Source organism: Corynebacterium sp. BF-R-2, assembly GCF_024586525.1.
Classification (GTDB): Bacteria; Actinomycetota; Actinomycetes; order Mycobacteriales; family Mycobacteriaceae; genus Corynebacterium; species Corynebacterium singulare.
Genome location: NZ_JAMFTP010000018.1, coordinates 1 through 57671, shown reverse-complemented (window position 1 = coordinate 57671; position 57671 = coordinate 1). Strand labels below are relative to the sequence as shown.

Sequence of the window (57671 nt, the reverse complement as noted above, 5' to 3'; positions counted from 1 at the left end):
CTCAATGCCTGGGCTCACCCGCACGATGTCCAGCGGCATCTACCTCGAGCGCGAAGTGAGCGCCGATACCGCCTATGCGCTCTCTGCCATCCTCATCGCGCTGGCAGTTCTCCTCCTCGCTGCAGCAGGCCTGCCATCCCTGCTACACCGACACCGCGCAGCAGCCGCCCGCACACTATCCCCCATGAACACCGACGCCCTCCGCGCGCTCACCGCACCGTCGGTGACCCCTCCAGAAGTCAGCCTCTCCGCGGGCCCACATGATGTGACCTTCCGGGGAGGAGCTATCACCGCCGTGATTGGCCCCAACGGTGCCGGCAAGACCACGCTCATGCGCTTGCTCTCCGGCCGCCTGCTCGGCGCCACGGTCTCCGCACAGCGCGTGGTCATGCTCACCCAGAACCCGGGCCTTCCACCCACCGCGACGGTACGGCAAGCACTAACCATGGTGACTAAGGACGAAGCGCGCACGGAAGAGCTCCTTGACCACGCTGGACTGGAGAATCTGCATCACGTGCGCGAACTATCCGGCGGTCAGGCAGCCCAAGTTGCACTACTGCGCGCACTCGCTGCGCGCCCAGAGGTTCTCGTACTCGACGAACCCTTCGCTGCCATGGACGTCGAATCAGCCGCGCGCTGGCGCCACCTCCTCTCCGTGGCAGCACCCGATCGCACGACCGTACTCGTCACGCACAACCTCCATGACATCAGCGCCCTGGCCACCGACATCCTCGTTATGGAAGGCGGATCCATCACTGCGAAGGGCACCGCACAAGATCTGCTCGCCCAGCCTCCCAATGAATTCGTTGCCCAGCTTGCGGGACTCAACCTGCTTGAGGGAACGGTGACAGATGGCACCTTCACTTCTGGCGAGATTGTTCTCCCCGCCCCACACGTAGATGAAGGGGCCGCCTGGGCGGCCTTCCCACCCACCGCGCTCACCGCGGATAGAGGCGGCGAGCTCTCCTTGCGGGCAGTAGCCGCAGTAGGCGGCGGCGACATACTCGCTGATGCAGGGCCACACCGTCTGCGTGTCAGCGCAGTTGCGGGGGACCCAGCGCCGGGAGCAACGGTGCGCTGTCATCTCGATCATGGCGCGGTTTCTGTATACACCCGTATTTAATGATCGGCCTTCCCCCCACGTCGTGGGGAATACCCCACCGAAAAGTCGGTGAAAATTGTAGAAAATCCAGGGACGAGTTGTAGGATCTTTCTCATAACCTTCTGAAGGAGCCATCTGCTGATGTCTACGCGCACTCCCCGTTCCTCCACGGAGCTTTTCCCTGAGTCTCTTCGTCTCTCGCCCAAGCAGCGCGAGGTGCTTAAAGCCCTGCAGGAGTATCCACAAGGGGCGAAAGCAGCTGACGTTGCAGACGCCATGGGCATGCACGTCAACACCGCGCGTGGGCACCTCGACGAGCTGGTCAATGCCGGCGCCGTGCGCGTCATCACCGCCCCGGCACGGGGCCGCGGGCGCCCCTCACTCATCTTCCAGGTGCGCGTGCCGGATAACCGCTCCGTAGCCGAGGAATACGTGTCCCTCATCAGCGTGCTCGCGGAGATGCTGGCTGATAAAGACCAGCTCGATGACTTCGCCTCTGAGCAGGCACGCGAGATTGGTCGCCGCTGGGCACAGTCCACCACCGACAAGGGAGTAAACAGCGCCGATGCTCTTGCTCCGCTCTACCGCACCATGCGCGATATGGGGTTTGACCCGGTGACGTCTATCGACAAGTTTAATCAGACGGGCGAGACAGACCTTGAACTTCACGCCTGTCCGTTCGTCACTGCCGGTATCCGCCCCTCCCCCTTCGTCTGCGCCATCCACGACGGCTACCTTGAGCAGTCCGCCATGGACGCCGGCGGGCGACTCAACCTCAAGCTCATCCCGCACTCCGGCAATGGGGTCTGCCGGGTCAACGTCAAAGCCGCGAGTTAACACACGACAACGCGGTGCCGCCCTCCGGCACCGCGCTGAGAGGTTTTAACCGCGCTCGACACTCACTGGTCCGGCGACCTCCAATTCAAGGACGCGAAGGCCCTGCGCGCGGGCCTCATCGAGGATGGACTCCTCAATAGGATCGGTGTGCAACACCATGACGGTAGGACCGGCACCGGAGAGATACGCGGCGAAGCCCCGGTTACGCAGGCGGTTGACCCACTCAGCGGTCACCGGAAGCACATCTGCGCGATAAGGCTGGTGCAGGCGATCGCGCGTGCCTTCCCAGAGCAGCTCCGGATAAGCGGTGAGCGCCGCAACGTTGACCGCGGTGCGGGACACGTTGAAGGCAGCATCTGCGTGCGTGACGTGGGACGGCAGGACGCGGCGCACGGCCTGGGTTGAGGCATGGAAATCCGGAACAAGAGCCGTTGCCTTGATGTCCCGGTGCACGTCCAGGGTGGCCGCGCGGTACTCCGGAAAGGAGTGGCCGTCAACAGGCACCGTGGTCCATGAGACCACGGCATTGCCCAAGACAGAGGCGGCAGCGTTATCGGGGTGCCCCTCAAAGGCCGAGGAGAGCTGCACGACCTGCTCCTCGGACAACGGCAAACCCGCCAAACCGTTGCCAGCAGCCACGCCCGCCACGGCGGCGGACGCCGAGGAGCCGAGACCGCGCGATTGCGGGATGTTGTTGTTGCAGACCACACGAAGGCCAGAGACCTCCGCATCTGCGGCCTTGAGGGCCGAACGGATCGCCTTAACCACGAGGTGTGAACCGTCACGCGGTAAATCTTCGGCGCCTTCACCGAAGATGTCCACCTCGAGGCCGGAACGGATGACTTCGACCTCAACGGTGTCATAGAGAGACAGCGCAATGCCCAAAGTGTCGTAGCCCGGGCCCAGGTTAGCCGAGGAGGCCGGCACCTGAACGGTGACCTTGGTGCCCAGTTCGATATCGATACTCATGACAGTTTCCTACACGCCCAGGCGGATAACGGAGTGAACGGCCTTGACTTCCTCAAGCTCGCCGAGTGCCGCGACGATGTCCTCGAGGACAGCCTCCTTGGCCGCGTGGGTGACCACGATAAGGCGTGCAGAGGACTCGCCATCTTCCTGGCGCACGGTGCGCAGGGACACACCGTGGCGAGCGAAGACTCCGGCGATGGCGGACAGCACACCAGTGCGGTCCTCAACCTCCATGTCGACGTGGTAGCGGGTCTCTACCGCACCGAACTCTGCGATGGGCAGGTTAGCGTAGGTGTTCTCCCCCGGCGCGCGGCCGCCGTGGACGATGTTGCGGGCGGCGCCGACGACGTCACCCAGGACGGCAGAGGCGGTCGGGTTACCACCGGCGCCGTTTCCGTAGAACATAAGGGAACCAGCAGCCTCTGCCTCAACGAAGATGGCGTTGTAGGACTGGCTGACCGACGCCAGCGGGTGGTCCTTCGGCACGAGAGTCGGATGCACGCGGGCATTAACGGACTCTTTACCGGTCTCCTCGTCCACGAGGCGCTCACAAATAGCCAGGAGTTTAATGGAGTAGCCGGCCTGGTTGGCAGCCTTGATGTCATCTGCGGTGACCTTGGAGATTCCCTCGCAGTAGACATCATCAAAGGTCAGGCGCGTGTAGAAGCCAAGAGAGGCCAAGATGGCGGCCTTGGATGCGGCGTCGTGGCCCTCCACGTCCGCGGTGGGGTCAGCCTCTGCATAGCCCAGGCGGGTAGCCTCAGCCAGCGCATCTTCATACGAGGCACCGGTGGACTCCATCGCATCCAGGATGAAGTTAGTGGTGCCGTTGACGATGCCGGAAATGCGCTGGACCTGATCACCCGCCAGGGAGCGTCGCAACATGCCGACGACCGGGATGGCGGCGGCCACCGCAGCCTCGAAGTAGAGATCCACACCGGCACGGTCGGCGGCCTCCGCCAGCTCATCCGCATGCGCTGCCACGAGCGCCTTGTTGGCGGTGACCACGGACTTGCCGGCATTAAGTGCGGCGAGCACGAGCTCGCGCGGGAAGTCGATGCCGCCGATGACCTCGACAACAAGGTCGATGTCATCGCGGAGGACAAGGGCCTTGGCGTCGTCGGTAAGCAGCTCCTGAGGCACTCCCGGACGCAGCTTATCCTTGTTGTGCACGGCCACGCCGCGGATCTCCACGGGGCCGCCAATGCGGTGAGCAAAAGCGTTGGCGTTTTCCTGCACGAGGCGGAAAACCTCGGCGCCTACGGTGCCGAATCCGAGCAGGGCGATTCCTACAGGCTCGCCCTCGGGCTTGGCGGTACGGTTCGTCGTCGTCATGGTGTCCCTTTTGAAGTTGCGTGTGGTTCTTGCGTGACAGCCCATCACTATACAGAACGAGCTGTCTATTTCTTTGCATATGCTGGAGAGTGCCCCTGCGACCGGCACCATCTCACTGAATGAAATGATGCCGCAGCGCTAATCGACGTCCAGCGCCAGCAGGTCCTCCACCGTCTCTCGCCGCAACATCAGCTTGTGCTTCCCGTCGCGCACGGAGACTACAGCTGGGCGCAGCGCACCGTTGTAGCGCGAGGCCATCATGTACTGATAGGCGCCGGTGGTGGCGAAGGCGAGGATGTCCCCCGTGGTGATGTCCGAGGGGAAGCGGCGCTCGTCGACGAGAATATCGCCGGACTCACAGTGAAAGCCCACGATGCGCGAGTCCACGGGTTCGCCCTGCGTGCGGCGGTTGACCACGCGCACGTCATAGTCCGAGCCGTAGAGAGCCGGGCGAATGTTGTCCGACATGCCGCCGTCCACAGAAAGGTAGCGGCGCATGGGCAGATCCGCCTTACCGGTTTCCACGTCCTTGACCGTGCCCACGCGGTACAGCGTGACTGCGGACGCGCCAACGAGGGAACGCCCAGGCTCGACGAGCACGAAGGGAGCCTTGATGTCGAGTTCGGTGGCGGTACGCTCCACGGCATCCAGCAGATCCTTAGCCAGCGCGGCGACATCGAGTGCTTCCTCATACTCCATGTACGGGATACCGAAGCCGCCGCCGAGGTCGAGTTCCTCAAGTGCCACGCCAAGCTCAGAGTGAATGCGCTTGTACAGGCTGAGCACGCGCTCAGCGGCGAGCTTGAAACCATCGGCGTTGAAGACCGAGGAGCCCACGTGGCAATGCAGGCCTACGAGCTTGAGGTTGGCGGATTCCAGCACCTTATGGGCCGCCGTGAAAGCAGCACCCGTAGACAGCGAAATGCCGAACTTCTGGTCCTCGTGCGCGGTGGCGATGAACTCGTGGGTATGGGCATCCACGCCAGGCTTAACGCGGATCATCACCGGCTGCACGCGGCCTGCGGCCGCGGCGATGCCGTTGAGGCGGGACAACTCCTCCTCGTTGTCGAGGACAACGTGGCCGATGCCCTTGTCGACGCACAGCTGGAGGTACTCGTCCTCCTTGTTGTTGCCGTGCGCGGTCATGCGCTCCGGCGGGAAATCAGCAGCCAGCGCCAGTTTTGCCTCATTCAGGGAGGCCACGTCGAGGCACAAACCTTCCTCATCGACCCACCGCACAATGCGCTTGGTGATGAACGCCTTGGAGGCATAATGCACATGATCCGGGCCGCCAAAAGCCTTGGCCATATCGCGGCAGCGCGAGCGGAAATCCTGCTCATCGAATACGTAGAGCGGAGTGCCGTATTCCGCGGCAAGTTCGGTGAGCTTGACCCCCGCGATGGAGACCACGCCGTCAGACCCGCGCGAGGCATTGCGCGGCCAGACATGAGAGGGAAGAGAATTAAAGTCCGGCATGCTTACATCTTCTCCGGTGCACTCACACCTACCATAGTCAAGGCGTTGGCCATGACTTGGCGGGTAGCGCTGGCCAAGGCCAAGCGGGCACGGTGGATCGGCTCGGTGTCCTCTCCAGCCTTCGGCAGCACCTGGCACTGGTCATAGAAACGGTGGAAGACCGCCGCGAGTTCCTCGGCGTAGCGTGCGATGCGGTGCGGCTCGCGCAGAGATGCAGCGGTGGCCACAACCTCCGGGAACTCGCCCAGGGTGCGGATGAGATCGCCTTCCTTATCGTGGATGAGGAGGTCGAGGGGGACGTCGCCAAGCGCGGCACCATCAAGCCCCAACTCTGCAGCCTTTCGCAGGATGGAGCAGATGCGCGCGTGACCGTACTGGACGTAATACACCGGGTTATCCGCGGACTGGGAGGCCCAGAGGCCCAAGTCGATATCGAGGCTGGAATCCACAGAGGAGCGCACCAGGGAGTAGCGCGCGCCGTCAACGCCAATGGCCTCGACGAGGTCATCAAGGGTAATAACCGTGCCGGCACGCTTGGACATCTTCACGGCCTTGCCATCGCGCACCAAGTTGACCATCTGGCCAATGAGAACCTCAACGGCCTTCGGGTCATAGCCCAATGCCTGGGCGGAGGCGCGCAGGCGAGCGATGTAGCCGTGGTGGTCCGCGCCCAGCATGTAAATAGCGAGGTCGTGGCCGCGATCAAACTTGTCCGCAACATACGCGATATCACCGGCAATGTACGCAGCGTCACCATCAGATTTGATGACGACACGGTCCTTGTCATCGCCGTACTCGCTGGACTTAAGCCACCACGCGCCCTCGGACTCATAGAGATTGCCGTTGTCCTTGAGCGTCTGAATGGCCTTATCCACTGCACCGGACTCGAAGAGGGAATTCTCGTGGAAGTACACGTCAAAGTCCACGCCGAACTCGTGGAGGGAGTCCTTGATCTGGGCGAACATCATCTCCACGCCGTCGGCGCGGAAGTTTTCCTGCACCTCAACGTCCCTGCCCTGAAGGGCGTTAGGATTCTTCTCCACCACCGCATGAGCGATGTCCTTGATGTAATCGCCGCCGTAGCCGTCCTCCGGAGTCGGCTCACCCTTGGCCGCCGCCACGAGGGAACGGGCAAAGCGATCGATCTGACCGCCGTGGTCGTTGAAGTAGTACTCACGAGTAACTTTGGCGCCGGAGGCCTCCAGGACGCGGCCGAGGGAATCACCCACGGCCGCCCAGCGGGTGCCGCCCAGGTGGATGGGGCCGGTCGGGTTCGCAGAAACGAACTCCAGATTAATCTTCATGCCCTTAAAGGCGGCGTTGCGGCCGAAGGCTTCGCCTGCGTCCAGTACCTGGGAGACAATCGCGCCCTGGGCCGCCGCCGCGAGGCGGATGTTAAGGAAGCCGGGGCCTGCGATAGAGGCCTCATCGATGGCGTCGTTGCCGGAGAGGGCGTCGGCAAGCCACTGCGCCAGCTCGCGCGGCTGAGCGCCGGCCTTTTTGGCCACCTGGAGGGCCAGATTGGTGGCGTAATCGCCGTGCTCGGGATTGCGCGGGCGCTCCACGGTTACGGTCTCCGGCAGGACGGAGGCGTCCAACTCGTGCTCGGTGAGCACGGCAGCGGCGGTCTCTTTGATCAGGGCGGAAAGATCTTCAGGATTCATAGGCCCAGAGTCTATCGTCATCCCCGCAGGGAGGCACTATCAGGTCGCATGCACCGGACCAACCGCAGCCACTGTTAGGAGGCTCACTCACCCCCATCGGGTGCACAATGCAGCACATCGGGGCGACAGGTTCTACGCTAAACACGCTAACTGTATCGTTCCATCGTCTCGCACCGTCTCCTTGTGACCGCTCAATAACTCTTGTGGGCGCGCCACGGGTGTGCGAGAAAGACCGTGAATTGAGCTTTATGTCTACCTTCAACATCACTACGGATGCCATTGCCGGCAGCGTGGGAGCGACCGCAGCGGTCTCTACCCTGCCGTTGGTTGCGTTCTTCATCATGCTGCTCGGCCTCAAGGCTCGCGCCCACACCTCCGGTGCGGTAGCCCTCCTCGTGGCCTTGCTCATCGCTATCTTCGGCTTGGGAATGCCTACGGATATGGCGCTCTCCTCTGCACTACGCGGCGGACTCTTCGGACTCTTCCCCATCGTCTGGGTCATCATTACCGCCATCTGGTTCTACGAGGTGACGGTATCCTCTGGCCGCTTCGAGGACCTGCGCAAGACCTTTGACCTCTTGGGTGATGGCGATATCCGTATCCAGGCCATCCTCATTGCTTTCTGCTTCGGCGGCCTGCTGGAGGCCCTCGCCGGCTTTGGTGCCCCGGTGGCTATTACCGCCACGATGATCCTGGCGCTGGGCGTGAAGCCCCTTAAGGCCGCGACCACCGTTCTGATTGCCAATACCGCTCCGGTTGCTTTCGGCGCCGTCGGCATCCCCGTGACCACCGCTGGTTCCGTTGGCGGCCGTACCGCCGAGCAGACCGCGGACATCGCAAGCCTCATCTCCCTGCAGGTGCTGCTCATCGCTGCGGTTGTTCCGTTCTTTATCCTGTTCATCCTCGACGGTATGCGTGGTGTCAAGGAAGCCGGCCCGGCTGCCGCCGTTATCGGTGTCTCTTTTGCCATCGCGCAGTGGGCCACCGCGACCTTCTTTGCCTACCAGCTCACCAACGTCGTAGCCTGCATCGTGTCCCTAGGCGCCGGCTTCCTCTTCCTGCGCGTGTGGAAGCCCAAGGGCGTCGACAGCCTGCGTGAGCGCATGGAGCTGCCTGCGCAGGAGGAGGTCACCGATCTCAACGGCCGCCGCATCTGGATGGCCCTGCTGCCCTACGCCGTCGTGACCGCCGTCTTCGCCGTAGCCACCGCATGGCCAGCCATCTTCGGCTTCATCCAGCTCAACATCCCATGGCCGCTTCTCGACGGCACGATTATCGACGCCGACGGCAACGCCATGGACACCGCCTTCAAGTTCAATGTGCTGGGCAACCCGGGCACCTTGCTGCTCATCTCCGGCATCATCGTGGCCATCATCTACATGGCCTTCAACGAGAACGGCCGCTACACGCTGGAGGCCTCCGCACCAGTGGCCAAATTCGGCGAGGTGATCAACCGCATGAAGTTCTCCGCGCTCACCATTATTTTGGTTCTGGCCCTGGCGTACACCATGAACTACTCCGGCCAGACCATCTCCATTGGCCAGTTCGTGGCCTCTGTAGGCGGCATCTTCGCGCTCTTCTCCCCGGTTCTGGGCTGGATTGGTACTGCGGTGACTGGTTCCGACACCTCCGCCAACGCCCTCTTTGCCAACCTGCAGGTCACCGCCGCCGACCGCATCGGCGTCAACCCGGATCTTATGCTGGCCGCGAACACCGCCGGTGGTGTTGTGGGCAAGATGATTTCACCGCAGTCCCTGGCCATCGCTGCCACCGCAGTGAACATGGAGGGCGAGGAATCCCGCATCTTCAAGGCCGTCGTGGGCTACTCCGTGGCCTTCCTGGCCGTAGTCTGTGTCATCGTCTTCCTCATGACCAACGTTCTCGGCTTCTTGGTCCCGTAAACATCCCGACACAATAGAATGCCCCCGGATTCGGGCGCACATTTTTCATCAGCCGCTGCGCGCTTCACTGGGCGCGGCGGCTGATGCGTCATCATCAGTGCACGTGAGAAATTCACAACATTAATGTTGCGATAAAACGGCAGGTAGCGCGAGTTTTTCAGCTCGAAAAAAATGTTTTTCCACGGTAGAATTCTCGCTATACCTGTAGGCACATGTCCTACGCCTCTCTTCTCTCTGCCAGCAGGGTTGTGGGGAGGCATGGGGCAGATAAGGAGCGCAACACTAATGCGAATAGCATTGTTTTCCACGTGTATCGGAGACTCTTTGTTCCCCGATGCTCACAAGGCAACGGCCCTCGTCCTGTCCCGCCTGGGCTACGACGTCGTCTTCCCCGAAGAGCAGACCTGCTGCGGTCAGATGCACATCAACACTGGCTACCAGAAGGAAACTCTGGGAATGATTCGCTCCTACGCGGATGCCTTTGCAGACCCATCCATTGATTACGTGGTTTCTGCTTCCGGTTCGTGCGTGGGCGCCGTCCGTGAGCAGCACACCCGCATCGCCGACCGCTTCGGCACTTCCGCCGACGTAGACGGCGCAAAGAAGGCTTCTGAAAAGACCTTGGACCTACCCGAGTTCCTAGTGGATGTCGCCGGTGTGACCAACGTGGGCGCGTTCTTCCCGCACCGTGTCACCTACCACCCCTCCTGCCACGGACTACGCTTCCTCAAGCTGGCTGACCGCCCGTACCAGCTGCTGCGTGAGGTTGAGGGTATCGACCTCGTTGAGCTTCCCAACAAGGAAGAATGCTGTGGCTTCGGCGGCACCTTCGCCGTCAAGAACGCAGAGGTCTCCGCAGCCATGGTCGGTGACAAGACCCGCCACGTCCGCGAAACCGCAGCCGAGTTCGTCACCGGTGGTGACTCCTCCTGTCTGATGAACATCGGCGGTGCTCTGTCCCGCCAGCGTGCTGGCGTTCGCGCCATTCACATGGCGGAAATCCTCGCCTCCACCAAGGAACACCCGTGGACCCCGGACTCCGCGGCCTACTCTAAGGAGAAGATGCTCTAATGACTTCCTTCCTCGATACCACCCCGCCGCGTGCGCCCGAAGGGTACGGCAACCTGCGCGGTTCTAAGGCCTTCGTGCCACTGGCACACGTCGGCCTGAACAACGCCACCCAGCGTCGCAACCTGCACCACGCCACCACCTCCATCCGCACCAAGCGTCAAGGCGCCGTCGATGAGGCTGCAGACTGGGAGCAGCTGCGTGATGCTGGCTCCGCCCTCAAGGAAGATGTCGGCGCGCGCATGGGCGAGCTTCTTCTCCAATTTGAGGAGCAGGTGACCAAGCGCGGCGGCATCGTCCACTGGGCACGTGACGCCAAGGAAGCTAACGAGATTATTGAAGGCCTCATCCGCGAGACCGGTGAGACCGACGTAGTCAAGATCAAGTCCATGGCTACCCAGGAAATCGCCCTTAACGAGCACCTCGAAGAGGTCGGCATCAATGCCCGTGAGACCGATTTGGCAGAGCTCATTGTTCAGCTGGGTGAGGACAAGCCATCCCACATTCTGGTCCCAGCTATCCACCGCAACCGTGCCGAGATTCGGGACATCTTTGTCAACAAGATGCCGAACACCGATGACTCGCTGACCGCCGAGCCGGCGGAACTTGCTGAGGCTTCCCGCCAGTTCCTGCGCGAGCAGTTCATGAAGGCCAAGGTCGCTATCTCCGGCGCTAACTTCGGTGTGGCCGAAACCGGCACCATCAACATCGTGGAGTCCGAGGGCAACGGCCGCATGTGCCTGACCCTGCCCGAGACCCTCATTACCGTCATGGGTATAGAGAAGCTCGTTCCGACCTTCCAGGACCTTGAGGTCTTCCTGCAGCTGTTGCCGCGTTCTTCCACCGCTGAGCGCATGAACCCGTACACCTCCATGTGGTCCGGTGTTACCGAGGGTGACGGTCCGCAGAACTTCCACATTGTTCTGCTCGACAACGGCCGTACCGCTGCCCTGTCTTCTCCGGTGGGCAGCCAGGCCCTGAAGTGCATCCGCTGCTCTGCCTGCCTGAACGTCTGCCCGGTGTACGAGCGCGCCGGTGGCCACGCCTACGGCTCCGTCTACCCGGGTCCGATTGGTATCTCCCTCACCCCGCAGCTCACCGGTATGAAGGACCACAACGATCCTTCGGCAAGCCTGCCGTACGCCTGCTCCCTCTGTGGACGTTGCGATGAGGTCTGCCCGGTGCGCATCCCGCTTTCGGATGTCATCTTGGAAAACCGCCACCAGAAGGTCACCAACGCTACCCCGCCCGTTGAGGAGAAGATCTTCAAGGTCCCCCAAGTGATGTGGAGCAACCCGAAGGTGTGGAACCAGGTCACCCGTATGGTGGCTCTGGGCCGCGTACTCGGTGGTTTCAACGGTGTCATCGATAGCCTGCCGCTGTTCATGTCCGGTTGGTCCGAGTTCCGCGATACTGCCGTTCCGCCGAAGAAGTCCTTCCGTCAGTGGTTTGAGTCTGACGAAGCCAAAGAACTCCTCGCCCAAGCCAAGAAGGAGGGCATCAAGTGACCATCAAGAACAGCGCCGCCAAAGAAGAGATTCTGAAGCGTATCTCCACTGCCCAGAAGCAGGCCGGGCTCCCGGACCACGTCGAAGTTCCGCGCGAATACCAGCATGAAGGCACTCTCAACGATGATGAGCTGCGCGACATGCTGGTGGACCGCCTTGAGGACTACAAGGCCGACGTTCGCGTCACCGACGAGGCCGGCCTCAACTCCACCATCGTGGATATCCTCAAGGACCGGGGCTGCTCCACCGTCACCTACGCACCTGGTATCGATACCAGCATGCTCGACGGTTTTGAGGGCACCGCAACCGCGGATGACAACTCCAAGGATCCTCGCGATCTCAACGACGTTGACGCGGTTCTCACCGAATCCCACGTCACCTCGGCACAGACCGGCACCATCGTCCTCGAGTCCAACGACGTCTGCGGCCGCCGCGCCCTGACCCTCGTGCCAGACCGCCACATCTGTATCGTGCGCGATGACCAGATTGTCTACGGCATCCCGGAGGTCGTCTCCCGCATGAATCCAGAGCGCCCAGCCACCTGGATCTCCGGCCCGTCCGCGACCTCCGATATCGAGCTCACCCGTGTGGAGGGTGTCCACGGTCCGCGTGATCTCATTGTGGTGATTGTTAAGTAGTGAGGTCATCGGGGGTAGCCACCCCCACCTCTAACCTCACAGAGCTGACGTACATCACTCGTGGCGCATAGGATTAGGCGAGTACCTACCCACTGAAGTTTAGGAGCCTTGTTCTATGCGCTTTTCTCGCGTTTTGAGCTCGGTTCTAGGCCCTGTAGCCCTTGCTGCTGGCCTAGTTGCCGCACCCGCTGTTGCCCACGCTGACCAACCCACTATCACCTGGGGCGAGTGCCCAGAGGGGGTTGACCAAGAGCGTGCCGAGTGTGGTCATGTAACCGTGCCGACCTACTACGACGCTCCGGATAAGGGCACGATTGAGGTCGGCTTCGTCCGCCTCAAGGCACTCGGTGAGCGCAAGGGCAGCCTGTTTACGAACCCCGGCGGCCCGAATGGTGACGCCTACAACTGGGTCAACAACGCCGCATGGCCGAAAGAGATTGAGCAGGAGTTCGACATCATCGGCGTGCAGCCCCGCGGCCTGCGGGAATCCGCGCCTCTTAACTGCAGCATGAGCGAGGCCGCGGCTAATCCGCTCGACGGCCTGACCAAGGCGGGCGCTATCACTCGCGATGATTGCGAGAAGAATACCCCGGGCTACACCGACTCCATCACCACCGAAAACACCGCCCGTGACTGGGAGGTTGTTCGCCAAGCGCTGGGCGACGACACAATCAACATCGTCGGCCTGTCCTATGGCACGTTCCTGGGCTCAACTTATGCCACGCTCTTCCCGCAGCACACGGACAAGGTAGTCCTCGATTCCGGCATGAACCCGCAAATGGCATGGAACCAGATTTTCGCCTCCCAACAGGCAGGCTACGAGAATGCCCTGCATGACTTCTTTAGCTTCGTGGCGAAGAACGATGACATTTACCACGCGGGCAAGACTCCGCTGAAGGCTTACGAGCGCTGGTCCCAGATTGTCGCTGCCGAGGCTGGCGTGCGCCCCACCGTATTGCCGCCGGACGCCGAGATTGGTGATCTCCCGCCGGGACTGGAATTCGCCGGCCAGCCTGGAGCCAACATCATGACCGCCACGGGCGAGCTGCGCGTGCAGGCCGAGCACCTCGCGGGCAAGGCATCCAACCCGCAGGGCATCCAAGCCACCTCCCCCACCCTCCAGGTCACGCGCGATCAGGTTGTCCCGCGCCCAGAGGCCTGGGACGCGATGGCCAAGCACATCGGTGGCATCGAGCCGCTCGACTTCAATGCAGTCGAACCGGAGGCTAGCGAAGCGGACCAGGAAGCTGCGCTGCAGACCTTAGTGAACACGCAGAGCATGCAGAACATCATCATGTGCAATGAGAACACTGCGCCGACGGATCCGACCGCCATCCCAGCCTTCCTGTGGTCCAACTACGTCACCGTTGACCCCTTCACGCTGTTTAACTCCATGTACGCCTCCGGCGTCGGCTGCGGTGGCCGCGCACCAATCACTAAGCCGGTACAGGTCAGCGGCGCGCAGCTGGCTACCAAGCCGCTGCAGATTCAGTCCACCGGCGACCCGCAGACCCCGTACGCCTACTACCGCGGACTGTCTGACCCGATGCAGTCCCGCGTGGTCACCGTCCATGGTCCTGGCCACGGCCACTTCGCTTTGGGCAACAAGGCCGTTGACAACATTGTGGTTAACTACCTGCGCACCGGCGAAGTCACCACCGCCGATGCCCCGGGTTTCCTCGACCAGCCCCAAGCCGAGCATCCCCAGAACCAATAGGACGTCTGCAACGCGCGGGTGAGGCGTAGCCTCACCTCACGGGCTAGCAACGAAGACAGTAAAGCACTGATCAGGGCGCATAAAACTAGCACTGTAGCCAACTGGCCACGTGCTCCTTTATGCGCCTTTGTCATGTCTCGTGCGCCCCCACACCCCACTCGGTGCCCGGCTCCCCCGGCTACGTTGAGCACTAACTCGCTAAACGCACCATCACATCAGCCACATTGTGCGCGAGCTAATTTCTGTCCGTTGGCCTCCATGCGCTAGAATCGCACCGTTGGCATTTTGCCAGCGATGCCCTTGTAGCTCAGCGGATTAGAGCATCGGTTTCCGGTACCGAAGGTCGCAGGTTCGATCCCTGTCAGGGGCACCGTGTGTCAGGGGCACCGTGTCATGAGTCGCGACATGCTTGACAGGTTAGTCGCCCAGATCCGGCATAGACACCGCCGACTCATCAGGCGTTGCACAGTCTCGCTGCCGGCGAGATTTCGCATATCGCTGCTTCTTTATCCACTCATACACAGTGGACAGATGCACACCGACATCATCGGCTACACTCCGAGCGCTCTCACCAGCAAGCACTCGCGTTACTGCCCGTTCGCGCACGTCTGGTGACAAGTGGGGACGTCTAGGCCGTACATCGATCTCACCAGCGTTTTTAACCTGCTGTGAAGCACGCCAGTTGACAATCCAACAGCCTTTGCAGCTTGATTGATCGACATTCCTGCACGCACTAGTCCGCTTGCTTCGTGGACAAGCGGATCACTCAGGCGACTCGCACGCCTGCCAGGAGGTACGACACCTCTTGCCCTCAACCATCCATAAACAGTATCGGGCCCACACCGACATCACGCGCGACCAGGCTAACTGCCTCGCCCGCAGCCACTCACTCAATAGCAGCATCCTTAACATCCGCTGGAGTCCAACGCGTCACAACTACCTCCCGGTCGAAGTGGCGCATTCACCCATTGACACCGCGCCACGCCGGTTTTATTATTTTTTATCGGTTGATTTAGTTTTCCGCTGGTAATGATCGCGGCTGTTCTTGCTGCTTCGACCATTCCTGTTGAGAAAGGGTACCTAGAGTTGGAAGACGATAAAAACGTAGAGAACTTTGTGGACTGCCGTGAAATCCGCACGGTTTTCAAACCAACTTGGGTGAGCTGGTGGTTCCACAAGATTTTTACGTTCCCGCGCGTTGAGTGCGATGGGATCGTAAGCAATTGTCACTGGGGAAGAGACAAAGCGTTAGTGAGGGATGGTGGGACAGTTACGGTTGGATTTAGTTATCGTATTTTCCATGATACGAAAATTAGATGTAAGAGCTCCCCTATCGAGGTTTCCCCTTCACATGCTGAGTTAGAAGCCAAGACAGCCATAATTAACAACTCCCCGATGACTGCCGTGCTCTACTAGCATTCGTCTCGAGCCTATCGATGGTTCGGGCGCGTACTTCCCCGCGACGTTGTGAACGCGTTACATAGGGCTAACCCGCCGATAGCGGTATGAGACCAGTGGAAATTGTAGTCGTGGCTGGACCCCACATACGCCTTCTGTCGGGCGCTCTGAGACTCAAATACGGCCGGGCGTAGGCCCGCTCAGTCATCAACGTGCAGTCGAACAGTTCCTCATTCCCGCTCGTCTGTGGCCGATTCGCCCCTGGTTCACCGGTGCTTGACACCCGGCCCCAACGCCTCGACGAACGCGCGTGAACGGTAACAGGCGCCGTTGTCGGTGTGAAGTCTCGAGACATCGTTCCGGTCGGTGTCTCGAGATTTTTCATTGTGGCATCTGCCTGCCTCCCTGCCCTTCGCGCTCACCGTTAGACCACCAACCGCCCGGCAGCCGTTTCCTGTGAGCGCGAAGGGAGCAGGAACCCCACAAGCCCCTAACACTCACCCCTCCCCACCCTTGCCGCTCACCGGCAGCGTCCCAACCGCCCGGCAAGCATTCCCCGTGAGCGCGAAGGGAGGCTGCGAAAGGCCGCAGGAGGGAGTCAGCAAGGGAAGCCCCAAGAGGAGGCCGCAGAAGGAGGCCGCAGGAGAAGGAAGGCAAAGTTCGTCAAACCCTCCGGCAGGATTTCCGGGCGCTCGCCGGCGTGGCGCGGCATGAAAGATGCTGTGGCGTACGGCATCATAATCGGCGCAGACTTAGCGCCGGTAGCAACCATCTCATCGATCTGGTCTGCGAGAACATCGAGGTGGTCGAACCACTCGCAGAGACTGTCCTCACCGGCAGATGTGGGTAGGTATGGTGAAAAAGCCCCAGTACATGGTGCTGGGGCTCGAGAGAAAAGGTTTATGGACGCAAGGGGAGGCGCCCCACCTGTTCGCTCTACTGCGTGATGAACGGGTTCACGACTTCCTGGGTGATGTCCAGGGTGCCGTGCTCAATGTAGAACATACCGAGCCAGAGAGCAGTGATGACGACCACCATGATGAGCATCATGGGAATCCACTGCAGGAAGACAGAAACCCAGCCGTCAGCCTTGTCGCGTGCGGCAGCCTCGCGCTGCTCCTGAGCCAAATCGCGCTGGTCGATCATGTTTTGTCCTTTCACTTAGCTCCTCACCGAGGATGCTCACGCCGGAGTCATCTCCCCTACGCCAGAGGAATGCTCGCCCTTTAACACAACGTATGTTAGCAGGTTATGCAGAGTCGGCCGTAGTTAAACCCAGAAATAGCCGCCATTATCCGCCGTAAGTTTGACACCACTTGTGGGCTAGACGCCGGGATCCTCGTTGTTCTCCAGAGCTTCGATGAACTCCTCGCGATCCTGGAACATGCGATTGATGTCGTCCTCTGCACCAATGATCCACAGCTGGGAGAGCTCATCAAAGGTCAGAGCACCCTTTGGGTGTTGTTCCAGTGCCTTCTCGAGAAGGTCGGCCTGTTCTTCACTAAGCTCCTCGACGTCATCCACAGGGCCTACCTGCGCGCTCAATTCCTTAAGCGCCTCAATTCGGTACTGAGTGTATTGACGCTCTGGGTGCTCGAAAAGTTCTTGTCCCATCATGATGTGGGAATCACCTCCTGGTGAGTGTGCTGTCGGCATCCCCACTGTACCTGCGATGGTGCATGCGCTAGGAGCTGCGCCCGCCTAAACGCTCATCGGGAACAAAGCCGGAGTAGCCCGGAAGGTTATTTGCTGCCAGTACGCCTTCACAGAAGCGAAGGAGGGCAGGTGCATCGGCAGGATCGAGGTGGTCGAAGACCATGCGGCGCACTGATTCAACGTGCTCAGGCACGGATGCTTGAAGGCGCTCGAACCCGGCGTCGGTGATGACGACTTCGACTCCCCGTGCATCACCCTCGCATTTTTCTTTGGTCACCAGTCCGCGCTTTGCCATGCGCGTGATCTGGTGGGAAGCACGGGAGCGGTCCCACTCAAGCTCAGAACACAGCTCACGAAGGCGCAGACGGCGCTCTGGGGCTTCCGAGAGGGACACAAGCACGGAGTACTCGGACATCGAGATGTCCCCGCAGGCGAGCAAGGTCTCCTCCATGCCGCGATCAATTTTGCGAATACTGCTCAGCACTTGGCGCCACAGGTGTTGTTCATCATCGGTCAGCCATCGAATATCCGCAGTCATGGAACCAACCCTACACCCCGATTTCAGATATTTTTCAGCGTTTCCATGCTCAATTCCGTGCGGCCCGCGACCCAGGAAAAACGCTGCGGCATGCACGTCAGCACGATGACCTGTGAATTCTTACCGGCCTTAGTGAACAGCGCTGCCATTAGCTGAAGGCGAGTCGAGTCGGTCGAACCGAGGGCGTCGTCGATGATAACCGGTACCGGATCACCAGACACCAGCTGGGCAATAGCAAACCTGGTCAAGATCCCCAGCTGCTCCTTGGCACCACCGGATAGGCCTTCGAAAGCCACGGTGTCACCGTTGCGGCTGCGAGCTTCCACCATGAGCTCCTCGGAGAGATGGAAGTCCACATCACCGCCGAAGACGGTCCGAGCAAGCCCATTGAGCGCGGAGACAAAAGGCGCGGCATAGCGCTGACGGGCGGCATCGCGGTGGCGCATCATAAGCATGCGTAGGTAACGAGCTGCCTCTGCGCGGCGTTCAACTGCGGCATGGCGCTCACGGGCTACCTCCAGTTCCGCGGCGGCCTTTTCCACGGCTTCTGCTGCACCGGAGTGCATCTCGATACGTCCGCTGAGCTCGCGCATGTCACCGTTGGCATCGGCGACGGACTTTTTAAGGGAGTCAACATGCGTGCGGGCGCCCTGGGCCAAGGTCTCAGCAGTATCGACATCAACGTCAGTCATGTCCTTGAGGGCGGCCTGCTCTGCTTCCTGGGCCTTGCGCGCGACCTCAATGGCGGTCGTGACCTCTGCGTCACTCAACTGCATGCGGGCAGCGTCCAGGGCCTCAGCCTTGAGGGCGCGCTGAGTCTCCGCATCCTCAGCTCGGACTGTGGCCACGTCGAGGGCTGCGGCAGCCTTGTTCTCGCGGTAAGGCGCCAACGCTCGGTCAAGCTCATCCAGGCGCCCTCGCAGCTTCTCTTCTTCCTTCTCCACCACGGCAAACTCGCGCGGGGGCTCACCGTCGTCCTCTGCGTTCTCCTCATGATCAGCCGAACTCGATTCGAAGCGAGCTTTCAACTCACCGAGGTCGTCACCGCCGAGGGCCGCTGCTAATTCGCGGGATGCACCTTCCACAGCCGCAGCAAGCTCCTCATGCTTCGCCTGTGCTTCGCGGGCCTCCGCAACGTTGGTGCACCCGGCGTCCTCGAGCAGTCGCACGAGTTCCGCGCGAGCTTTCTCAACACTCTCCTCGCCAGATTCACCGGCCGCGGCCGCATACCGTGCGGTGACATCGCCAATGCGCAGCTCCGTGCCATCGTGCAGCTCAACCGGAGTTTCCTCCCCTGACGTCAAAGAGAAGGCCTCTCCCTCCACGACAACCTCGCCCGTTCCAGTTACGTAGAGTTTCGCCGCAGCGGCCGCCCGCAAGCGGTCCTGGATGCCCACCTCACGCTCGGCCTCCTCCAACTCTCGCAGGTTCGGAATCGCAGGTGCTGCTGCCAGCTCACGACGGCGCAAAGCCAGTGCGTCTTCAAGAGACGCCACTGCCTCCAAACGCGTTCCGAGGGCCGCGTGCTCCGCGCGGAGCTGGGCACGGCGGGCACGCTGACGTTCCTCGCGCACAGCGTCATATTTCTGCTGGATATCAGCGCGTTCCTCCTCCAGTTTGCTGCGAGCAGCGGCCTCTGCCTCCGCGCGTTCCTTGGCCTCGGCCACGACCTCCGCGGCACGCTCAGCAGCTGCGGTGGCGTCCGCATGTTCTTTCACCAGAGTGGTGCGACGAGCAGCATCTTCCTGGGCCCGTGCCACAGCCGCTGCCGCGCGGGCCACGGCAGCTTCCTGGGCAGTCACCTTTTCCTGGGCCACACGGGCGGCAGCGAGTTCAGCATCGAGCCGCACACAATCCTTTTCCGCCGCAGGAAGAGCAGCCTCCGCCTCAGTTTTCCTCAGCTCCGCAGCTTCATAACGCTCCACAACACCATCGAGCTCACGCATGGAGGCCTCAGCAGCAGCGTAGGCTGATTCAGCCTCCTCAAGCGTCTTGATAGCTGCCTTGAATTCTCCGGCCGGCTTGTCTGTCTTGGCGGTGTAGTACTGGATGTATTCGGACTCAATGCGCGTGAGCAGCTCGGAGTCCTCGGCCACAGCATTCGACCCGGTCTCCTCTTCCAAGGCCGCAGTCAGCGAAGGAATACCAACCGCAGCAATCCCCTCATGCGGATCATCTTGGCGCACGAAAAGTGCGTCGAGCAGCGCGCGGTCAAGGTGTTCAGACAGAATCCGATCCAACTCATCATCTGCCTCCGCTCCCGTCCACTGCCCCGGACGCGGAGAAAACACCTGGAGCTCCGAGGCCCGCTTCTTCAGCCACCGCTTGTGAATGCGAAAACGGTACGGCCCCACAGTGGCCTCCAGCGTCACTTCTGGGCCCACGTCACGGCCAACAGGTTTCAACGCTTTAATCTTCTTCGAACCCGCGGTGTGTTTTTCCGTCAGCACGAAAGAAATGGCCTCCACCAGCGTAGACTTACCAGCTTCATTAGGTCCGCCAATCACCACGACGCCAGTCTCAGGTAGGTCCGTGACCTCAAGATGCTCCACGCCGCGGACGTTGCTCAACTCAACAGAATGCAGGTGCATCATGGTTTAGGCTCCCTTCGCGCTGAGACGAAACAGTAGGTTGGCGGCATCACGGGCGGTGGGATTCTCCAGGTCCTCGAGTAGTTCGGAGAGGGCATCGGCGGCGTATCCGCTCAGGCTCAGCTCACTAAGCTCATCTTCGGACGGCGCCAAGTGCAGATCCATCGTGCGTTCACGGGGTTTGAGGGAGGCAAAGACCTCCTCTAGGTTCGCGAGCCCCTGCTCCAGGCGTGCTTGGGCGCTGAGGCCCAGCGTGCCGCGCAGGCTGTACTTCACTGCCGTGCGCGTCTTGCCCGGCATCTCCTCCAGCTCCGCAAGAAAACGCTCGACATCATCCATCGAGTTGACGTCGGCGTTAAGCGCGCGGAAGGCCCACCGGCCGACGCTGCGCTTCTCGACGTCCACCGCCTCCCCCTCAACCCTCACCACCAGAGCATTGCCGGAGTCACGCTCGCGGTCATCGAAAGCCGTTGTCTCCGGGCTGCCGGAGAACCACACTTTCCCGGTACGCCCCAACGAAGCCGTGGAATGTGTGTCCCCGAGTGCTAGGTAATCGATGACGCCGCGATCGAGGCAGTCCTCCACGAAAGCCAGATCGATGGTGTCAGCATCAGATTCCTCGGCCTCACCTGCGCGGGATTCAACTTGGCCGTGCCCCACGGCAATGCGTGCCACCGCACCCGAGGCGCGGTCGAGCGGCTCGAGCGGTTCCAGTGCTCGGCGCACGAGGTCATAGTTTGCGCGTTTGGACAGGTACGGGGCGCCGACAATGTGCACGCCCGGGCGAACCTCGATGGGCTCGGAGTCCGCGATGACGTGGACGTTATCCGCAAAGGAATTAAAGAAAATGGAATCCGCCACGAGCGGGTCATGGTTACCGGGTAGCAGGTACACCGGCACCGGAAGGTTCTTCAACACTTCCTTGGAACGCAACAACGTGGACGTGGTGAGAGAGTTGTGCTCAAACACGTCTCCGGCCACGACAATGAACTCCGCCCCGGTCTCGGTGGCCAACTCCCCTAGTCGAACGACTGCTTCTTCACGGTCATCATCAAAGCGCGATTGCGCGGAGGGGCTGAGAAACCAGCGGGTCATGCCCAGCTGAAAGTCGGAGGTGTGGATGAACGTTACTGCTGTCATGTAGCCTTTTCTCCCTCAAGGTCGCGGCGGCGGGAATCCTTAGTGCGTCAGATAGTAGTAAAGGTCGTCGACATCGGAGACCGCTCGAAGCACATCTATGTTCGTATGGCTCACCGAGCGCATGGCCTTGCGCAGCAGGTCAGGGTCGGAATCATCCACCGCCGGTGCGGACTTAGGTTCGGGAAGCAAAGGCAGCTCTCGCCCCGCCCAAAACAACGCATTACGCTCCTCTGGATCTAAGTCTGCTCCGCTGTAGGAATCCTCCGAAGCTGACTTGGCCTGCTCCATCACGGACTGCTCGAGGCGCGCGAAGTCCAGACCGCGCAGTGCAAAGATTACAGAGGGATCTGCGTCCATGCGGGCAGCCAGGCGGTCAGCCACTGCCACGACATGCTTGCACACGTACTCCGGGTCGGGGCACGTGCAGGAGAAGCGCAGATCGTCGGCGAATTCGGCGAAGAGGATGTCGAGGGAGTCGTCGGCAAGCATGCCCTCCCTGGCCTTCGCCACGGAGTTGGGGGTGCGCGCAAACATCTCCGACAGCCGCGCGATGTCCTCATTGTTGCGGTAGGGCACCTGAATGAGCACCGCAAAAGGCTCGTTCTGCGAGCCGGCAACCTTGCCGTGCACCGCACCATTGCGCACGTCAAGGCCCACAACGTGACCTTCGGCTGCGTACTGGCGGCCGCGGCTGATGCGCCCGGAATCCGTCTGCTCATTGACAAAGTTGATCACGCGCGTGGCCGCCGGATGCATAGTGCGCACGCGGTCGACACGGTGAACCTCCTCCGGCGTGCTCACGCGTTTGCGGGTGCCGAAGTTGGCGTAGATGACGTTGTCGTCTTTGGGACGTGCTGGCGCCATTTAATTCTCCTCTCCCTTGTAGCTCATGAGCTCCGCCAGTTGTTCTGGGGTGAGCTCGGTGAGCCATCCTTCGCCCTCGCCCACGACGGCGCCCGCGAGCTGCGTTTTGCCGTCCAGGATGTCCTGGATGGATTCCTCCAGCGTGCCGGCGGTAATCATTTTGTAGACCTGCACATTGCGCTCCTGACCAATGCGGAAGGCACGGTCCGTGGCCTGGTTTTCCACCGCCGGGTTCCACCAGCGGTCCATGTGCACGACAATCGACGCCGCCGTCAAATTCAGGCCCGTGCCGCCTGCCTTCAGGGAAAGCAGCATGACGGGGGCGCCATCGGGTGCCTGGAAGTCCTCCACCATGTGGTCGCGTCGATTCTTGCTCACCCCACCGTGGAGGAAGGGAATTTCGCAGCCCAACTGGTCTGAAAGATAGGGCTGGAGGATATCGCCGAAGGCCTTGTACTGGGTAAAGATGAGCACGCGCTCGCGAGACTCGATGGCCTGGTCGACGATGCGCATAAGCTCTTCTACCTTGCCGGAGCGGTGCCTGCCTTTGATGGTGACGGGACTGCCATCACCAAGGAAGTGTGCCGGGTGATTGCAAATCTGCTTGATGCGGGTTAGTGAGGCGAGCACAAGGCCGCGGCGCGACATGCCCTCCTTGTTTTTCAGCGCTTCGTCCACGTCATTGACCAAGGCCTTGTACAGCGCCCCCTGTTCATCGGTCATCCGCACGGTGATGATTTGCTCGGACTTCTCCGGCAGGTCATCGATGATATTCGGGTCTGTCTTGAGGCGGCGGAGAATGAAAGGCGCGGTGAGCAGGCGCAAACGCTCTGCCATGACATCGCTGCCTTCGCGTTCGATGGACTTGGCAAAATGGTTGCGGAAGAAAGACGCCGAGCCGAGAATTCCTGGGTTGCAATAATCCAGAATGGAGCGCATTTCCGACAGCCGGTTCTCAATGGGCGTACCGGTCAACGCCACGCGGTGACGCGACGGGATAGCGCGCACAGCTTTGGACGAACGCGTCGCGGCATTCTTAATGGCCTGAGCCTCATCGAGCACCACGCGATCCCAGTCCACCTTGCTCAAGGTCAGGAAGTCTCGGGCCACGGTGCCATAGGACGTGATGACAACGTCGGCGGCTTGAGCCGCTTCCACAAGGTCCTCATTCTTGAGACGGCCCGTGCCATGCTGAACCAGGACGGTGAAGTCCGGCACGAAGCGTGCGGCTTCGCGGGCCCAGTTGCCCACGACGGAGGTGGGTGCGACGACCAGGGTGGGGTTCCATGCGGCGTCGTCAGACGCCGCCTTTTCGACGGCAAGCAGCGACAGTAGTTGAAGGGTTTTGCCCAAACCCATGTCGTCGGCAAGCACGGCTCCAATATTGTTCTGGGACATCCAATAGAGCCAGTCAACGCCGCGACGCTGATAATCACGCAGCTCCGCGTGAACCGTATCAGGGATGTCGACGCGGTCGGGCGCGGTGGTCTCCATCCCGCCGAGCAACGAAGCGTGCCACTCAGATCCGGTGAAGGCGATCGGGTCCTCCGCCATGGACTTCAGCGCCATCTCGCGCAGATCCGCGAGGGAGACCACGGCTTCTTCTTCGCCTTCGTTGAACTCCTTGCGGCGGCGCTCCACCTCCGCCACGAGCTCCTCCCAGCCGGGCTGACCCAACTGACGCGCCATCTCTGCAGTGGCGGCGAGCTTCTCCAACTCCTTGAGGGCACGCCTCCGAGCGGTATCGGCGAGCTCACGCATGTACTGCTGAATCTTATTGAGGGACTGCGTATCCGCCATGACCCATTCACCACGCAGCTTAATGAGGCCGGACTTAGACCGGACCAGCTCCTCCATCTCAGAATCGGTGAGCTGTGTATCACCGACGGAGAGCTTCCAGTCATAGTTGACCAGCTTCTCCATGCCGATGTGCGCCTTAGTGGAGCCCTCGGCTGGGTCGTGAGCCTCGACAGTTTCCAGCTTGGCCTTGGTCTCCATATGTGACCAGGACTTCGGCAGCATGACAGTGAAGCCCGCCTTACGCAGGGCGGCGGCATCGTGCGTGACGAACTCCACAAGCTGCTCCGTTGAAAGGTAGACGTCCCAGTCACCGCCGTAGGGCGAGGCCTGTCCGGAGTTGTATTTCAGGCGCGGGGCAACGTCGAAGGCATGGCGACGGGCATCACGCAGCTTCTCGACGCTCCCCCGATCCAACTGCTCCTGTTTCACCGGACGCGGAGAATCCGTGCCGGAGCGCACGAGCACCCGGATGGGCCAGATAGTCTCTTCCGGATCCTCATCCTCCTGCGGCTCTTCGACGAGGAAGACCAACTGAAGATCCACCGACGTGATGGAATCCTTCCACTCGTTAAGCCCGCGCAGAAGCTGAGCACGGCCCTTCTTCACAGGGGAGGTCTTCAACAGTGCCAGGGCAAAATCATGCCACGGCGCGGCGCGAGGTGCCTCGATCTGCGGCTTCAGCTGGGTATAGGCGATCCAGTGCGTAAGCTCATCGGCCAAGTCATCCGACAGCGCGCGGTTGTTTATTGTGAGAATGCCCGGCGCGGCGGCAAGCATTTCGGCCAGCCAACTGCGCTCCCCCAAACCGGAGGCCAGCTGCCACATGGGGTACCACTCGCCTGCCTGGTACGAAAGACGGATGGTCACCCGCCCTGCACGAACGAAACGGTAGAGCCCGCGGTAAGCGCGGATGAGCCACAGGAGATCCGGAGCAATGGTCAGGCGCTGCTCCGCCGTGACTGCCTGGCTGTCAGTATCGAGGTACTCCAGCTTGGCTAAGGTTTCGACTGCCTCATCTGGGGCGAACATGGCCATGGGGACCATGAGGGAAACATCCTTGCCCTTTGGTGTGCGCAGTGACACCCGCGCTCGGTTGCGGAAGGTTTTCTTCTCCAAGATTGTGTCGACGACGTCCGGGAAGGTGCCTTCAGGCACAGCGGAGGGCATGACAATCTTGTGTCCTTCGACCTGTTCGATCCACAGACTCAGGCCAGAGACGGGCAGCCAGAGGCCATGCAGCAGGTAAGAAGCCATAACGGCCAGTCTAGCAGCACACCATTTGGGGGCACCGCGTGAAGAAAGTTCCCAAATCCTGCCGAAATACCCAATCGTTATAGTCTCGTTACATTATGGCGTTACGCCAGTAAAACCGTACATTAAGCTGTGACCAGGGTTACCGAATACTGGTCAAGGTGCCAATTTCCAGTTGGGCAGGGCCCTGAGCCTCGTTAGCGTGAATGAGTCCTACTCTTAATCTCAAACTCAAGGAGAGATCAGTGCAAGACTCCACTTGGTACGTCGTTGCGATGATCATCTACCTGCTTGCCATGGCCGCCATTGGCTTCTGGAGCTACAAGCAGACGGATGAATACGACGACTACGTTCTCGCCGGCCGTGGCCTCCACCCCTTCGTGGCAGCCCTGTCCGCCGGTGCTTCCGATATGTCCGGCTGGCTGCTCATGGGCCTGCCGGGTGCTTTGTTCCTGACCGGTATGTCCGAGCTCTGGATGGCCATCGGCCTTCTCGTCGGTGCGTGGGCGAACTGGAAGTGGGTTGCGCCGCGTCTGCGCTCCTACTCCGAAATCGCCGGCAACTCCATTACTGTGCCGTCCTTCTTCGAAAACCGCCTGCACGATAAGTCCCGCATGCTGCGCATTATCGCCGCGGCTATCATCATTTTCTTCTTCACCTTCTACGTCTCCTCCGGCATGGTGGCCGGCGGCCGTTACTTCGAGTCCACCTTCGGCGGCGACTACCTCGTCGGCATGCTCATCGTGGCAGCCGTGACGGTCTTTTACACCTTCGTCGGTGGCTTCCTGGCTGTGTCCTACACCGATACCGTGCAGGGTCTGCTCATGTTCGCCTCCTTGATTATCGTGCCGATCATGGTGCTCTTCTCTCTCAACGATGCGAGCGAGATCTTCAGCTTTGCGGCCAACAACCCGTACGCCACCGATGGCGCCATTGAGAACCCGAACTACTTCTCCATGTTCTCCGGCGTCTCCGCCGCCGTCATCATCGGTAACCTCGCCTGGGGCCTCGGCTACTTCGGCCAGCCGCACATCATCGTGCGCTTCATGGCGCTGCGCAAGCCTTCCGATGCCCGCGCAGGCCGCTTCTACGGTGTCAGCTGGATGGGTATCTCCCTCATCGGCGCTATCTTCGTTGCGCTGTCCGGTACCGTCTTCTTCACCGAGACCAACCACTCTATTACCGACCAAGAGAACTACGAGACCATCTTCCTGGACATGGCCCAGGTCATGTTCCACCCACTGTTCGCTGGTCTGGTCCTGACCGCTGTTCTGGCAGCCATCATGTCCACCATGTCTTCGCAGATGCTGGTTGTCTCCACCTCCCTCATTGAGGACCTCTTCCTCATCTTTGCCAAGAAGAAGCCAAGCCAGAACGTCTTGATCAACCTGTCCCGTACTGCAGTTGTGGCCATCGCCATCATCGGTGCCCTGCTGGCCATCAACCCGTCGGACTCCATTCTGGGTCTGGTTGGCTTCGCCTGGGCTGGCTTCGGCTCCGCCTTCGGCCCGATCGTCCTTCTGTCGCTGTACTGGAAGCGATTCAACTCCACCGGCGCCATCGCCGGTATGCTCACCGGCGCCATCGTGGCCATCGGCTGGGGCATGAGCCCGCTGGGCGATGCCCTCTACGAGCTGGTTCCGGGCTTCCTCTCCGCACTCCTCGTGGCTGTCGGTGTTTCCCTGGCCACCAAGGCTCCGGACGAGAAGGTCACCCAGGAATTCGAGGAGGCTTCTCGCCTGGCCAAGCTAGTCGAGAACAACAAGGACCTCGACTTCGAGGAGGCCGCGGAGCAGGTTCAGAAGTAGCCTACTTCCCTCTCCCCTTTCGTTTTCCTTCCGACTCTTTCAACGCGGCCCCCGCCGACAGCAGTTAACCGTTCTGCTGGGGCGGGGGTTTCGCCGTTTCAGGCATGGCCCTAACATGCTGGCCAAAAGGTTCTTTTACTTTGGTCCCTGTGCACTGACAAGAGACCTTTTAGACGCTATTTCTGCGGTTAAATGGTTCCTTTGGTGAGCAAAGAGACCAAAGTATAGGCACCAAACTAGAGGGACCGTTTGACGCTGCAATGGAGCACTACGGAACCCCTAGAGCCACCGCGCAGTCTAAGAGTGTATGAACCTGCGCACCGCATACATTTGTGTACTGTCCGTTGCCACCGTGGCTTACGGCGGCTACCACCTCTTTCCCGGCCCTAGCTTAGGAGTGGCGACCGTTCCGGCACGGGTCTCCGCACCCGGCTACGTGCGCGCGGACTTTGGGGGCTGGCTGCCAGGAACCCGCGACACCGTCATGAAGTCGCAGACTATTGACGGCATTCTGTATGACCCCTATGCCCGTGCCCCCGCCGGCAACCGCGTGGAGGTCGATCACGTCTTCCCGCTCTCCGCGGCGTGGGATCTCGGGGCCTCCATGTGGACGAAAGACAAGAAGCTGGCCTTTGCCAACGATCCTCTCAACCTCGTGGCCACGGCCAGCGCGCTCAACCAAACCAAGTCAGATTCGCTGCCCGCGGACTGGCTTCCACCAGCAGACCGCTGCGATTATTCCCGGCGACTGGCCGCGGTGGCGCGAAAGTACGAGTTGCCCCTCCCCGCCCGCGATTATGAGACCATGCGCCACCAGTGTCAATTCGATTTCATCAGCTGGCGCCGTTAGACTCTCGCTGGAAAACCCCGTGATCAGAAAGGTACTCACTTCTCCTCATGTCTAGCTTGCTAATTTTCCTCCACGTCTTCGCGGCCATTCTGCTGGTCGGTACCGTGTGCATCTCCACCTCCGCCTTCCCAGGCCAGGTTGAGAAGGCCGCTGCCGGTGATGCTTCCGCTGCTGGTGCTGCGGGAATCCTCAACAAGATCACGTCCACCTATGGCTACATCTCCGCCATCGTCCCGGTTCTGGGTCTGGCTGTCTTCCTGACTGACCTCTCTGCCTACAAGTCCGAGGTTCAGTTCCACATTGCGCTTCTGCTCGCCGTCATCGCGTGGGTCATCCTGCTCGTTGTCATTATTCCGAAGCAGAATAAGGCCATGGCCGCTATCGCTACCCCGGGCACTGCGGATGCCTCCAAGCTGAAGAAGCAGCTGGCTATGTTCTCCGGCATTTTCAACCTGCTGTGGGTTGTGTGTGCCATCCTCATGTACATCTAAATACCAACGTTGCGCACACGCGCAGGCAGACCATAGAAAAGCCTCCCGCACTTATGGGACTTGGCCCAGAGCTTCAGCTCCGAGCCGCAATCCTTGTCAGTGCAGGAGGCTTCTTTCGTGCCAGGCGTTAGTCGCGCCAGCCGCCTCGGCGTCCGCCGCGGTCACGGCCACCGCGGTCACGGTCACGGTAGCCACCGCGTCCACCGCGATCACGACCACCGCGGCCTCCGCGACCCCCACGGTCACGATCGTCATCGTAGTTTCGGCGCGGCGGGCGGCCAGTATCCTTCTGAATCTTGATGAGCTGGCCAGAAATGCGGGTGTCCTTGAGACGATCCAGCACAGCCGGGTCCAGGTTCTTCGGCAAATCCACCAACGTGTGGCCCACCGCGATGGTGATGCGGCCGAAGTCCTTGGAGGTCAGGCCACCTTCGTTGGCCAGTGCGCCCACGATGGCGCCCGGGCGAACGCCTTGGCGCTTGCCGACGTCCAGACGGTAGGTCTCGAAGTCCCCGTCCGGGCGGCGTGGGCCACGGTCACGATCGCGGTCACGACCCCGTCCACCGCGGTCGCGGTCACGGCCACGGCCGTCGCGCTCAAAGCGCTCGCGATCGCGACGGTCCTTCTTGGTCACTGGGCGTTCCTTGAGCAGGAAGTCAGTACCGCCTTGGAGCTGCACGGCAATCGACGCAGCGATGTCATCCATGGCCACGTTTTCAGCAGCGGAGTACTCGCGGACCATGTCGCGGAAGAACTCAAACTGCTTGTCCTCCTGCGAGGCAGCGATGGAGGCGAAGAAATTCTCCTTGCGCTTAGCGTTGACCTCGTCGGCCGTCGGCAGGTCCATCTCCTCGAGGCGGGCGTTGGTAACGCGCTCAATGGAACGCAGCATGCGGCGCTCACGCGGAGTGACGAACAAGATGGCCTCACCACTGCGACCGGCACGGCCGGTACGGCCGATGCGGTGGACGTAGGACTCAGTGTCATTCGGAATGTCGTAGTTCACCACGTGGGTGATGCGGTCTACGTCAAGGCCGCGGGCAGCGACGTCGGTGGCGACAAGGATGTCCAAGCGGCCATCCTTGAGCTGGTCAACCGTGCGCTCACGCTGCTGCTGGGCAATATCACCGTTGATGGCAGCCGCGTTGTAGCCAGCCTCCTTGAGGTTGTCTGCCACCTCTTCGGTCTCATGCTTGGTGCGGCAGAAGACGATAATGGCGTCGTAATCGATGACCTCGAGTATGCGGGTAAAAGCATCCATCTTGTGACGGTGCGGGGTCAGCAGGAAGCGCTGGGTGATGTTGTCATTCGTGCGACGCTCCGACTTGACGGTAATTTCCGCTGGGTCGTTGAGGTACTGCTTGGACAGGCGGCGAATGGAGTTCGGCATGGTGGCCGAAAACAGCGCAACCTGCTTGTCATCCGGAGTGTCCTCAAGAATGCGCTCGACATCTTCCTGGAAGCCCATGTTGAGCATCTCATCGGCCTCATCGAGGACGAGGAAGCGCAGCTGGGAGATGTCCAGGGAGCCCTTCTCCAAATGGTCGATGACGCGGCCCGGGGTACCCACGATGACCTGGGCGCCACGGCGCAGACCCGAAAGCTGGATGCCGTAAGCCTGGCCACCATAGATGGGCAGAACCTCGATCCGGCCGAGGTGGTCGGCGAAGGACTGGAAAGAGTCCGCGACCTGGAGGGCCAGCTCGCGCGTCGGCGCGAGGACGAGTGCTTGCGGGTGGCGGGCATCGACGTCGATCTGGGAGAGAACCGGCAGCGCGAAAGCTGCGGTCTTACCCGTACCAGTCTGGGCAAGGCCGACAACGTCGCGGCCCTCCATGAGGATCGGGATGGTTTCTGCCTGGATCGGGGATGGCTGGGTGAAGCCCACCTTGGAGACAGCGGCCTGAACGTCATCAGGCAGACCGAGGTGTGCAAAACCCTGGGAGTTGTCAGTGGCTGAAGTGTCTTCAGCGCCGGTGTCCTCAGGGTTATTCGCAGCCCCGGTGTCCTGGTTTTTCACCTGCGAAGCGTCCTGCGCCTCGCCACCTTGCGAGTTTTCCTGAGATTCCGACTTATTGAATTCTTCCGGCTCGTTCACGCCGCCGGTGGCGTTATCGGTAATGCTCATTGCCCAGACCAGAGTACGGCACCTACGTACATTTAGCTATTTTGCTGCGAGGGCCGCCGCTGAGCGTGCACTTCTCCCGCACATCACGGATGACGTTCGTAGGCTGCCGGAGCTCTTCTTCTCCAGCAGCTCAAGCTAAGGGGCTCGAGTCCTCGTTGCCCCTTCGGCTTAGACCTCGCGGCCGGCCAAGAAGGTCTTCCAGGTCATCGGCATTCCCGGGCGGTAGGCCAGGTGGATGGCGCTCGGGGCGTCGAGGACGTGAAGGTCCGCGGCCGCCCCCACAACCAGCGAGCCCTTTGCGGGGCGGCCCTGCGCATCCTTACCGTCACCAACATCCTGGCGGCGCAATGCAGTGGCACCACCGAGGGTGCCGGCAGCAATCGCCTCGTCGAGGGTGAGGTGCTGTTGCAGTACAGCCGTGGTCACGCAGAAATTCATGGAGGAGGTGTACGACGTACCGGGGTTGAGGTTGGAGGCGATGGCGACGGTCGCTCCGGCGTCGAGAAGCGTGCGCCCCGGGGCCAAGGGTTCGCGGGTGGAGAGGTCGCACGCGGGCAGCAAAGTGGCCACCGTGTCGGAGGCAGCGAGGGCCTCGACGTCTGAGTCGCTGAGGTAGTTCACGTGGTCAACGGACGCAGCGCCCATCTCCACAGCGAGGGCCACGCCGGGGCCTTCACCAAGCTGGTTACCGTGCACACGCACACCCAACCCGCGGGCCTTGCCGGCTTCGAGCACGCGGCGCGACTGCTCCTCATCAAACGCACCCCGCTCGCAGAAGACATCGATCCACTGGACATACTCCGCCACGCCATCGAGCATCGAGCCAATAACCTCGTCGAGGTAGCTTTCAGCCTCCGCCCCCGGCGGGACAAGGTGAGCGCCGAGGAAGGTCACGTCATCAACGTGGCGGGCAGCCACGCGCGCGGCCTCGACCTCGGATTCAGTGTTGAGGCCGTAGCCAGTCTTAGTCTCCAGCGTGGTGGTTCCGCCGCGGCGCGCGGCAGCAATACGCTCCACCAACAGCTTTTCCAGGCGCTCCTCCCCTGCCGAGCGCGTCGCATCCATGGTCACGGCAATACCGCCGGCCTGGTAAGACTCACCCGCCATGCGGGCTTCGAACTCGGCGGAGCGGTCGCCATCGAAGATCATGTGGGTATGGGAATCCACCCAGCCCGGCAGAACTGCGCGCCCGCCAAGGTCGACCTTCTCGTCGGCGTCCGGCGCTTCAGACGCCGCTCCGATCCAGGCGATAGTGCCGTCGGTGTTGGCGATGAGTGCGGCGTCGGCAAGCGTGCCGGCCTCCGACACCGTACGCAGTTCAGAGATTCCAGTAAACAGGGTGGACATGATCTTCTATTCCTCTCTTGTCTAGTCGCGGGCCTTGAATTCCATCGGAATACGCACGCCGCGCTCGTCCGCTACTTCCTTGGCGCGAGTGTAACCGGAATCCACGTGGCGGATAACGCCCATGCCGGGGTCATTAGTGAGCACCGCGCGCAGCTTCGCGGCGGCTAGCTCAGTACCGTCAGCAACCGTGACTTGGCCGGCGTGGATGGAGCGGCCCATGCCCACGCCGCCTCCGTGGTGGATGGAGACCCAGGTTGCCCCGGAGGACACAGCAGTCATGGCGTTGAGCAGTGGCCAGTCAGCCACAGCATCGGTGCCATCGAGCATGGCCTCGGTCTCACGGTACGGGGAAGCCACGGAGCCGGAGTCCAAGTGGTCACGGCCGATGACGATCGGGGCCTTGATTTTGCCTTCGCGGACGAGATCGTTAAAGAGCAGGCCAGCCTTGTGTCGCTCGTTGTAGCCCAGCCAGCAAATACGTGCCGGCAGGCCTTCAAACTCGACGTATTCCTCGGCGGCATCGAGCCAGTTGTGCAGGTGCTCGTTGTCTGGGAAGAGTTCCTTGAGCGCCTGGTCGGTGACCTTGATGTCCTCCGGGTCGCCGGACAGCGCAGCCCAGCGGAAGGGGCCCAGGCCCTCACAGAACAGCGGGCGGATGTAGGCCGGAACGAAGCCCGGGAATTCGAATGCACGTTGGTAGCCGGCCTTGCGGGCCTCATCGCGGATGGAGTTGCCGTAGTCGAAGACCTCAGCGCCTTCATCCTGGAACTCCACCATGGCCTGGACCTGGGCAGCCATGGCCTCACGAGCCTTCTTGGTGAAGGTGGTCGGGTCGGCCTTAGCCTCGTTGTGCCAGTCCTCAACAGTGATTTCGGTGGGCAGGTAGCTCAGCGGATCATGCGCGGAGGTCTGATCCGTGACGATATCCACGGTGAACTCACCTGCGCGCTGGCGGCGCAGGATCTCCGGGAAGATCTCAGCAGCATTGCCCACGAGGCCGACGGACAGTGGCTTCTCATTCTCCTTGGCATCCAAGACAAGCTTGAGAGCCTCATCCAGGTCGGTGACAACCTCATCGAGGTAACGCTTGTGCTGGCGGCGCTTCAAACGAGTCTCATCCACGTCGACGATGAGGCAGGCACCGCCGTTGAGCGTGACCGACAGCGGCTGCGCACCGCCCATGCCACCGCACCCACCGGTCAGGGTGAAGGTTCCGGCCAGACTGCCATTGAAGCGCTTCTTAGCCACGGCCGCGAAGGTCTCGAAGGTGCCCTGCAGAATGCCCTGGGTAGCGATGTAGATCCAGGAGCCGGCCGTCATCTGGCCATACATCATGAGGCCCTCGTCCTCGAGCTTGCGGAAGTGCTCCCAGTTGGCCCAGTCACCGACCAGGTTGGAGTTAGCAATGAGCACGCGGGGTGCCCATTCGTTGGTCTTCCAGATACCCACAGGCTTGCCGGACTGCACCAAGAGGGTCTCATCGGACTCGAGGTCCTTGAGAGACTCCACGATGGCATCGAAGGCTTCCCAGCTGCGGGCGGCTCGGCCGGTGCCGCCATAGACAACGAGGTCCTCTGGGCGCTCGGCAACCTCAGGGTCAAGGTTGTTCATGAGCATGCGCAGTGGGGCTTCGGTCTGCCAAGACTTGGCGGTGAGTTCGGTTCCGCGCGGGGCGCGTACTTCGCGGGATTCAGACATAGCTTCCTTTCGCTCGTGCTTATCGACGCCCACCCAAACCCCAGGCCGGTTTCCCGGGGCTGTCCCCGAAGTTTGGTTGGCGTCACAGAGAACAAACTACTGTGACTCACGTCTATCTTCTAGACCACATTTTATCCACCTGTCTCACATGCCAGACTGTCGAGCGACCGGCATCATCGTGAACCTACCAAGCTCGAGCCATATGTCCAGACCTAGAAGTCCAACCACCCAGGTCGTCGCCAAGCACTGGCCACGCGCTTCTCGACGCCCACCTGCGCCGTTCGGCTTTGAGGTCTGGACACGTGGATTCGAAAACGCACAGAAAAGGCCCCCATGGACCTTGCGAAACTCAGCACGGTCCATGGGGGCCGGGGTGGCGCTTAGCGCAGCGTACCGACGACCTCCTCTACCGCATCCACGAGCGCACCTTCCTTGACCAGGCGCACGGTCTCCTCAATCTCCGGGCTCAAGTAGCGGTCTGTGCCCGGGCCCTGCACGGTCGTGCGGAGGGCGGCGATAACCGCGCCGGTACCCTTCGCCGGCTCGCCCTCACGCATATCAATAGCGCGGGCCGCAGTAAGAATCTCAATGGCAAGCACTCGCTGCAGGCCATCCACAGCCTTGCGCAGCTTGCGGGCGCCAGACCAGCCCATGGAGACATGGTCCTCCTGCATAGCGGAGGACGGAATGGAATCCGCGGAGGACGGGTTTGCCAGGCGCTTGAGCTCGGAGACGATGCCTGCCTGCGCGTACTGCGCAATCATGTGGCCGGAGTCGACGCCCGGATCATCGGCCAGGAATGCATGTAGGCCGCGGTTGCGGGCGGTATCAAGGAAGCGGTCGGTACGACGCTCCGACATGGAGGCCAAGTCAGCCACCACAATAGCCAGGAAGTCCAACGCATAAGCCACCGGAGCGCCGTGGAAGTTACCGTTGGATACCACGCGACCATCCTTAGTCACGACGGGGTTGTCCACAGCTGCGGCAAGCTCGCGTTCTGCTACCACAGCGGTGTGCGCCACGGTATCGCGGAAACCGCCGGCCACCTGCGGGGCACAGCGCACCGAGTAGGCGTCCTGAACCTGGTTCTTCTTGAATTCCTCAAGGGCAGCCTCCAGAATGGCAGACCCTTCTGCCACAGCCAGAATATTGGCAGCGGCATCCGCCTGACCTGGGTGCGGACGCAGCTGCTGAAGATCATCGGCAAAAACTACGAGGGTACCCAGCAGGCCCTCCACCGTCATCGCAGTAGCAATATCAGCCGTCTTAGCCAGCTCGCGCAAATCAGTAATGGCCAGGCAGAGCTGGCCCAACATGCCATCGGTACCGTTAATGAGCGCCAAGCCTTCCTTCTCACGCAGCTGCAGTGGCTCGATGCCCGCCGCCTTTAGCGCCTCACCCGCCGGGATGATGTCGCCGCCATCGACGCGCACCTCTCCCTCACCCAGCAGCGCCAGTGCCGCATGAGCCAGCGGCGCCAAGTCACCAGAGCAGCCTAGCGATCCATACTCACGGATGACCGGGTGAATGTTGGCGTTGAGCACCGCGGCGTAGGTCTCCGCCACCACCGGGCGCACGCCGGTGCGGCCGGTGCACAGGGTGGAGAGGCGAAGCAGCATGAGTGCGCGGATGACTTCGGTCTCCACCTCCGGGCCAGTACCTGCAGCATGGGAGCGCACAAGGGAGAGCTGCAGCTGGGCTCGCATTTCTTCCGGAATGTGGCGACGAGCGAGCGCACCGAAACCAGTGGAAATTCCGTAGACCGGCGTCGGGTCCTGGGCCAGCTCCTCCACTCGGGAACGTGTGGTGGCAATTTCATCCAGAGCATCGTGAGAGATCTCTACCTTCGCGCCATAACGCGCAACGGCCACAACTTCCTCAATGCTCAAGGCACCAATGCCCACGGTGACGGATGAGGGATAAGAAATAGACATGATAAGGCTCCTTCACGTGTCGACGCGTGGCCTCAGACCGCCCGCGTCAACGCCAGGCAGAGAAAAAGGCACGCGAAAAAATACATACTTGCTTTCACAAGTAGGGAAATAAAGTGATACGCGCAACAGCCCTACGCGTTGCGCTCATAGTACAACAGGTACCCCGGCGCGCACACCTGGCACTCCCCTGACCCCTAACGCCGTCCATACATTCTCTCCGCCACCTGCTCTGCCGCCGCCTGCAGTTCCTGCGCTATGGATTGTGCGTCGGCAGTGCCCACTGGATACGTCACCGCAAGCGCCGCGGCTGGCCTGCCCACATGGTCAACGATTGCCACCCCTACCGAGGCTTGTCCGCGCGCCACCACCTCAACCTCTTCGGCCCACCCGCGCTCACGCACGTCACGCAGGATGGACTTGAGCTCCCCAAAGCTGAGAGCTCCGGCCGAATACGCCGCACGCCATTCGGCTTCCGGAAGCAGAGCCAGCATCGCTCGCCCTGAGGCGGTGCGCTGCGCTTGGAGGCGCACCCCTCTGTCCGTCACCAAAGACAAAGCCTTCGGCGCCCGGACCTCATTAAGGTAAAGGATCTCTGACCCCGCCAGGCGCGACAGGTGCCCAGAGCCACCTACCTTGCCAGCAATGCGTTCGAGGTGGTTGTGCGTAGCCCGTACGAGGGGTTGCTGCGTGGCATAGGCCGCGGCCATAGAGTAGGCCGCGAGGCCCAGCCCGTAGGTTTGGTTCTCTGGGAGGTGCACCACGAATCCCGCGTCCACCATCTCCTTGAGCAGGTGGTAGGTGGATGAGCGTGGCAGGTCCAGCTCGCTGCGGATACGTGCCGCTGAAATGGGCACATCGATGGTGGATAGCAGCCGGAGGATTTCCAGCGCATTGCGCGCGGCCGGAACGCGGGAGTTGCTCATAGCGCGACAGTCTAGCTAGGTCACGAGGAAAGCAATCGGAGTGGCAATGATAATGGTAAGGACCACGCGCTCGAACCAGATAACAACCAAGTGCCATAGCTTGATAGGAATCTTGGTGGCCAGAATGCACGGCACCAGTGCAGAAAAGAAGATGATGGCAGACACCGCTACCACGCCGATGACGAATTTCAGCGTCAGGCTGGAGGAATCCGCCACCATGGTGGCTGGTAGGAACATTTCCGCAATCCCCATCGCTGCAGCTTTACCCGCTAGCTCGGGTTCTGGAAGCTGCACAATCCATGCGAAGGGATAGAACACATAGCCCAACCAATCAAAGAGCGGCGTGAATTTAGCCAGCAGCAGGCCAATGAGGCCGACCGACATGATGGACGGAACAATGGCCGCGGCCATGCGCGCGCCGTCGCGCAGGTTCTCCCAGATAGCTGCCCTCAACGACGGTGCACGGTCGAGCTGCAACAAAGCTTCCCTCCATGCTGCTGAGAAGTAATTGCCCTTGACCGGCTTCTCTGGGTCCGGTGTCACGCCGGAAACATACTCGTTGGGGATGGTGCTGAGCGGCGGAATCCACACGGTGATAGCGGTAACAACGAACGTCACCACGAGGGACACAGCAAAATAGATTCCCCACATGTCCATCAAGTCCAGCTGCTTGGCCACTATGACCATAAAAGCGGCAGACACCGTGGAGAAACCCGTCGCGATGATGGAAGCCTCGCGGGCGGTATAACCGCCGCGCTGGTACACACGGTCAGTAATGAGAATGCCCAGCGAGTAGGAACCCACAAAGGAAGCCACGGCATCGATGGCGGAGCGCCCTGGCGTGCGCCAGAGCGGCCGCATGATGGGTTGCATGAACACGCCCACGAACTCCAGCAGGCCATAACCAATAAGCAGGCCCAAGAAGGCACCACCGATGGGGACGATAAGCCCTACGGGCGTGGCGATGGAGTTCCACAGGAAGGGAACGATGTCCTCATGTGCCAGCACTCCTGGCAAAGTCCCTATCACCATGAGGAAAGAAACGACCATGCCCACGACATTGAGCACGGTAAACACAGCTTGCATGGCGCCTTCCCGCCAGTTTTTGTTCACAATGCTGCGCACGGTGCCATAGACGGCCAGCGCCAAAATGATCCACGGCACCGCAGCTTCTGCGTGTGTACGGATGATGGTGACCATATGGTCAAGCGGTATGGACTTCTTCCCGTCGTAACTAATGGGGAAAAAGAAGACGAAAGCTCCGATGGCACTGTAGACAAACAGCCGCCACAGCCCCTTTTTCGTGGGCGTGGCATCTTCGGTTTCATAGAAGGCGTCAACAAGGGCGTCTTCGTTGTTCATGTTTTACCTCACGGTATGGGCGACAAAGTACACGTCTCTAGCACGGCAGGCAGCCCACCAACACACGGTGAAGGAAGACACGCCAACCATGCCCACGCAACAGCCACACGCGGGTCACAAGAATACTAACCACATTTTTCTTAAATGTCATCCAGCTCACCCCCAGGTACCTAGTGAAAGACACGCCACTGGACAGAATGTCATGGAATTGACCCCACGCGGCAACTAGAGGAAAGTAGCTCTCAGACGCATTGTCCACTCGCACTAGTAACAAAGGAGGAGGACGGCCATCGTGCCCGAGACCACCACCCAGCGCAGAGGCCTCAAGCACCGCCACCTGCACTTCATCGCACTTGGCTCGGCCATCGGCACCGGCCTCTTCTACGGCTCCGCCAGCGCCATCCAAGCTGCCGGCCCCTCAGTGTTGCTGGTCTATCTCCTTGGCGGCGCCGTGGTGTACTTCCTCCTGCGGGCACTCGGCGAGATGTCCGTGCACCACCCGGTCACGGGGTCTTTCGCTGAGTACGCGCGCGCCTTCCTCGGCCCCTGGGCTGGTTACATCACCGGTTGGATGTTCGCCTTTGAGATGGTCATCGTGGCGCTCGCGGACCTCACCGCCATCGGCGTCTACATGCAATTCTGGTTCCCGGGTTCACCGCAATGGGTCTGGGTCGCTGCCACGCTTCTCCTCGTTGGCGGTGCCAACCTCGCAACAGTCAAGGCCTTCGGCGAGCTCGAATTCGCCTTTACCATCGTCAAGGTCGGGGCAGTCGTCGCCATGATTCTTGGCGGCGTAGCGGTCTTGGTCTTCGGCCTCTCCACCGCGGAGACCACTGGCCCCGCCAACCTTGTGAACGATGGCGGTTTCTTCCCCAACGGCCCCTCCGGAATGATTGCTTCCTTTATCCTTGTGCTCTTTGCCTTCGGTGGTACGGAGATTGTGGGCGTCGCCAGTGCGGAGGCTGAGGAACCGGAGAAGTCCGTGCCAAAGGCCGTCAACACCATCCCCGTACGCATCCTCCTCTTCTATGTGCTCGCCATCCTGGTCATCCTCATGATTAACCCGTGGCGCACCATTACCGGTGAGGAAAGTCCTTTTGTCCAAATCTTCTCCACCTTGGGCGTCACGTGGGCCGCTGCCGCACTCAACGTCGTGGTCATCACCGCGGCGGTCTCTGCCATCAACGCCGATCTCTTCGGCGCTGGCAATGTCCTCACCGGTTTAGCTCGCCAGAACCTTGCCCCCGCGATCATGGCCAAGAAAGCACGCGGCGTACCAGTCATGACCATGGTCATCCTGCTTATCGTCATGGTCATCGGTACCGCCCTTAACGCCCTTATCCCGGAGAATGTTTTTGAGGTCATTGCCTCCCTGGCTACCTTCGCCACCATCTACGTCTGGCTTATGATTCTTCTGGCCCACGTGGCCTCCCGCAAGAAGATGTCCCCGGAGGAACGCGCAAGCCTTACCTACACGGTTCCCTTCTGGCCATGGGGCCAATACTTCGCCATCGCCTTCATCACGTTTACTTTTGGCATCATGGCATGGCAGGCACAGTACCGCCCGGCCCTTGCTGTGGGCGTTGGCTTCATCATCCTCATGACCGCCATTTTCTACGTCACGGGCCGCCGGACTCATGCCACCAGCAGTGACTCCATTCCCACCTCGAAAGGATAGCTATGAACAGCGTTGATGCCCCCGCTTACTCCCCTGCCCCTGAGTGGTCTGGGCGTTCCGACGGCCCAGGTCCTGAACATGCACGGTGGCACAGCGTGATCCGCCCCCTCGATGTGGCGAACCCAGAGGCGCAGCCCGGCGTCGCCCTGCTGGGTTTCGCCTCCGATGAGGGCGTGGCGCGCAATCATGGCCGCCCCGGCGCGGCGGAAGGCCCGGCCGCTTTGCGCGCCGCCTTGGGTTCCCTGGCGGTGCACCATGAGCATGTGCTTTACGACGTCGGCACGATCACCACCCAAGGCACCGATCTCGAGTCCTCCCATGAGCGCCTGTCTGACGCTGTGGAGGCCCTTTCCCGTGCCGGTCACCTGCCCATCATTCTTGGCGGCGGCCATGAAACGGCCTTCGGCTCACACCGCGGCGCGTTCCGGGCCCAAGGCCCGCTGAACATCATCAACCTCGATGCCCACTTCGATCTGCGCACCGCCGATGTGCCCACATCCGGTACTCCTTTCAAACAGATTTCTGAGCTGGTCGGCCCCGAAGATTTCGCTTACTCCGTTCTCGGCATCTCCCGACCCAATAACACGAAGGTTCTTTTCGACGAGGCTGCCAACCTCGGTGTCACCATCACCCTGGATGAGGAGCTGCTCGCCATGACTCGGGATGAGCTGCGTTCCCACGCCACACAGCTCTGCGCCGACTCGTCCCCCATCCACCTCTCCATCGACTTGGATGTCCTCCCCGCCGCCCAGGCCCCTGGCGTCTCTGCGCCCGCCGGCCTCGGTGTGGATCTTCGCATCATCCGCGACCTTGCCATCTCCATCGCCTCCACCGGACGCCTTGCGCTTGTCGACGTTGTCGAGCTCAACCCCTCTTTCGACCTCGACTCCCGCACCGCCAAGCTTGCAGCCCGGCTTATCGACGACATCGTGAACGCGCACTTTTCCGTCCCCGCTGTCTAGTCAAAGTTTGGGGTTCTCTGGATAAGAGTCGGGCCGGCCGGCATACTGGTCCCATGTGTTCACCGATTCGCGTTGTCGGCGCCGTCTTTGTTGATGGCGATCGTGTCTTGGCCTGTCGAAAAGCTCCCGGAAAGTCTTTGGCAGGATTGTGGGAATTCCCCGGTGGCAAGATTGAACCGGGCGAGTCTCCTGAAGGGGCCCTGGCTCGCGAACTCAGCGAGGAGCTCTCCCTCACGGCGGCCGTCGGTGACAAAGTAGCCACGACTGTCCACACATATGACTTCGCCACCATCGAACTGACCACGTTCCTGTGTACTATCCAATCCGGTGAGCTGGTTCTTACTGACCATGACGCCACCCGCTGGGTCACCGCAGCTGAGGCTCAAACACTCGACTGGGCACCGGCAGACATCCCAGCAGTCGAACTCATCTCGTCGCGCCTATGACCTCCCACTCTCTCCTTCCTTTCGGCATATATGAAACTCCTGTTACCGCCCGTATTCACGAGCGCATAGAGGAGACAAAACGGGCTATTCCCACGGCTGCTTCGGGCATTGTGGAGGATAGCTCCGCCGAGGTGAGTCCAAGGTTTGCTGCTGCAGTTGCGCAGCATTTCGCCAAGATCCTTGAGCAGCGACTCACCGAGATCAGGAATCCGGAACAACGTGTAGCGCTCATCAATAGCCTTGCGCAGCACCTTGGTTCAGACGAGAGGATGTCTGCTGAGCAGTTGCTCTACGCCATCTACAGGTCGGAGCTTGCTGACCCTCCCTCTCTTCCTGAAGTCTCCCTCAACACCAGCGCGTTATTCACCAATAGTGTGGATGACACCAATATGTCGGTAGAGATTGCCCGCGAAATCCGGACTGCAGACTCCGTCGATCTACTGTGTGCCTTCATCAAGAGCTCAGGGATCTCCGTAATCAGTGACGAGCTTGAGTATGTGCGAGATCATCAAATTCCGCTTCGTGTGATCACCTCGACGTACTGCGGTGCGACCGAAGCCGCCGCGGTTCGCCGCCTTGCCGAAGACTACAACGCCGAGGTTCGCATTTGTTACGAACACAAATCGACGCGTCTCCACGCTAAGGCCTGGCTGTTCCGTCGTAGATCAGGCTTCGATACCGCCTTCATTGGTAGCTCTAACCTGTCGCGCTCAGCGCTGGTCGACGGCTGGGAATGGAACGTTCGCGGTTCTCGATCCTCCACCCCGGAAATTATTGAAAAGTTCATCAAGACCTTCGAGAGCTACTGGCATGATAATCATTTCAAGGTTTTTGAGCCAGCACGGGATTACGATCGACTGCTAGAAGCACTGCACGGAGCACAGTTCCTCGGCTCCGCATCGGGACATAAACTCGAACTGTCGGGACTTCGCGTCGAGCCATACGCCTACCAGCAGGAGATGCTAGAGGCGTTGCGTTCCGAGCGTGAACTCCACGACCGCCATAAGAACCTTCTCATTGCAGCCACCGGTACTGGAAAGACAGTGGTAGCCGCGCTGGATTATCGTCGACTTTGTGAATCCTACGGTCGTAGGCCTCGGCTGCTGTTCATTGCTCATCGCCGCGAGATTCTAGAACAAGCCCACCGCACATATCGCGAAGTTCTCCAGGCCTCTGACTTCGGCGAGCTTCTTGTCGGAGGTTCGGAGCCTCATCACTGGGACCACGTTTTTGCGAGCATCCAGTCGCTTCATGGAGAGCGCGTGACTCGCATCTCGCCCGAGCACTTTGAGGTCGTCGTGATCGACGAGTTTCACCACGCTGAAGCAGCAACCTATCGGAAGATTTTGGACTACCTCCAGCCCCGCGAGCTTCTAGGACTGACAGCAACCCCAGAGCGCGGCGACGGTCACAACGTCCAAAAGTTCTTCGATTACCGTGTTGCCCATGAGCTTCGCCTATGGGACGCACTGCGGCTCCAACTGCTGGCGCCGTTGCACTACTACGGCGTCGACGACAATACCGACCTTACGAGCTTGACATGGGTTCAAGGCAAGAAGGATTACAAGGCATCAGAGCTCAGCGAGTTGTACATCAAGGCCGGCGAAAAGCGAACCAGGTTTATCATCAATGAACTCAACCGTCGCATCTTCGACTTAGCTTCCATGAAGGCACTCGGTTTCTGTGTGTCTATCGCTCACGCTGAGTACATGGCGGAGCAGTTCAATGCATTCGGGATTCCTTCGCTAGCGGTAAGCAGCAGACTGACCACTCAGGAACGTCAAAAAGCTCTGTCGCAGCTTCGCGACGGCCACATCAAAATCATTTTCGCCGTCGACATTTTCAACGAAGGCGTCGATATCCCTTCCGTGAACACTCTTTTGCTCCTTCGCCCTACTCAAAGCCCGGTACTCTTCGTCCAGCAACTTGGCCGCGGCCTACGTCTCAACGAAGGTAAGGATGCGTGTATTGTCTTTGACTTTCTCGGCCTCCAACATGAGGAATTCGACTTTGAGGAGCGCTACAAGGTACTCACCGCCGCTCGCGGCAAGAGCTTAATCAGAGAAATAGAGCAAGGCTTTCCTACCGCGCCGCCAGGTTCCCACATCACCTTGGACCGCGTGACGACCGAACGCGTACTGGCTAACGTTAAGCGTCTGGCACGCAACTCCATTAAGAAAATTAGGGCTCAGATTAGCGAACACGGCACTACTGACCTCTCAGCCTTCCTCCACACCTCCGATATTCCCGTGGAGGACATCTACCGCCGCAAAGGAATTTCGTGGACGACGTTGCTCAGGGACGAGAATCTCCTCCCATCGCCGGTAGAAGATGAGGTAGAGAGTTTCCTTCTTAGCCGCATTCGCGTGCTCCTCCACATTAATGACCCTGATCGTGTCGAAGCCTATAGCCGTCTCATGGCAGCGAACGGCCCTTCAGAAAAAGACATGGATGACCGGGAGAAGCGATATGCCACCATGCTCACTCTAGCTCTCTGGGCCAACTCCAATAGAGCAGTTCCCGCCACTTTGGATGATGCGTTCTCACTTATCCGGTCCTACCCAGCCTTCGTTAACGAAGTTAACCAAGTCATGCGATACTCGCTCGACGAATCCCGCGTTATCCCGAAGAGGTCTTCGAGTAGCGTGCTCGAAACACATGCAGACTACAGCCTCGCCGAACTCATTGGGGCACTGGATGACGGACCTCTCAAAAAATTGGCGAACCTACCGCGCGAAGGAGTCAAACGCTTCGACAGGTCGAATACTGATCTGTTCCTGATCACCTTCCAGAAAGATGAAAACGTCAGTGCTTCAACTAACTATCGCGACTATCCGTTGTCCCCTGATCTATTGCATTGGGAGTCACAATCCACAACGTCGCTCAAGTCCGCGATGGCCGAGCGTTACATCACACACCGCGAGCGCGGCGGCAATATCATCATTGCTACACGCTTTACCAAGAAGAACAAGGTTGAAACAGCATCGGCGTACACTTTCCTCGGCAACGTCGATTACGTTGACCACAGGGGTGAAAAGCCCATCCAGTTTGAGTGGCGCCTTCGCCGTGACATGCCGAAGAGACTCTATACCGCCGGTCGCACGGTAGCCTAAATACGATTACAACTCCTTTGGTCTAGATCCCCACCCGCACAATGCAAGTTATTTTGCACAGTTGCGTCGAATTGTTATAAGAATTTTCAGGATCCAAACGTCAGGTGACTTGAGTTAAATTCGGACACCTCCAGTCACCCCCAAATACGATGGGCCGATAGATAACCGCAGTTGATTACACGTAAACCATTTTTCCAATTGGCCACACGTACAACGCCTAGCTACCCCCGAATGGAAAGATCTCACTCTGTGAAATTGACTAACAACACAGCCTAACCTAGCATTCTCTCATCAGCTTAAAATGAGCTAAGTATAAATGGCTAGCCAGAAACAGACGGAGGAAGGACATGGACGCCGCCAGCGAGAATAACCAAAAGCGATGGAGCCGCCCGAACACCGGTTCCGAGTCTTCTAACTATGGCTTCACGCGTTTCCGCGAGCGTAACTTCAAGTCTTCGTCAGGCAATAACCCGCGCTGGGCCGCCTGCAGCCAGCGAGCTCGCACTATCCACTAAAGAGCACCCCGGCCACTAGAGCCACGCCCCCACTCCTGCCCCATCGCTTTTACCGCCAATTCAGCCGAGGACACAATAGCCTCACCACATTGGCGGCTTTGCTTACATTCAGCAACCCGCATTAAAGCACGAGAACCCCCACATCGAGTGGGGGTTTACACACAGTGAAGTGAAGCGAAAGCAAGCGTTACAGCTCGAAACCATTCAGAATGTTCTGAAGTTTCTGCTGATACGGGGCAACGTCATGTTCGTAGCGTTGCAGAATGGACAGCACAATCGCGTTCAGCATAAGCATCGGGACAGAGAGAGTAGTGAAGGCTCCTTCATCGCCACGCGGGGCCGCGAGAGTCACCACGGGAACTGGGTGGACGATACGCAGATCATCTGTAATGAGGATGACCTTGCATTTCACCATCTCAGCGTAGTTCAGCAGCTGGCGGAGCGAGCGCGTCGAGCGACGGAAAGCAAACACCAAGAGCAAATCGGGCTCACCCATAAGCAGGAGCTGTTCAGCAATATCCCGGTCAGTCTCCCCAGACAGGTCGTGTACCGAACGTCCGAGTCGACGCAGGCGACGCTCAGCTTGGTCGCACAACGGGATAGAGTTACCGCGGCCATAGATGTAAATATCGCGAGCGTTCATGACCAAGTCCGCAGCCTTGTTGACGGAGTGCTGGTCTACGCTTCCCGACGCCACGGACAGGGAGTCCAACTCCTTCGAGACGAGCTGCCCCAAAATGGTCTGGCCGGCCTCGTTACGGAAAGTCTGACTACTGCTTGAATGCTCAGCGGCAAGATACTGATCATGCAGCATGCGCAGCTCTTGACGCAGTTCCAAGTAGCCTTTATATCCGAGCTTCTTCGCTGTACGAGTTACGGCCGAACCGTGCACACCGGCTTTTGCAGCGACATCTTCGCCACGCCACAAAGCTGCCTCTTGGGGGCGACTCAGGATAACGTCGACAACTGCCTCATCCGCCCTGCTAAGTTCCGACCGGTGACGCTCCACCCTTTGTTGAAAATTCACACCCCGAGTTTAACAAAAAATTTTTAGATCGTGACATTTTTCTTCAAAATGTTGCGGGTGCAGTGGCATATTGCTGAAAAATAACGCAAACATTAACATTCCTGCTGGCTAGTATAACCTTGGTTTATAGTCGCGGCGCAATCGCTGCAAAATAATCTTCCTGTCTTGCAAAGTGTCGCGGCCAAAGCTCCACGCAACGACACCACCTGCCGCCACTACAGCACAGAGCGCAAAGGCCACCTCGAAACCGTAGTGGTCCGCAAGGAATCCAATGACGATGGGGCCGAGGATCTGCCCAAAGTCACCGGCCATCTGGAAGGTAGACAAGACTTGCCCACCAGAACGCTTCGATCCCACCACATCAGCGATGGCCGCCTGCTGGGACGGCACAATGAGCCCAGAAGAAGCACCGGCGAAGGCGGACAGGAGAAGGAGCATCCAGACGGTGTGCGCCAAGCCCAGAGTTCCCACAAACACCGCCGACCCCACCAAACCAGCAATAATTAAAGGACGCCGGCCAACCTGGTCCGACCACGATCCAGAAAACTGCAGAACAACGGCATTGCCAGCGGCAAAGACCGCGAGTGCTATGCCGGAAGCTTCCGCACCGTTATGGAATATGGCAGCAGCAAAGAGAGGCAGCACCGCAACTCGCACTCCCATATTGATCCAGCCCTGCGCAAAGTTGGAGGTAAGCACCGCACGATAGGCCGTATCGCCCCATGCCTCCTGCAGTCGCATCGGCGGCAAACGACGCCGCGGATCTTCAGCTTCGTCGACCACGGGCATAAGCACCCAGACCACGAGCGCAGCGACTGCTACCCCAACCCCATAGATGAAGAAGGGCCAACGAAAACCAAGGAAGGACAAGCTGGCGCCGACGAGTGGACCAATAACATTACCCAGGAGGAAGGATGTCGCGTACGTCGCCGAGCAGCGCCCCCGAATAGCGGGAGGAGATAGTTTCACGATAAGGGACATCGCTGCCACGGTGAACATGGTGGATCCGATTCCGGCAATAGCGCGCAGCACCACAATGTGCCAATAGTCCTGGGCAATGCTTACTAGTCCGGTGGTGATGGCGACAGTTAACAAGCCAGTGAGGTACACGCCCCGCGTTCCTGCTCGATCAATGAGGCGCCCCGCCGCAGGGGCGAAAATCAGGCGGCTCGCAGAGAATATGGACACGACGAGCCCAGCGGCAGCCATCGAGACATCGAAACTGACGATGAATTGGGGAAGCAATGGGGCAATCAGCCCGTAGCCTAAGGCAATAATGAAACCCGCCGAGACCATCACCCAGATTTCTCGCGGAATCTTTAGTTCTTGCATCACACCGTCACTCATAGCTTCACTAACTGTAGCCTACCCCTCCAAATTTTCGAACTTATTTTCGACTTTAGTCGAATTCGTGTCCCTCCCCTCTTCTAGTGTGAAGGCCATGAAGAACTACAACGCCTTTCGCACCACTTCCCCACGCTCCATTCAATCTCCTATCGATACCGGTGAGCTCACTGCGGACATCCTTTTCCATCACCCCGAGATCCTCGAATCCATCGAGAGCATCATCCACCATCCACGCTCACTTGCCCGACCCACGCCGCAGTGGCGGCCGCCGTCACAGTCTCTGCCACCTGTGCCGCTCCGGACTAGAGAAGGTGAATCTACCCCACCGCTGACGCTCACCGTCTCCCGTCATCGCGTTGGCGAGCGCGCCCAGGCTCGCGTTTTGGGTTTCGGTGAAAAGCGGGTACCGGCTTATCTCATTACCGTGCGTATTACGTCTCCGTCAGGACAACCAGTATCGCCAGCCTTAGCTGAAGCGTGGGTCCGCACGCTCGTCCCAGAAGACTTGGTGTCAGCCGTGCACGAGATTTCTAGCAGCAGCGCCGCAACCTTTGTGTGGCTTGTTGATAGTTCCTACACCCCGGTGCGGTCACCACTGTCACTTTTCGAAGGCTTTAGCCAGGCGGCCTAAGCCGCTACGCCTACGATGGCTGTCTCCTCCACACCGGGGGTTCGGCTACAAGTAGCGCTGCAGGCGGTCTAGAAGACCGTGGGGCGGCTCTTCATCTAGTGAGAGCGTAAAACGGTCCTCAGTCAGGACCCGGCCAACGGCTGCATGGGTTTCGGGGCGATCGAAGAAGTACCGGATGGGCTTCGGCGCAAAGCGAATGGCCAAGCACACGAGGACCACAGTAAAGGCCTTATCGATGGGGTCAGAACTCATCGCCTGAATCAGCGCAGCAATGTTTTCATCATGGACAATCAACAGGATGAAGTTCGTGAGCTCTCGGGGTCCGCGCTGAAGATTCTCATCAAACGCAAGCAGTGTCGACGGCAAGGACACCAACCCCGCCACGATTCCAAGCCCATAGCCTGAGAGCAGCGTGGCTATCATTCGCTTAAACACGCCGCGGCGAGCCATCCACCCCACCAAATAGGCCACGATCACGGCGTTTGGAACATATGCCAAGCCCAGCGGATTGCTGACGGCCCCAAGACTCACTGAGAGCACCGATGTCCCCATGCCAAGAATTGGACCATAGAGAATGGCGATAAACATCGTTCCGGCGGTGTCCAAATACAGCGGAATGTTGAGGTTGAAGATCAACAAGGATCCCAATATGTTGACGGCGATAGCAAACAGCGGGTTGATGATCGCATGGCTTCTCAGCGTCCCCCATTGAGAGGCAAAAAAGAGTAACCCACTAAGAAGGCTCAAACCCCAGACCGATGCTGGCAGGACGGATTCAAACGTCCTATCGGCATGTTCAAAGTTTGGGTCAAGCGTGAGGCACCACGCGAATGCAGCACACGCTAGGGCGAAACCAACGCAGATTCGCTGGCCGCGAAAAGCCATATCAACCGGCATGGTCCCTGGACGCCCCTCATCGAGTTCAAAAATGTACCCGATTATCCTAGCGCGCCCTTCCGCACGAAGCGACTAGCCTTCGCTGTCGTCAGCCTCACCATTGGAATTATCAGCGTCCACATCGGTGTCGTCGTCCTCATCATCTTCGTCATCGTCGAAGAGCACGTCATCATCCTCATCGTCAGCGCCGAAGATGTCATAAACGTCCGGCTCATCAAAGTCCGGGTCATCCACGCTAACGAGCTGAGCCTCCCAATCCAAGGCCTGATCGGAGACCAAACTCAGGACGTCGAAAAGACGATCAAAATCGGTGTAGGTACCAAGCTCAAGAGCCTCAGCAGGCACTTCGATGATGGGGGCAAGGGTGGTGTCGTCGAACTCCCCGGCGTCGAAAAGCGCGACGCGCTCCTCCTCCCCCAGGTCCTCTACAGAGTCGTTCTCCCACAACTCGTTGATGGCCTCATCCTCAAGCTCGTCGAGTTCCTCTTCGTCGAAGTCAAACGAGAGGAATCGCACGACTGCACTCGGAACACCGTCAATAGTCTCAACGAGAACGCGCAATTCGGAATCGTTAGCAACGTCAGCCACGACGAGGTTCGGGTTGAACTCATCCTGGACAAACTCCAACTCGGCAATGCGCTCATCGGTACCCTCAAGCAGGTCTCGCAGCACGGTGACCACTTGGTCGGTGGCAATGTGGCGAGACACCGCCTCCACCGCATCCTCCACGGAAAAGGCAACGGAGACGAGAACTGCTTCAAAATCCTCATCATCCTCATCTACATCCGCGGCAGCAATGTAGACGTTGGCCGCGGGGAGAATCGGGTCAATTTCCACAAACTGGATTTCCAAATCGGAGGTGATGGGCACAAACATCACATCATCGTTGACGCGGGACTCAATACCCTCCCCGTCCAGCGCAGAAGCGATATCTTCAAAAAAGCTCATGTGATTAACATCCATCCATGTGGCGGTCTCACCCCGGCTGCTGCCAAGGCCACCCACATCCTACCCGCGATCGTGGCCATCGGGCATGAAACCCAGACGCTTTAAGATTTCTGGGCGTCCGGTTCCCCACTCCAACATGTCATAGGACTCCCACGCCTGGCGGCGCGATTCCATCGGTGCCGATTCCACATGAGGTTCCACGTCAAAGATCATCGTCTCGCGCTGTGGGGAACGGTATCGCGGCCAATCCTCTAACGGAGCACCGTTCCGGATGAATGAACCCCATTGGGCCTGCATATTCTCAGTGACCTCTTCCATATCGGAGGACTTACCCATGGTGGTCAGGAAAGACACGCGTGAAGCCCCAGGGTCACCAAAGATATTGGATAGCTCCATCGAATGCATCGCTCCCAAGCCCAACCAACGCAGAGCTGCCGGCGCGAAATCGAAACGGTACATCCAGGTGGGATAACGGCGCGCATGCTCACCCGCAACACGGACGGTAGGGCCCCAGAACAGGGCGTCGGTAAGCAAGTCTCCAAAGTCCCGACGAGACACCGCCCCACCATAGGCTGCGACCACATCAGGGGCGCTCTCCGGATCAAAGGAAGCCAGAAGGCGCAACGCGGCGCGCTCCCGAGAGCTTTGACGCTGGTAGAGAAACTTACCGAAGCTGGCTTCACCGGAATTCGTACCGATGAGCAACGGCACTGGGTGTTGGGCACCATCCTCAAACGCTTCAATAGGATGCTGCGGAATGAGTTCACCATCCACGGTGGGGGCGTAACAGGAATTCAAATACAGCAGCTCACCCGCGCGCCACATCATCGACTGCCCAGAGCGCACCAGATCCGCGAAGTCCTCCCGCCGCAGATCCTCAGCCGTTGTGTCCCGAGGCAGCGCCATCTTGTCCACCAGCTCGCGCGCCCAGAACATGGATTGAGCGCGCGAATGAATCATGCCAATCGGCGGTGACTGCGCAATAGCTCGGTGAAATAAGCCTTCTGCACGAGGAACAGCCATAAGCGTGAGAACTGCTGCGCCACCGGCAGATTCACCCATGAGGGTGACGTTGTCCGGGTCACCACCAAAGGCCGCAATGTTATCGCGGACCCACTCCAGGGCAAGAACCTGATCCGCCACGGCAGGGTTGGCACAGGCCTCCCCGCCAAGACTGCGGACATCTAGATAGCCCAAGGCCCCCAAACGGAAATTGACGGACACGTAGACCACGTCCATCTGCGCCGCGAACTCAAAGCCGCGAAGCATGAGCATGTGAGAGGACCCAACGATGAAGCTGCCACCGTGTAAATAGACAACAACGGGAAGCTTCTCCGTATTTGGCACGAACTCAGAGCTGTGCTGAGTGTGTGGGCGGACGATATCGAGCGTCAGGCAATCCTCCGAGCCCTCAATACGATCCGTCCACGAATAAACCGGCTGGGGTGCCACGTGTCCAAACTCACGACAATCCCTAATTCCCTCCCACTCCGGTGCCGGCCTTGGTTCCTGGAAACGCTGATCTCCCGAGGTATCCGCTCCGAAGGGAATCCCACGCCATGAGCGCACCGGGGAAGAAATTGGCCGGTCAGGGCGCAACTCCTCCTCAATGCAGCCGCGAACCCATCCCGAGGTCGTTAAAACAGTGATGTCATCCGCCAGCGCCGTCTTGGCAGCCTCATGGGCTGCGTGGGCGCGGGCATGCAGGTTCTCAGCAAGCAGGCGGGCCGCAGCCGCGCTGACCTCACGCGGAGGGAAAGGCTCGTACTCGCTCATAGCACCTAGACTAATGCCACAGCCTGGCTCCGCGCTGGGGACATGTTTTTCGATACGGTGGTGTACATACTGTTTATAAATTAGACGAAATCAGGTGAAAAACATGTTTGGACTTGGAGAAAAGACACAGGACGAACCCGCCGCTGTGGAGAAGCTCACTGTGGATGAAAACAACCGCATTAGCCAGAGCTTCATGGCCGCACTCAACAAGGTGATCTCGGCACAGTCCTCTATCATCATCGGCTACGTCGAACGCTTGAAGAAGAGCAACAAGAATGCCAGCCCTCAAGAGCTGCAGGAGCTCATTGACAAGCACTTCCTCAACATTGTCTCTGGAACCGGCGCGGCTGCGGGCGCCTCAGCGGCCATCCCCGGCATCGGTTTGGTGTCTGGTGCTGCAGCCATTGGTGCGGAATCACTCCTGTTCCTCGAGGCCGCTGCCTGGTACATCTTGGCCTCCGCACACCTGCGCGGCGATGACATTCGTGATGAAGAGCGCCGCCGCGCTCTCGTCCTCGTTGTCCTTACCGGATCCCAAGGCAGCGCTCTGGTCGATACTCTGCTGGGTGACGTCACAACGCTCTCCGGCATGAAGTCGGCCGCTACCCTTTCCCGCTTCTCCGGCCCCACCCTGAGCGGTATCAACGGACGACTGACCAAGCTCTTCCTCAAGCAGGCCCGAAAGAAGCACAAGTGGGCATGGCTCTCCAAGCTCCTGCCGATGGGTGTCGGTGCGGTACTGGGAACGACTGCCAACCGTAAACTTGCCCGCCAAGTTATGAAGCATTCGGACACCCAGCTCTCCCCCCTGCAGGGGGAATAAACACGGGAAACGCGCCCCAGGGTAGTGAGCAAACTTACAGGGGCCGTATCATATGAGGAGACACCTTTCGGGGTGCCTTTCGCACCCATGGAACGGCCTACTAGAGTCGACTAAAGACAAACTTAGAAGCACAGAAAGAGGCGAACACCTGCCGTGAGCAACTCGAGCATCTACGGCCCGAACGCGTGGCTGATTGACGAACAGTTCCAGCAGTACTCAAAGGACCCCAACTCCGTAGATAAGGAGTGGCGCGACTACTTTGAGGCAAACGGAGCTCCCAAGCAAGCCGCACAGCCCAAGGCCTCCTCCGCAAAGGCCTCCAGCTCCAAGGCTTCTGCCCCGGCCAAGGACAAGGCGGGCGCTGCTGAGTCCAAGGACTCCGCACGCGCTGAAAAGTCCCCCGCCGCCCCGGGTGCCAAGGCTCCGAGCGATTCCAAGACTTCTGCCACGAAGGCGAAGGCAGACAAGAAAAAGGCCGAGTCCCCGCTCGACCGCATCCAGGACGCACCGGAGCCGGGTTCCCGCCCGCTCAAGGGCATGTTCAAGGCCATTGCTAAGAACATGGACGAGTCTCTGGAGATTCCTACCGCTACCACTGTGCGTGACATCCCAGTCAAGCTCATGTGGGAAAACCGTGCGATGATCAATGATCATCTTAAGCGCACCCGCGGCGGCAAGATCTCCTTTACCCATATCCTGGGCTACGCCCTCGTTAAGGCCGTTCAGATCCACCCGGACATGAACGTGCGCTACGAAATCAAGGACGGCAAGCCCACTGTGGTTCAGCCGGAGCACGTCAACCTGGGCTTGGCCATCGACCTTCCGCAGAAGGACGGCTCCCGCGCCCTCGTGGTTGCTGCTATTAAGGAGGCGGAGAACAAGACCTTCGCCGAGTTCATCGATGCCTACCAGGACATTGTGGACCGCTCCCGCAAGAACAAGCTGACGATGGATGACTTCTCCGGTGTCACCATTAACCTCACCAACCCGGGCGGTATTGGTACCCGTCACTCCATCGCACGCCTGACCAAGGGCTCTGGCTCCATCATTGGCGTGGGCTCCATGGATTACCCGGCTGAGTTCGCTGGCACCTCCTCTGACCGCCTGGCAGACATGGGCGTGGGCCGTCTCGTTACCTTGACCTCCACCTACGACCACCGCGTTATTCAGGGCGCGGAGTCCGGTGAGTTCCTGCGCACCATCGGTGAGCTGATTCTGGACAATGCCTTCTGGGACGAGCTCTTCAAGTCCCTCGACGTGCCGTACCAGCCCTTCCGCTGGGCTGCCGACGTCCCGAACACGGGCGTCGATAAGAACACGCGCGTCATGCAGTACATCGAGGCCTACCGCTCCCGTGGTCACCTGCTTGCGGACGTCAACCCGTTGGGCTGGAAGCAGCCTGGTCTGCCGTGGCCGGATCACCGCGACTTGGACCTCGCTACCCACGGTCTGACCATCTGGGACCTCGACCGCACCTTCAATGTCGGTGGCTTCGGTGGCAAGGAGACCATGACGCTGCGTGAAGTCGTCACCCGTCTGCGCTCCGCGTACACCCTAAAGGTAGGCTCCGAGTACGCCCACATCATGGACCGCGACGAGCGCGGTTGGCTGCAGGAGCAGATCGAGGCCGGCATGCCGAAGCCGACCAACTCTGAGCAAAAGTACATCCTGCAGAAGGTCAACGCCGCTGAGGCTTTCGAGAACTTCCTGCAGACCAAGTACGTGGGTCAGAAGCGCTTCTCCCTCGAAGGCGCTGAGTCCCTCATTGCGCTACTAGATTCCATCGTTGACACTGCCGCCGGCCAGGACCTCGACGAGGTCGTTATTGGTATGCCGCACCGTGGCCGTCTGAACGTTCTCTTCAACATTGTGGGCAAGCCGCTGGCCGATATCTTCGGCGAGTTCGACGGCAACTACAAGGGTGGCCAGCTCGGCGGCTCCGGTGACGTGAAGTACCACCTGGGCGCCGAGGGCGAGCACCTGCAGATGTTCGGCGACGGTGAAATCAAGGTCACACTGGCTGCAAACCCGTCCCACCTTGAGGCCGTTGACCCGGTCATGGAAGGTATTGCCCGCGCCAAGCAGGACATCCTGGACAAGGGCCCGGAGGGCCACACCGTTGTCCCGATCATGCTGCACGGTGATGCATCCTTCGCCGGACTGGGCGTGGTTCAGGAAACCATCAACCTTTCTCAGCTGCGTGGTTACACCACCGGCGGTACCGTCCACGTCGTGGTCAACAACCAGGTGGGCTTCACCACTACCCCGGATTCGGGCCGATCCACGCACTACGCCACCGACCTGGCGAAGGGCTTTGACTGCCCGGTCTTCCACGTCAACGGTGATAATCCGGAGGCCGTTGTCTGGGTAGGTAAGCTTGCCACCGAATACCGCCGCCGCTTTGGCAAGGATGTCTTCATCGACCTCGTGTGCTACCGCCTGCGCGGCCACAACGAGGCCGACGACCCGTCCATGACCCAGCCGCAGCTCTACGACATCATTGATAACCACAAGTCCGTCCGTGAGCGCTACACCGAGGAACTCATTGGCCGCGGCGACCTGTCTGATGACGAGGCAGAGGCAGCAGCACGTGACTTCCACGACCAGATGGAGTCCGTCTTCGCTGAGCACAAGGAAGCTGAGAAGGCTGGCCCGAAGGAGCAGACCGGCATCACCTCCTCCCAGGAGCTGACTCGTGGTCTGGACACCTCCATCACCGCCGAGGAGCTCGCTGAAATCGGCGATGCTTACGGCACCCCGCCGGAGGGCTTTGAGTACCACAAGCGCGTGGGCAAGGTTGCCAAGGACCGCCAGAAGACCTCTCGCGAGGGTGGCATCGACTGGGGCTGGGGCGAGCTCATCGCCTTCGGCTCCCTGGCCAACACCGGCAAGGTCGTCCGCGTGGCCGGTGAGGATTCCCGCCGCGGTACCTTCACCCAGCGCCACGCTGTGGCCTTCGACCCGAACTCCGGCGAGGAATACAACCCGGTTGCTCGCCTCGCTGAGTCCAAGGGCAACGGCGGCAAGTTCATGGTGTACAACTCCGCTCTGACTGAGTATGCCGGCATGGGCTTCGAATACGGCTACACCGTGGGTAACCCGGATGCCGTTGTGGCCTGGGAGGCACAGTTCGGTGACTTTGCCAACGGTGCGCAAACCATCATCGATGAGTACATTTCCTCCGGTGAGGCCAAGTGGGGCCAGCTTTCCAGCCTGATCCTGTTGCTGCCGCACGGCTACGAAGGCCAGGGCCCAGACCACTCCTCCTCCCGCATCGAGCGCTACCTGCAGCTGTGTGCTGAGGGCTCCATGACCGTGGCCCAGCCGTCCACCCCGGCAAACCACTTCCACCTGCTGCGCCGCCAGGCCCTCGGTGAGATGAAGCGTCCGCTGGTTGTCTTCACCCCGAAGTCCATGCTGCGTAACAAGGCAGCGACCTCTTCGGTCTCCGACTTCACTGAGGTCACGAAGTTCCAGTCCGTCATCAATGACCCGAACTTCTTCGACATCAATGGCAAGCAGGTTGGGGACCCAGAGAAGGTCAAGACCATCATGCTGGTCTCCGGCAAGCTCTACTGGGAGCTGGCCAAGAAGCGTGAGGCCGACGGCCGCGATGACATCGCCATCGTGCGCGTAGAGATGCTCCACCCGATCCCGTTCAACCGTCTGGGTGAGGCCTTCAAGTCTTACCCGAACGCTGAGCAGATTCGCTTCGTTCAGGACGAGCCGGCCAACCAGGGTCCGTGGCCGTTCTACAACGAGCACCTGCGTGAGCTCATTCCGGATATGCCGGAGATGGTTCGCGTGTCCCGCCGCTCGCAGTCCTCGACTGCTACCGGTAACGCCAAGGTTCACCAGATTGAGCAGAAGAACCTGTTGGAGGAAGCCTTCGACGTCTAAATACGCCTAGGTCCTCTACACGCACTGGCCCCGGCCGCCCACTCACACTTCGAGACGTGGCGGCCGGGGCCTTTGCTATGCCTCCCTGGCCTGACTGGCACTTATCGCATCTGCGGCCCTGCCCACCCCTTAGCACTCCGTACCAACCGGATACGACGGCCAGCCATACAGATACCCCCTGCCCCGCTATCGTGCACTCCTCAGCGCGCTCACAACCCCAACACCGTAGCACTCCCCCACATTCCTTCTGCGGCATCACCGCGGCCTCCTCATCCGATGGCCAGAGAAACCCTGTGTCGCGCACGATGGCGTGCCCCTCATCCCGTGTCGGGAGGGATGATGGACAGACAAAAAGAACGCCCGAGCATCTGCTCGGGCGTTCTTCACGGCTGTCAAAGCCACGTCCTAAGGGCCGGAACGGCCCTCAGGTCGTCTCTGCTAGCTAGATCTAGGACTCCTTGCGGCGACCAGGACGCAGCAGCAGCGCGGCGCCGGCAATAAGTGCCAAGCCTGCAGCCAAGAGGCCCAGGACGTTCGCACCAGTGTTGGCCAGGATGCCGGAGTTGGTGCTGTTGTTGGAATCCGTGGTGCTCGGGGACGTGCCAGTGTAGCGGCTGGTGTTGTCGCTCTGGCCCGGCTGAACATCCTTGGACTCCACATTGTTGGATTCAACATCGTTGGTCTCAACAGTGTTCGGCTGCTCCGCTTCACTCGGTGCTTTAGGCGCCTCCGGAGCCTTAGGCTCCTTCGGCTGCAGGGCCTTAAGGGCATCCTTCGGGTCCTGCGGCTTCAGCGGCAAGCTCGGCAGTGCAGGGCTGTTCGGCTGGTTTCCGAAGAAGCCCAGGACAGCAGGCACAAGCGCCAGCGGGATGAGCAGCGGCCACAGTCCGGCAACCTCCGGGACACGAGGCTCGTCCGCATCAGTCGGGTCGTTTGGCTTGTCCGAATCGGTCGGGTCGTTTGGCTCGACTGGGTTAGTCGGGTCCTCTGACGGCTTAGTTTCCGTGGTCGGCTTGTTCGGCTTCTCGGTCACAGTAACCGTCACAGTTGGGTTCTCACCAGACGGCGTCGGGTCCTCCTTCGTCGGCTTAGGCTCGTCGCTCGGCGTCGGCTTGGACGGATCCTCAGTGACCGTAACGGTAACCGTCGGGTCCTCGGTTGGGTCCGTTGGGTCCGTAGTTGGGTCCTTCGGCCCCTCTGACGGCTTAGTATCCGTGGTCGGCTTGTTCGGCGTCTCAGTCACGGTAACCGTCACAGTTGGGTTCTCACCAGACGGTGTCGGGTCCTCCTTCGTCGGCTTAGGCTCGTCGCTCGGCGTCGGCTTGGACGGATCCTCAGTGACCGTAACGGTAACCGTCGGGTCCTCGCCCGGCTTGTCGGTTGGGTCACCTGGCTTGTCGGTTGGCTCGCTCGGCTTGTCGGTCGGGTCGCTCGGCTTGTCGGTCGGGTCGCTCGGCTTGTCGGTCGGGGCGCTCGGCTTGTCGGTCGGGTCGCTCGGCTTGTCGGTCGGGTCGCTCGGCTTGTCGGTCGGGTCGCTCGGCTTGTCGGTCGGGTCGCTCGGCTTGTCGGTCGGGTCGCTCGGCTTGTCGGTCGGGTCGCTCGGCTTGTCGGTCG

42 protein-coding genes, 1 tRNA gene and 1 pseudogene (1 of these 44 running past the window's edge) are annotated in these 57671 nt (G+C 60.2%); 19 read left to right on the top strand and 25 right to left on the bottom strand.

Annotated features, from left to right (window positions below; all coding sequences use genetic code 11):
* A protein-coding gene (locus M5J09_RS12570; RefSeq protein WP_257158099.1) for an ATP-binding cassette domain-containing protein crosses the window boundary here: on the top strand, window positions 1–1123 show its 3' portion. 650 nt of this gene lie to the left of the window's left edge; 1123 of the gene's 1773 nt are visible here — the last part of the coding sequence; its start codon lies off the left edge, out of view; its stop codon occupies window positions 1121–1123.
* 120 nt (window positions 1124–1243) lie between these two features.
* Entirely contained in the window at window positions 1244–1939 is a 696-nt protein-coding gene (locus tag M5J09_RS12565) for a metalloregulator ArsR/SmtB family transcription factor (protein ID WP_257158098.1), read from the top strand.
* A 45-nt stretch (window positions 1940–1984) separates the two neighbouring features.
* On the opposite strand, the gene thrB is transcribed toward M5J09_RS12565, so the two are convergent.
* From thrB to argS, 4 genes are all read right to left on the bottom strand, one after another.
* Complete coding sequence (gene thrB / locus M5J09_RS12560; protein ID WP_257158097.1) at window positions 1985–2908, bottom strand: homoserine kinase; 924 nt, start codon at window positions 2906–2908, stop codon at window positions 1985–1987.
* A 9-nt stretch (window positions 2909–2917) separates the two neighbouring features.
* Window positions 2918–4243, bottom strand: a complete 1326-nt coding sequence (locus tag M5J09_RS12555; RefSeq protein ID WP_257158096.1) for a homoserine dehydrogenase — start codon at window positions 4241–4243, stop codon at window positions 2918–2920.
* A gap of 138 nt (window positions 4244–4381) precedes the next feature.
* Window positions 4382–5719, bottom strand: a complete 1338-nt coding sequence (gene lysA / locus M5J09_RS12550; protein ID WP_257158095.1) for a diaminopimelate decarboxylase — start codon at window positions 5717–5719, stop codon at window positions 4382–4384.
* A 2-nt stretch (window positions 5720–5721) separates the two neighbouring features.
* Window positions 5722–7383: an arginine--tRNA ligase gene (argS, locus tag M5J09_RS12545; RefSeq protein ID WP_257158094.1), complete on the bottom strand. Its 1662-nt coding sequence runs from the start codon at window positions 7381–7383 to the stop codon at window positions 5722–5724.
* A gap of 248 nt (window positions 7384–7631) precedes the next feature.
* On the opposite strand from argS, the gene M5J09_RS12540 reads away from it, so the two are divergent.
* From M5J09_RS12540 to M5J09_RS12515, 6 genes are all read left to right on the top strand, one after another.
* On the top strand, window positions 7632–9284 hold the full coding sequence (locus tag M5J09_RS12540; RefSeq protein ID WP_257158093.1) for an L-lactate permease: 1653 nt from the start codon (window positions 7632–7634) through the stop codon (window positions 9282–9284).
* A gap of 285 nt (window positions 9285–9569) precedes the next feature.
* A complete protein-coding gene (locus M5J09_RS12535; protein ID WP_239180675.1) occupies window positions 9570–10355 on the top strand; it encodes a (Fe-S)-binding protein in 786 nt (261 codons plus the stop codon).
* Window positions 10355–11860, top strand: a complete 1506-nt coding sequence (locus M5J09_RS12530; protein WP_257158092.1) for a lactate utilization protein B — start codon at window positions 10355–10357, stop codon at window positions 11858–11860. Before M5J09_RS12535 ends, M5J09_RS12530 begins: the two co-directional genes overlap by 1 nt.
* A complete protein-coding gene (locus M5J09_RS12525) occupies window positions 11857–12498 on the top strand; it encodes a lactate utilization protein C (RefSeq protein ID WP_257158091.1) in 642 nt (213 codons plus the stop codon). The genes M5J09_RS12530 and M5J09_RS12525 overlap by 4 nt, the downstream gene beginning before the upstream one ends.
* Before the next feature lie 115 nt (window positions 12499–12613).
* Window positions 12614–14215 (top strand): alpha/beta hydrolase, encoded by a 1602-nt coding sequence (locus M5J09_RS12520; protein ID WP_257158090.1) that lies wholly within the window; start codon window positions 12614–12616, stop codon window positions 14213–14215.
* A gap of 296 nt (window positions 14216–14511) precedes the next feature.
* Window positions 14512–14585: transfer RNA gene (locus tag M5J09_RS12515), tRNA-Arg, on the top strand.
* Between the two features lie 47 nt (window positions 14586–14632).
* Here M5J09_RS12515 and M5J09_RS13345 read toward each other — a convergent pair.
* From M5J09_RS13345 to M5J09_RS12475, 9 genes are all read right to left on the bottom strand, one after another.
* Window positions 14633–14821, bottom strand: coding sequence for a helix-turn-helix domain-containing protein (locus tag M5J09_RS13345; protein ID WP_374982127.1), 189 nt, complete (start codon window positions 14819–14821; stop codon window positions 14633–14635).
* 1390 nt (window positions 14822–16211) lie between these two features.
* Entirely contained in the window at window positions 16212–16517 is a 306-nt protein-coding gene (locus M5J09_RS13340; protein ID WP_257158103.1) for an oleate hydratase, read from the bottom strand.
* 32 nt (window positions 16518–16549) lie between these two features.
* The gene (locus M5J09_RS12505; RefSeq protein ID WP_257158089.1) at window positions 16550–16759 is read right to left on the bottom strand and encodes a hypothetical protein; all 210 of its coding nucleotides are present in this window, start codon (window positions 16757–16759) and stop codon (window positions 16550–16552) included.
* Between the two features lie 177 nt (window positions 16760–16936).
* Window positions 16937–17230 carry a molecular chaperone GrpE gene (locus tag M5J09_RS12500; RefSeq protein ID WP_257158088.1) on the bottom strand — a complete coding sequence of 98 codons (294 nt, stop codon included), beginning with the start codon at window positions 17228–17230 and terminating at the stop codon, window positions 16937–16939.
* Window positions 17231–17297: 67 nt separating this feature from the next.
* The gene (locus tag M5J09_RS12495; RefSeq protein WP_257158087.1) at window positions 17298–17807 is read right to left on the bottom strand and encodes a MarR family winged helix-turn-helix transcriptional regulator; all 510 of its coding nucleotides are present in this window, start codon (window positions 17805–17807) and stop codon (window positions 17298–17300) included.
* 23 nt (window positions 17808–17830) lie between these two features.
* Complete coding sequence (locus tag M5J09_RS12490; RefSeq protein ID WP_257158086.1) at window positions 17831–20401, bottom strand: AAA family ATPase; 2571 nt, start codon at window positions 20399–20401, stop codon at window positions 17831–17833.
* A 3-nt stretch (window positions 20402–20404) separates the two neighbouring features.
* On the bottom strand, window positions 20405–21538 hold the full coding sequence (locus M5J09_RS12485; protein ID WP_257158085.1) for an exonuclease SbcCD subunit D: 1134 nt from the start codon (window positions 21536–21538) through the stop codon (window positions 20405–20407).
* 39 nt (window positions 21539–21577) lie between these two features.
* Window positions 21578–22402 carry a hypothetical protein gene (locus M5J09_RS12480; protein ID WP_257158084.1) on the bottom strand — a complete coding sequence of 275 codons (825 nt, stop codon included), beginning with the start codon at window positions 22400–22402 and terminating at the stop codon, window positions 21578–21580.
* A complete protein-coding gene (locus tag M5J09_RS12475) occupies window positions 22403–25456 on the bottom strand; it encodes a DEAD/DEAH box helicase (protein WP_257158083.1) in 3054 nt (1017 codons plus the stop codon).
* 242 nt (window positions 25457–25698) lie between these two features.
* Here M5J09_RS12475 and putP point away from each other — a divergent pair, with 242 nt between their 5' ends.
* The 3 genes from putP to M5J09_RS12460 all read left to right on the top strand — a co-directional run bounded on the left by putP (window position 25699) and on the right by M5J09_RS12460 (window position 28602).
* Window positions 25699–27261 (top strand): sodium/proline symporter PutP, encoded by a 1563-nt coding sequence (putP, locus tag M5J09_RS12470; protein ID WP_042530405.1) that lies wholly within the window; start codon window positions 25699–25701, stop codon window positions 27259–27261.
* Window positions 27262–27568: 307 nt separating this feature from the next.
* Window positions 27569–28111 carry an HNH endonuclease family protein gene (locus tag M5J09_RS12465; RefSeq protein WP_257158082.1) on the top strand — a complete coding sequence of 181 codons (543 nt, stop codon included), beginning with the start codon at window positions 27569–27571 and terminating at the stop codon, window positions 28109–28111.
* Between the two features lie 47 nt (window positions 28112–28158).
* Window positions 28159–28602: a DUF2269 domain-containing protein gene (locus tag M5J09_RS12460; protein WP_257158081.1), complete on the top strand. Its 444-nt coding sequence runs from the start codon at window positions 28159–28161 to the stop codon at window positions 28600–28602.
* Between the two features lie 127 nt (window positions 28603–28729).
* On the opposite strand, the gene M5J09_RS12455 is transcribed toward M5J09_RS12460, so the two are convergent.
* From M5J09_RS12455 to M5J09_RS12430, 6 genes are all read right to left on the bottom strand, one after another.
* On the bottom strand, window positions 28730–30730 hold the full coding sequence (locus M5J09_RS12455) for a DEAD/DEAH box helicase (RefSeq protein ID WP_257158080.1): 2001 nt from the start codon (window positions 30728–30730) through the stop codon (window positions 28730–28732).
* Between the two features lie 168 nt (window positions 30731–30898).
* Complete coding sequence (gene hutI, locus M5J09_RS12450) at window positions 30899–32077, bottom strand: imidazolonepropionase (RefSeq protein ID WP_257158079.1); 1179 nt, start codon at window positions 32075–32077, stop codon at window positions 30899–30901.
* Window positions 32078–32098: 21 nt separating this feature from the next.
* Window positions 32099–33775, bottom strand: a complete 1677-nt coding sequence (gene hutU, locus M5J09_RS12445; RefSeq protein WP_257158078.1) for a urocanate hydratase — start codon at window positions 33773–33775, stop codon at window positions 32099–32101.
* A 380-nt stretch (window positions 33776–34155) separates the two neighbouring features.
* Entirely contained in the window at window positions 34156–35709 is a 1554-nt protein-coding gene (hutH, locus tag M5J09_RS12440; protein ID WP_042530394.1) for a histidine ammonia-lyase, read from the bottom strand.
* Window positions 35710–35903: 194 nt separating this feature from the next.
* A complete protein-coding gene (locus tag M5J09_RS12435) occupies window positions 35904–36632 on the bottom strand; it encodes an IclR family transcriptional regulator (RefSeq protein WP_257158077.1) in 729 nt (242 codons plus the stop codon).
* A gap of 15 nt (window positions 36633–36647) precedes the next feature.
* The gene (locus M5J09_RS12430) at window positions 36648–37994 is read right to left on the bottom strand and encodes a YjiH family protein (protein ID WP_257158076.1); all 1347 of its coding nucleotides are present in this window, start codon (window positions 37992–37994) and stop codon (window positions 36648–36650) included.
* A 292-nt stretch (window positions 37995–38286) separates the two neighbouring features.
* Between M5J09_RS12430 and M5J09_RS12425 the strand changes: the two genes are divergently transcribed.
* From M5J09_RS12425 to M5J09_RS12405, 5 genes are all read left to right on the top strand, one after another.
* Window positions 38287–39672, top strand: coding sequence for an amino acid permease (locus M5J09_RS12425; protein WP_257158075.1), 1386 nt, complete (start codon window positions 38287–38289; stop codon window positions 39670–39672).
* A 2-nt stretch (window positions 39673–39674) separates the two neighbouring features.
* Window positions 39675–40634, top strand: coding sequence for a formimidoylglutamase (gene hutG / locus M5J09_RS12420; protein ID WP_257158074.1), 960 nt, complete (start codon window positions 39675–39677; stop codon window positions 40632–40634).
* 53 nt (window positions 40635–40687) lie between these two features.
* Window positions 40688–41080, top strand: a complete 393-nt coding sequence (locus tag M5J09_RS12415; protein WP_257158073.1) for a (deoxy)nucleoside triphosphate pyrophosphohydrolase — start codon at window positions 40688–40690, stop codon at window positions 41078–41080.
* The gene (locus M5J09_RS12410; RefSeq protein WP_257158072.1) at window positions 41077–44193 is read left to right on the top strand and encodes a DUF3427 domain-containing protein; all 3117 of its coding nucleotides are present in this window, start codon (window positions 41077–41079) and stop codon (window positions 44191–44193) included. Before M5J09_RS12415 ends, M5J09_RS12410 begins: the two co-directional genes overlap by 4 nt.
* A gap of 347 nt (window positions 44194–44540) precedes the next feature.
* Window positions 44541–44708, top strand: a complete 168-nt coding sequence (locus M5J09_RS12405; RefSeq protein ID WP_158407798.1) for a hypothetical protein — start codon at window positions 44541–44543, stop codon at window positions 44706–44708.
* A gap of 187 nt (window positions 44709–44895) precedes the next feature.
* Here the strand turns inward: M5J09_RS12405 and M5J09_RS13275 are convergent, their stop codons facing one another.
* Complete coding sequence (locus M5J09_RS13275; protein ID WP_042530380.1) at window positions 44896–45735, bottom strand: MurR/RpiR family transcriptional regulator; 840 nt, start codon at window positions 45733–45735, stop codon at window positions 44896–44898.
* A 108-nt stretch (window positions 45736–45843) separates the two neighbouring features.
* Window positions 45844–47082 carry an MFS transporter gene (locus M5J09_RS12395; protein WP_070537071.1) on the bottom strand — a complete coding sequence of 413 codons (1239 nt, stop codon included), beginning with the start codon at window positions 47080–47082 and terminating at the stop codon, window positions 45844–45846.
* Between the two features lie 94 nt (window positions 47083–47176).
* Here M5J09_RS12395 and M5J09_RS12390 point away from each other — a divergent pair, with 94 nt between their 5' ends.
* Window positions 47177–47713, top strand: coding sequence for a hypothetical protein (locus M5J09_RS12390; RefSeq protein WP_239181314.1), 537 nt, complete (start codon window positions 47177–47179; stop codon window positions 47711–47713).
* A 45-nt stretch (window positions 47714–47758) separates the two neighbouring features.
* Here M5J09_RS12390 and M5J09_RS12385 read toward each other — a convergent pair whose 3' ends face one another.
* The 3 genes from M5J09_RS12385 to M5J09_RS12375 all read right to left on the bottom strand — a co-directional run bounded on the left by M5J09_RS12385 (window position 47759) and on the right by M5J09_RS12375 (window position 51334).
* Entirely contained in the window at window positions 47759–48352 is a 594-nt protein-coding gene (locus M5J09_RS12385; RefSeq protein ID WP_246819953.1) for a hypothetical protein, read from the bottom strand.
* Window positions 48353–48682: 330 nt separating this feature from the next.
* The gene (locus tag M5J09_RS12380) at window positions 48683–49558 is read right to left on the bottom strand and encodes a hypothetical protein (RefSeq protein WP_042530374.1); all 876 of its coding nucleotides are present in this window, start codon (window positions 49556–49558) and stop codon (window positions 48683–48685) included.
* 60 nt (window positions 49559–49618) lie between these two features.
* Entirely contained in the window at window positions 49619–51334 is a 1716-nt protein-coding gene (locus M5J09_RS12375; RefSeq protein WP_042530372.1) for a carboxylesterase/lipase family protein, read from the bottom strand.
* A 103-nt stretch (window positions 51335–51437) separates the two neighbouring features.
* On the opposite strand from M5J09_RS12375, the gene M5J09_RS12370 reads away from it, so the two are divergent.
* Together M5J09_RS12370 and M5J09_RS12365 are read left to right on the top strand one after the other, a co-directional pair.
* Window positions 51438–52157, top strand: coding sequence for a hypothetical protein (locus tag M5J09_RS12370; RefSeq protein ID WP_239181313.1), 720 nt, complete (start codon window positions 51438–51440; stop codon window positions 52155–52157).
* 153 nt (window positions 52158–52310) lie between these two features.
* Window positions 52311–56057, top strand: coding sequence for a multifunctional oxoglutarate decarboxylase/oxoglutarate dehydrogenase thiamine pyrophosphate-binding subunit/dihydrolipoyllysine-residue succinyltransferase subunit (locus tag M5J09_RS12365; protein ID WP_257158071.1), 3747 nt, complete (start codon window positions 52311–52313; stop codon window positions 56055–56057).
* A 1251-nt stretch (window positions 56058–57308) separates the two neighbouring features.
* Here the strand turns inward: M5J09_RS12365 and M5J09_RS13335 are convergent.
* Window positions 57309–57671, bottom strand: a pseudogene (locus M5J09_RS13335) (hypothetical protein); the annotation flags it as partial.

What these genes read in the sequence shown, in the direction of transcription:
- M5J09_RS12565 (WP_257158098.1), top strand. Translation starts at nt 1,244, where the DNA reads ATGTCTACGCGCACTCCCCGTTCCTCCACGGAGCTTTTCCCTGAGTCT.
- thrB (WP_257158097.1), bottom strand. Translation starts at nt 2,908, where the DNA reads ATGAGTATCGATATCGAACTGGGCACCAAGGTCACCGTTCAGGTGCCG.
- M5J09_RS12555 (WP_257158096.1), bottom strand. Translation starts at nt 4,243, where the DNA reads ATGACGACGACGAACCGTACCGCCAAGCCCGAGGGCGAGCCTGTAGGA.
- lysA (WP_257158095.1), bottom strand. Translation starts at nt 5,719, where the DNA reads ATGCCGGACTTTAATTCTCTTCCCTCTCATGTCTGGCCGCGCAATGCC.
- argS (WP_257158094.1), bottom strand. Translation starts at nt 7,383, where the DNA reads ATGAATCCTGAAGATCTTTCCGCCCTGATCAAAGAGACCGCCGCTGCC.
- M5J09_RS12540 (WP_257158093.1), top strand. Translation starts at nt 7,632, where the DNA reads ATGTCTACCTTCAACATCACTACGGATGCCATTGCCGGCAGCGTGGGA.
- M5J09_RS12535 (WP_239180675.1), top strand. Translation starts at nt 9,570, where the DNA reads ATGCGAATAGCATTGTTTTCCACGTGTATCGGAGACTCTTTGTTCCCC.
- M5J09_RS12530 (WP_257158092.1), top strand. Translation starts at nt 10,355, where the DNA reads ATGACTTCCTTCCTCGATACCACCCCGCCGCGTGCGCCCGAAGGGTAC.
- M5J09_RS12520 (WP_257158090.1), top strand. Translation starts at nt 12,614, where the DNA reads ATGCGCTTTTCTCGCGTTTTGAGCTCGGTTCTAGGCCCTGTAGCCCTT.
- M5J09_RS12505 (WP_257158089.1), bottom strand. Translation starts at nt 16,759, where the DNA reads ATGATCGACCAGCGCGATTTGGCTCAGGAGCAGCGCGAGGCTGCCGCA.
- M5J09_RS12500 (WP_257158088.1), bottom strand. Translation starts at nt 17,230, where the DNA reads ATGATGGGACAAGAACTTTTCGAGCACCCAGAGCGTCAATACACTCAG.
- M5J09_RS12495 (WP_257158087.1), bottom strand. Translation starts at nt 17,807, where the DNA reads ATGACTGCGGATATTCGATGGCTGACCGATGATGAACAACACCTGTGG.
- M5J09_RS12490 (WP_257158086.1), bottom strand. Translation starts at nt 20,401, where the DNA reads ATGATGCACCTGCATTCTGTTGAGTTGAGCAACGTCCGCGGCGTGGAG.
- M5J09_RS12485 (WP_257158085.1), bottom strand. Translation starts at nt 21,538, where the DNA reads ATGACAGCAGTAACGTTCATCCACACCTCCGACTTTCAGCTGGGCATG.
- M5J09_RS12480 (WP_257158084.1), bottom strand. Translation starts at nt 22,402, where the DNA reads ATGGCGCCAGCACGTCCCAAAGACGACAACGTCATCTACGCCAACTTC.
- M5J09_RS12475 (WP_257158083.1), bottom strand. Translation starts at nt 25,456, where the DNA reads ATGGCTTCTTACCTGCTGCATGGCCTCTGGCTGCCCGTCTCTGGCCTG.
- M5J09_RS12465 (WP_257158082.1), top strand. Translation starts at nt 27,569, where the DNA reads ATGAACCTGCGCACCGCATACATTTGTGTACTGTCCGTTGCCACCGTG.
- M5J09_RS12460 (WP_257158081.1), top strand. Translation starts at nt 28,159, where the DNA reads ATGTCTAGCTTGCTAATTTTCCTCCACGTCTTCGCGGCCATTCTGCTG.
- M5J09_RS12455 (WP_257158080.1), bottom strand. Translation starts at nt 30,730, where the DNA reads ATGAGCATTACCGATAACGCCACCGGCGGCGTGAACGAGCCGGAAGAA.
- hutI (WP_257158079.1), bottom strand. Translation starts at nt 32,077, where the DNA reads ATGTCCACCCTGTTTACTGGAATCTCTGAACTGCGTACGGTGTCGGAG.
- hutU (WP_257158078.1), bottom strand. Translation starts at nt 33,775, where the DNA reads ATGTCTGAATCCCGCGAAGTACGCGCCCCGCGCGGAACCGAACTCACC.
- hutH (WP_042530394.1), bottom strand. Translation starts at nt 35,709, where the DNA reads ATGTCTATTTCTTATCCCTCATCCGTCACCGTGGGCATTGGTGCCTTG.
- M5J09_RS12435 (WP_257158077.1), bottom strand. Translation starts at nt 36,632, where the DNA reads ATGAGCAACTCCCGCGTTCCGGCCGCGCGCAATGCGCTGGAAATCCTC.
- M5J09_RS12430 (WP_257158076.1), bottom strand. Translation starts at nt 37,994, where the DNA reads ATGAACAACGAAGACGCCCTTGTTGACGCCTTCTATGAAACCGAAGAT.
- hutG (WP_257158074.1), top strand. Translation starts at nt 39,675, where the DNA reads ATGAACAGCGTTGATGCCCCCGCTTACTCCCCTGCCCCTGAGTGGTCT.
- M5J09_RS12415 (WP_257158073.1), top strand. Translation starts at nt 40,688, where the DNA reads ATGTGTTCACCGATTCGCGTTGTCGGCGCCGTCTTTGTTGATGGCGAT.
- M5J09_RS12410 (WP_257158072.1), top strand. Translation starts at nt 41,077, where the DNA reads ATGACCTCCCACTCTCTCCTTCCTTTCGGCATATATGAAACTCCTGTT.
- M5J09_RS12405 (WP_158407798.1), top strand. Translation starts at nt 44,541, where the DNA reads ATGGACGCCGCCAGCGAGAATAACCAAAAGCGATGGAGCCGCCCGAAC.
- M5J09_RS12395 (WP_070537071.1), bottom strand. Translation starts at nt 47,082, where the DNA reads ATGAGTGACGGTGTGATGCAAGAACTAAAGATTCCGCGAGAAATCTGG.
- M5J09_RS12390 (WP_239181314.1), top strand. Translation starts at nt 47,177, where the DNA reads ATGAAGAACTACAACGCCTTTCGCACCACTTCCCCACGCTCCATTCAA.
- M5J09_RS12380 (WP_042530374.1), bottom strand. Translation starts at nt 49,558, where the DNA reads ATGAGCTTTTTTGAAGATATCGCTTCTGCGCTGGACGGGGAGGGTATT.
- M5J09_RS12375 (WP_042530372.1), bottom strand. Translation starts at nt 51,334, where the DNA reads ATGAGCGAGTACGAGCCTTTCCCTCCGCGTGAGGTCAGCGCGGCTGCG.
- M5J09_RS12370 (WP_239181313.1), top strand. Translation starts at nt 51,438, where the DNA reads ATGTTTGGACTTGGAGAAAAGACACAGGACGAACCCGCCGCTGTGGAG.